This window comes from Streptomyces sp. (assembly GCF_035645055.1).
GTDB lineage: Bacteria > Actinomycetota > Actinomycetes > Streptomycetales > Streptomycetaceae > Streptomyces.
On the sequence record NZ_DASQNH010000041.1, the window covers coordinates 1 to 47,319 of the forward strand.

Sequence of the window (47,319 nt, forward strand, 5' to 3'; positions counted from 1 at the left end):
GCAGCGGGCGATCGATCCGCCCGACGTGCAGCACGTAGATCGTGTCGGCGCCGAGTGCGACCGCGCGGCCCACCGGGATGCTGTGCACCAGGCCTCCGTCCAGGTAGTGCTCGCCCCTGACCTCCACCGGCGGCAGCAACCCGGGGACGGCGCAGGAGGCGAGCACCGCGTCGACCAGCGCTCCGTCGGTGAACCAGTGCTCGGCGGCGCGCTCGATGCTGGCCGCGACGCACTGGAACGGCACGTGCAGCCCGGCGAAGGTGCGCACCGGCAGGGAGGCCTCGAGCAGCTCCCGCAGCGGCTCGCGCGGGTGCAGGTGGGTGCGGGTCCGCGCCAGGGTGCCCAGGCGGGCCAGCACGGACCCGGTGAAGACCTGCCGGGAGGCCAGCTCCTCCCACACCCCGCGCAATCGGTCGACCGCGCTCGGCCCGGGATCAGCGGCAACGAGCGCGCCGTTGATCGCGCCCACCGACGTGCCCACGATCAGGTCCGGGCGGACGTCGTGTTCGGCCAGGGCCTGCAGCATTCCCACCTCGGCCGCGCCGAGGACGCCTCCGCCGCCGAGGACGAACGCCGTGCCGCCCCGCTCGGCCGGCACCCCGCTCGATGCCATGGGACGCATCGTGCCATCCACGGCGAACCGACCGACGGCTACTTCAGGAGGCTCCGGGCGATGACCATCCGCTGGATCTGATTGGTGCCCTCGTAGATCTGGGTGATCTTGGCGTCGCGCATCATGCGCTCGACCGGGTAGTCACGGGTGTAGCCGTAGCCGCCGAGCAGCTGGACGGCGTCCGTGGTGACCTCCATCGCCACGTCCGAGGCGAAGCACTTGGCGGCGGCGCCCAGGTAGGTCAGGTCCGCGTCGCCGCGCTCGGAGGCGGCGGCGGCCTGGTAGGTCAGGGCGCGGGCGGCCGAGATCTTCATGGCCATGTCGGCGAGCATGAACTGGACGCCCTGGAAGTCGGCGATCGGCTTGCCGAACTGCTTGCGCTCCTGGACGTACCCCTTGGCGTAGTCCAGGGCGCCCTGGGCGATGCCGAGGGCCTGGGCCGCGATGGTGATGCGGGTGTGGTCCAGGGTCTTCATCGCCGTGGCGAAGCCGGTGCCCTCCTCGCCGATCATGCGGTCGGCGGGGATGCGGACGTTGTCGAGGTAGACCTCGCGGGTCGGGGAGCCCTTGATGCCGAGCTTCTTCTCCGGGGCGCCGAAGGAGACGCCCTCGTCGGACTTCTCGACGACGAAGGCGGAGATGCCCTTGGAGCGCTTGGCCGGGTCCGTCACGGCCATGACCGTGTAGAACTCCGACACGCCCGCGTTGGTGATCCAGCGCTTCACGCCGTTGAGCACCCAGTGGTCGCCGTCGCGGACCGCGCGGGTCTTCATGCCGGCCGCGTCGGAGCCCGCGTCGGGCTCGGAGAGGCAGTACGAGAACATCGCGTCGCCCTTGGCGAGCGGGGTCATGTACTTCTTCTTCAGCTCCTCGGAGCCGGAGAGGATCACGGGGAGCGAGCCCAGCTTGTTCACGGCGGGGATCAGCGAGGAGGAGGCGCAGACGCGGGCCACCTCCTCGATGACGATCACGGTCGCCAGGGCGTCGGCGCCCGCGCCGCCGTAGGTCTCCGGGACGTGCACGGCGTGCAGGTCGCCTGCGACCAGCGCGTCCAGCGCCTCCTGCGGGAAGCGGGCCTCCTCGTCCACCGCGGCGGCGTGCGGCGCGATCTTCGCCTCGGCCAGCGAGCGGACGGCGTCGCGGAGCATGTCGTGCTCCTCGGACGGGCGGTACAGGTCGAAATCAGCCGATCCGGCCAAGGTCTCTCACGCTCCAAGGACGCTAATTACCGTTAAGTAACACAAATTTTAGGGGTCTGGCCAGCTCAGGGGTAGGTGAGCTTGGCGACAGGCCGGCGGCCGGGTGGAGAGATGACGAAAGGGACGCGGGAAAGGTGCCCGGCGGGCGGCCCGACTATGCTCGGCCTCCGCACCACCGGCGTACCCCAGGAGCATCCATGGCCCTCAAGATCACCGTGATCGGCACCGGCTATCTCGGCGCCACCCACGCCGCGGCCATGGCCGAACTCGGGTTCGAGGTGCTGGGGCTCGATGTGGTCCCCGAGAAGATCGAGATGCTGCGGCGCGGCGAGACCCCGATGTACGAGCCGGGCCTCGACGACCTGCTGCGCAAGCACGTCGCCGGGATCGAGGGCTCCACCGGGCGGCTGCGCTTCACCACGGACTGGGCCGAGATCGGTGCCTTCGGCGACGTCCACTTCGTCTGTGTGAACACTCCGCAGCGGCACGGCGAGTACGCCTGCGACATGTCGTACGTCGACGCCGCCTTCGCCTCTCTCGCCCCGCACCTGAACGGCCCCGCCCTGGTCGTCGGCAAGTCGACGGTGCCCGTGGGCTCCGCCGACCGGCTCGCCGCCTACCTCGCCGGGCACGCCCCGGCCGGCGGCGACGCCGAGCTGGCCTGGAACCCGGAGTTCCTGCGGGAGGGCTTCGCCGTGCGGGACACCCTGCACCCCGACCGGATCGTGGTCGGCGTGCGCAGCGACCGGGCGGAGAAGCTGCTGCGCGAGGTGTACGCCACCCCGCTCGCCGAGGGCACCCCGTTCGTCGTCACCGACTTCCCGACCGCGGAGCTGGTGAAGACCTCCGCGAACTCCTTCCTCGCCACCAAGATCTCCTTCATCAACGCGATGGCCGAGGTCTGCGAGGCCGCGGGCGGCGATGTCGCCAAGCTGGCGGAGGCGATCGGCCACGACGACCGGATCGGCCGCAAGTTCCTGCGCGCGGGCATCGGATTCGGCGGCGGCTGTCTGCCGAAGGACATCCGGGCGTTCATGGCGCGCGCCGGTGAGCTGGGCGCCGACCAGGCGCTGACCTTCCTGCGCGAGATCGACTCCATCAACATGCGCCAGCGCGGCCAGATGGTCGAGCTGGCCCGGCAGGCGCTGGGCGGCGGGCCGTTCCTCGGCAAGCGGGTGGCGGTGCTCGGCGCGACCTTCAAGCCGGACTCGGACGACGTCCGCGACTCGCCCGCGCTGAACGTGGCCGGGCAGATCCACCTCCAGGGCGGTCAGGTCACCGTGTACGACCCCAAGGGCATGGACAACGCCCGCCGGATCTTCCCCACCCTGGGCTACGCCGACTCCGCCGTGGAGGCGGTGCGCGGCGCCGACGTCGTCCTCCACCTGACCGAGTGGCGGGAGTTCCGCGAGCTGGACCCGGAGGCGCTCGGCGAGGTGGCGGCGGCCCGGGTCGTCCTGGACGGCCGCAACGCCCTCGATCCGGAGCTGTGGCGCCGGGCGGGCTGGACGTACCGCGCGATGGGCCGCCCGACCGCCTGAGGCGGAGAACACACGGCGACGCCGGTTCGGCCGAGGCTCAGTCGGCCGAACCGGCGTCTTGTCGCATTCTGCACCAACTCCGCGCCGCTCACGCACCCTTCGCCCGGTACCGGCGCATCTTCGCGCGCGCCCCGCACACCGACATCGAGCACCAGCGCCCGCGTCCGGCCGGGCTGCGGTCGTAGTACGCCCAGTGGCACTCCGGCAGCTCACAGGCCTTCAGCCGCTCCCAGGTGCCCTCGGTGAGCGCCTGCGCCACGGCTGCGGCGACCCGGGAGAGCAGCGGCCCCTCGTCGGCGGGCGCGAGGCGCGCCGAGCCGTCCCGCGGGTCGACGGCGACGTACAGCGGCGCCCGCGCCAGCAGGTCGCCCAGCGGGGTGACCGGGCGGTGCGGCGGGTGCCCGGCGTGCGCCAGACAGGTGGCGCGCAGCGACTCGCGCAGTTCCCGTACGGCGTCCAGGTCGCCCTCCGCGACCCCGAACCGCTCGCGCGCATCGGGCGTGTCGAGGTCGTCCCGCCCGGATGCCAGGTCGACCGTGTTGACCAGGGCCTCGACCAGGCCGAGGCCGCCGGGCGCGGGAAGTCGCTCACTCATGCTTGCGACGTTACCCGTACTGCGGGAGTATGGGGTAACCGTTACCGGTTGCCGGGATCTACGGGTAACCCGCCGACCCCTCGACTAGGAGGAAGTCATGGCTCTCGCGAAACTGGGCGCCGTCGTCCTGGACTGTCCCGACCCGCACAAGCTGGCCGGTTTCTACGCCGAACTGCTGGGCGGCACCGTCAAGGCGGAGGAGGACGGGAGCTGGGTCTCCCTCCAGGTGCCCGACGGCCAGGACCTGGCCTTCCAGGCCGCCCCGGGCTTCGTACCGCCGAAGTGGCCGTCCCCGGACGCCTCCCAGCAGTTCCACCTGGACCTGGAGGTCGAGGACCTGGACGCGGCGGAGCAGGGCGTGCTGGCGCTCGGCGCGACCGTGCTGGACGCCGAGGACCGCTCGCGCACCTGGCGGGTTTACGCCGACCCGGCGGGACACCCGTTCTGCCTGTGTGCCTGCTGACCCACCGAGACCGGAGGTGCCCATGACCCCCGCCGCCGTCTTCCGTTCCGTGGTCCTCGACTGCCCCGACCCGCGCGCCCTGGCCCGCTTCTACGCCGGGATCGTCGGCGGGGAGCCCGAGGACGCCGACCCCGACTGGGTGGTGCTCCAGGTGCCCGGCGGCCCGCGGCTGGCCTTCCAGTCGGCGCCGGACCTGCGCCCGCCGGAGTGGCCCCGCGCCGACCGGAACTCCCAGCAGTTCCACATCGACCTCGACGCCGGGTCCACCTGGGAGGAGGTCGACGCGGCCGAGAAGCGGGTGCTGGCCCTCGGCGCCACGGTGCTGGACGCGGAGGACTCCGAGTCGAAGGACTTCCGGGTCTACGCCGACCCGGCCGGGCATCCGTTCTGCCTCTGCCGGATCGAGCACTCCTAGACCAATCCCTCCCCCTCTCCCCCGGCTCAGCCGTCCAGCTCCGCGATCTTCGCCGCCGACGCCGTTCTGCGCTCCTGCGCGGCCCGCGCCGTGAAGTCCGCGGCCCGCAGCACCCGCTGGACGTTCCCCCAGGTCAGCAGGGCCAGGTCGGGTTCGGTCCAGCCGCGGCGCAGCAGCTCGGCGATCAGATGGGGGTAGCAGGAGGCGTCGCCCAGCTCCTGGGGGTGGGCGCAGCCGGCGTCGTAGGTGCCGGAGAGGCCGACGGACTCGGGTCCGGCGAGAGCGCGGACGTGGTCGAGGTGGTCGGCGACGTCGCGGACCGACGGGCCGGTCTGCTCGGCGGTCAGTGGCACCATGCACAGTCCCTTGGCGGCGCCCAGCTCGGCCAGCAGCTCGTCGGGCAGGTTGGCGGGATGCGGGCGCAGGGCGCGGGCGGCCGAGCGGGTGGCCAGCGCCGGTGCCCGGGAGGCGGCGAGGATCCGGCGGATGGTCGCCTCGGAGGCGCCGGAGAGGTCGGCGAGCACGCCGAGCCGGTTCATCTCGCGCACCACTTCGTCGCCGAACCGGGTCAGTCCGGCCTTGCTGGCCCAGGAGGTGCCCGCGAGGGTGAGCACCCTCAGGCCGAGCGCGTGCAGCACCCGCAGCAGGCCGAGGGAGTCGTCGAGGGCGGCGGCGGTGGCCGGGCCGAGGATCACCGCGGCCCGCCCGCAGTTGCGGGCGTCGATGACCTGCCCGGCGGTGCGGGCCAGGCGCAGGCTCTCGGGGTGCCCGGCGATCACGGTGCGGACCAGATCCAGCTGTTCCAGCGTCGCGGCCACCGCCCGGTCGGCGGCCAGCCCCTCGGGCAGGTGCAGGGAGCAGAACAGCGCCCCGACCTGGCCCTGCCGCAGCCGGGGTACGTCGGTGTCGACGGCGCTCTCCCCGCTCTCCAGGTCGTACCAGGGCAGGTGGCGCAACGCCCAGGGCAGGCCGCTGTAGCCGTCGGCCACGGGGTGCGCGGCGAGCAGGGCGCGCGCGTGGTCCAGCGGGGCGGCGTCGGGGCCGTCACCGTCGCCGGGGGCGTAGCCGTCGGGCGGGAAGGGCCCGTCCAGCGGCAGGTCGCCCAGCTCGCCGGCCTCGGGCGGGGTGTGCAGACCGTCCTGGAGTTCGGCCATGGCGGGCTCCTGACGTGCGCGGCGTTCGCTTACCGTCACCGTCGCACGGCTGCCCCGGCCGTACTCGGTGGACGGGGCGTTCGGGGGTACTCGCCGGTTCACACCTCGGGGGGCCGCAGGTTCACCGCCCCTGCGCCGCCTCGATCACCTCGTCCAGGGTGTCGCGGGAGCGCAGCAGGTCGGCGATCATCCGGTCGATGCGCGCCCGCTCCTCGGTGAGGTCGGCGACCAGGCGGGGCGTGGCGACCGCGGACGGACCGCCGTCGCTGTCCCGCATGCAGGGCAGCAGCTGGGCGATCCGGCTGCTGTGCAGCCCGGCCGCGAACAGCTCCTGAATGCGGATCACCCGGTCCACGGCGGCCTCCGGGTAGTCCCGGTGTCCGCCGGGCGTCCGGTCGGCGCGCAGCAGTCCCTGGGTCTCGTAGTAGCGCAGCGACCGCTCGCTCACCCCGGTCCGCCGGGCCAGTTCACCGATCCGCATGTCCCCTTCCCTCCCGCGCCTGATTCTGACATCAGTGTCATGAGCTGACCACCGACGCCGTACGGCGGTCCGGGGAGCGGCTGCCGGCCGCCGGGGCGGACCTGGTCGCGCTCGGGCGGCCGTTCCTCGCCGACCCGGACCTGGTCGCCCGGCTGCGGCTCGGGGCGCGCGCTCGACGAGGTGCGGGACCGGTGTCTGAGGTACGCCGGCCGCCCGGCCGGCTACGCCGGCTACCGGGCGCTCGCCGAGTCCGCGTCCGAGTCGTGGTCCGCGTCCAGCGCCTCGATGGTGGCATGAGAGGCGGCGCGGGTGGCCTGGAGATGCCGGGCCACGTCCTCCGCCGCGCCCAGCACCCGGACCGCGTTCTGCCAGGTGAGCTTGGCCAGGTCGGCCCTCGACCAGCCGCGGTCGAGGAGTTCGGCGATCAGGTTCGGGTAACCGGAGACGTCGTCCAGGCCCTCGGGGGTGAAGGCGGTGCCGTCGTAGTCGCCGCCGATGCCGAGGTGGTCGATGCCCGCGACCTCGCGCATGTGGTCCAGGTGATCGGCGACCGTGGCGACGGTCGCGACCGGGCGCGGGTGGCGCTCCTCGAAGGCGCGGTGCACCTTCATCGCCTCGGCGGTGGTGTCCAGGTGATGGAAGCCGTGGGCGCGCATGTTCTCGTCCGCGGCGGCCGTCCAGTCGACGGCGGCCCGGAGCACGAACTTCGGTACGAAGGTCACCATCGCGACGCCACCGTTGGCGGGCAGCCGCTCCAGCACGTCGTCCGGGATGTTGCGGGGGTGGTCGCAGACCGCGCGGGCGGAGGAGTGGGAGAAGATCACCGGCGCCGAGCTGGTGTCCAGCGCGTCCCGCATGGTGGTGGCGGCCACGTGCGAGAGGTCGACCAGCATGCCGAGGCGGTTCATCTCCCGGACCACCTCGCGGCCGAACGCCGACAGGCCGCCGACGCCCGGCTCGTCGGTCGCGGAGTCCGCCCAGTCCACGTTGTCGTTGTGGGTGAGCGTCATGTAGCGGACGCCGAGCGCGTACAGGCCGCGCAGGGCGCCCAGCGAGTTCGCGATGGAGTGGCCGCCCTCCGCGCCCATCAGGGAGGCGATCCGGCCCTCGCCGCGCGCGGCCTCCAGGTCCGCCGCGGTCAGCGCGGCGCGCAGCGCGTCCGGGTGGCGGTCGATCAGCCGCCGTACGCAGTCGATCTGCTCCAGCGTCGCGGTGACCGGGTCGGGCAGGTCGGAGCGGACGTACACCGACCAGTACTGCGCGCCGACCCCGCCCGCGCGCAGCCGGGGCAGGTCGGTGTGCAGATGCCCGTCCTGGGGGACGGCGATGTTGCGGGCGTCCAGGTCGTAGCGGACCTGCTCGCGCAGCGCCCAGGGCAGATCGTTGTGCCCGTCGACCACCGGGAACGCGCGCAGCAGTTCCCGGGCCTCCTCCAGCGAGGTCATCGCCGTCCCCTCCGTCGGTCGTGCGTCGCTCGTGTCAGGTGTGCGTCACTTGCCGAAGCCGAAGCCGTTGCCGGGCCCGTCGACCTTGGCGCGCAGCCGCTTGCCCTTCTCGGTGGCCTGGTCGTTGAGGTCCTGCTGGAACTCGCGCATCTTCCCCAGCAGTTCCTCGTCGTGCGCGGCGAGGATACGGGCCGCGAGCAGACCGGCGTTGCGGGCACCGGCGACGGAGACGGTGGCGACCGGGACACCGGCCGGCATCTGCACGATCGACAGCAGGGAGTCCATGCCGTCGAGGTACTTCAGGGGCACCGGCACGCCGATCACCGGCAGCGGGGTCACCGAGGCGAGCATGCCGGGCAGATGGGCGGCGCCGCCCGCCCCCGCGATGATCACCTTGAGCCCGCGGTCCGCGGCCTGCTCGCCGTACGCGACCATCTCGCGCGGCATGCGGTGCGCGGAGACGACGTCGACCTCGTAGGCGATCTCGAACTCGTCGAGGGCCTTGGCGGCGGCCTCCATGACGGGCCAGTCGCTGTCCGACCCCATGACGATGCCAACAACGGGGCTCATTCGGTGATCGTGCCTCTCAGGTAGCCGGCTGCGTGACGGGCGCGCTCCAGCACGTCGTCCAGGTCGTCGCCGTAGGTGTTCACGTGGCCGACCTTGCGGCCGGGCTTCACGTCCTTGCCGTACATGTGGATCTTCAGCTGGGGGTCGCGGGCCATGCAGTGCAGATACGCCGAGTACATGTCCGGATAGTCGCCGCCGAGGACGTTGACCATCACGGTCCACTTCGCGCGCGGGCGCGGATCGCCCAGCGGCAGGTCCAGGACGGCCCGGACGTGGTTGGCGAACTGCGAGGTGATCGCGCCGTCCATCGACCAGTGGCCGGAGTTGTGCGGGCGCATCGCCAGCTCGTTGACGAGGATGCGGCCGTCGCGGGTCTGGAACAGCTCGACGGCGAGGTGACCGACGACGCCCAGCTCCTTGGCGATGGTGAGGGCCATCTGCTCGGCCTTCAGCGCCAGGGCCTCGTCCAGATCGGGGGCGGGGGCGATGACGGTGTCGCACACGCCCTTGACCTGGCGGGACTCGACCACCGGGTAGGCGACGGCCTGCCCGTGCGGGGAGCGGACCACGTTGGCGGCCAGCTCGCGGACGAAGTCGACCTTCTCCTCGGCGAGCACCGGCACCCCGGCGCGGAACGGGTCGGCGGCCTCCTCGACGGAGTCCACCACCCACACGCCCTTGCCGTCGTACCCGCCGCGGACGGTCTTGAGGACGACCGGGAACCCGTCCCCTTCCTCCGCGAAGGCCGCCACATCGTCCGGATCACTCACGATCCGGTGGCGTGGACACGGCACGCCGATCTCCACGAGCTTCGCCCGCATCACGCCCTTGTCCTGGGCGTGCACCAGCGCGTCGGGCCCCGGGCGCACGGGAATGCCGTCCGCCTCCAGAGCCCGCAGGTGCTCGGTGGGCACATGCTCGTGGTCGAAGGTGATCACATCGCACCCGCGCGCGAACTCGCGCAGCGTGTCGAGATCGCGGTAGTCGCCGATGACGACATCGCTCACGACCTGCGCCGCGGAATCCTGAGGGGTGTCACTGAGAAGCTTGAACTTGATGCCCAGCGGGATGCCCGCCTCGTGTGTCATACGAGCGAGCTGGCCCCCGCCGACCATGCCGACTACCGGGAACGTCACGCCCCCAGGGTATCCGGCGCGCCAGGGCGGCCGGATCCCGCCGTTCCTCCGGCGCATCGGCGGCCTTTCCGCGGCCCGCCCCGCTCGTCCACAGGCGATCACGGAAGGGGGGTGGTTAGCATGGCTGAGTTGACGAAACCGACAGACGGGGGCCTTCACGACCATGGGACGTGATTCCTCGGGGTTCCCCGCGGCGCCCCCCAGCACCTTGCGGCAGCGGCTGAGCCGCCTGACGCGTGAGATCGCCAAGTTCGGCGCGGTGGGCGGAGCGGGTCTGCTCGTCAATCTCGCCGTGTTCAACCTGGTACGGCACGTCACCGACCTCCAGGTGGTGCGGGCCAGTGTGATCGCGACGATCGTGGCGATCGCCTTCAACTACGTCGGCTTCCGCTACTTCACCTACCGGGACCGCGACAAGAGCGGCCGCACCCGCGAGATGTCACTGTTCCTGCTGTTCAGCGCGGTCGGCCTGGTCATCGAGAACGGTGTGCTGTACACCGCCACCTACGGCTTCGGCTGGGACAGCCCGCTGCAGAGCAACATCTTCAAGTTCCTCGGCATCGCCGTCGCCACCCTGTTCCGCTTCTGGTCCTACCGCAGCTGGGTGTTCCGGGCGCTGCCCGTGCGGCCGGCCTCCGCCGACCCCGAGTCGTTCCTGGAGACCGAGCGGCCCCGCGACCGCGAGCGCGCCCGGCAGCGGACCAGGGTCTAGCCCGGGGCGCCGGAGGATCCCCTCCAGCGGCCGACGGCCGGCGGACTAGCGGACCGTCCGCTCGCCCTCCTCCGGCTTCCGCACCGGCGTACGCGACAGGAACAGGCCGAAGACCGGCGGTGACGCCTGGAGCATCTCCAGCCTGCCCCCGTCGGCCTCCGCCAGGTCGCGGGCGACGGCCAGGCCGATGCCGGTGGAGTTGCGGCCGCTGATGGCCCGCTCGAAGATCCGGGCCCCCAGGTCGGCCGGGACGCCGGGCCCCTCGTCGGTGACCTCGATGACCGCCTGGTTGCCGGTGACCCGGGTGCGCAGCGCGACCGTGCCGCCGCCGTGCATCAGGGAGTTCTCGATCAGCGCCGCCAGCACCTGGGCCACCGCGCCCGGGGTGCCCACCGCCTTCAGATGCCGCTTGCCGGAGCTGACGATCGCGCGTCCGGCCTGGCGGTAGGCCGGCCGCCACTCGGCGAGCTGCTGCTGGATGACCTCGTCGAGGTCGAAGGTGACGGCGGAGCCGGTGCGCGGGTCGCGCGAGTTGGTCAGCAGCCGCTCCACCACGTCCGTCAGGCGTTCCACCTGGGTGAGCGCGATGGTCGCCTCCTCCTTCACCGTGTCCAGGTCCTCGGTGAGGGTGATTTCCTCCAGCCGCATCGACAGCGCGGTCAGCGGGGTGCGCAGCTGGTGGGAGGCGTCGGCGGCGAGCCGCCGCTCGGCGGTCAGCATCCGCGCGATGCGCTCGGCGGAGGCGTCCAGGACATCGGCGACCCGGTCCAGCTCCGGGACGCCGTACCGCTTGCGCTTGGGCCGCGGGTCGCCGGAGCCGAGGCGTTCGGCGGTCTCGGCGAGGTCGGTGAGCGGCGAGGCGAGCCGGTCGGCCTGGCGCAGCGCCAGCAGGACGGCGGCGATCACGGCGAGCAGCGCCACCGCGCCGATGATCAGCAAGGTCCGGCCGACCTCCCGGAACACCGCCGAGCGCGGCTCCTGGACGGTGACCGTCTCGCGCTCCTCACCCCGGCGGGTCGCCTCGATGACGTCGCCGTCGGGCTTCTCGCCGATTTCGATCGGCGCCCGGCCGGGGATGCGGATGACGGCGTACTGGTCGCCGCCGAGCTGGTCCCCGAGCAGAGCGGGGGTGATCTTCTCGGCGGCGAGGATCCGGCTGTCCACGATGCTGGCCAGCCGGATCGCCTCGGACTCCACCCGTTCCCGGGCGCTCTCGCTGATGGTGCGGGTCTCGACGATGACGAGGGAGACGCCGAACACGGCGATCACGACGAGCACCACGGCGAGCGTGGACTGGATCAGTCGGCGGCGCATGTCCTACTTCGCATGTTCTGATTCCCAGGGCCCGCGGCGGGCTCAGCTCTTCTCGAAGCGGAAGCCCACGCCGCGGACCGTCGCGATGTACCGGGGGTTGGCGGCGTCGTCGCCGAGCTTCTTGCGCAGCCAGGAGATGTGCATGTCGAGGGTCTTGGTGGACGACCACCACGTGGTGTCCCAGACCTCGCGCATCAGCTGGTCGCGGGTGACGACCCGGCCGGCGTCCCGCACCAGCACCCGCAGCAGGTCGAACTCCTTCGCGGTGAGCTGGAGCTCCTCGTCGCCCATCCAGGCGCGGTGCGACTCGACGTCGATGCGCACGCCGTGGGTGGCGGGCGGCTGCTGGGGCTCGGCGGAGCCGCGCCGCAGCAGGGCCCGGACCCGGGCGAGCAGCTCGGCGAGCCGGAACGGCTTGGTGACGTAGTCGTCGGCGCCCGCGTCCAGGCCGACGACGGTGTCCACCTCGTCCGCCCGTGCGGTGAGGATCAGGATGGGCACGGTGTGGCCTTCGGCGCGCAGCCGGCGGGCCACCTCCAGGCCGTCCATGCCGGGCAGGCCGAGGTCCAGCACGACCAGGTCGACGCCGCCCTTGATGCCCGCGTCCAGCGCGGCGGGTCCGTCCTCACGCACCTCGACCTCGTAACCCTCCCGGCGCAGCGCGCGCGCCAGCGGCTCCGAGATGGACGCGTCGTCCTCGGCGAGCAGTACACGGGTCATGAGCTGATGGTAGTCCCAGCGTGACAAGAGACGGGGTGTGATCGGCACCTCGGTTCTTACCGGCGTCTTGGCCGCTTCTTACCTTCGGAAACGCTTGGTACGGACCTGCATCCGAGAGGTGCGATCCTGGTAGGGACCTTCGAATGCGGGCGCGTGGTTCCCCCGACACCTGTGATCCGCGTCTCAAGTCCTTCCATATCCGGCAGTGTCCTGCCGTATGGTGATTGAACGCCTGTAGCACCGCGGGGACCTTTGGCGACTGACGCTGAAGGTCTCTTTTATGTCCAGGCTGGTCTAGACCAGTTTGGCCAGGAATGACCTGTGGCCGGGCCTCGCGCGCACTGACGCACACGAGGCGTGGATCCCGGTGGACGCCGTCCACCGCTCCGTGATCCGGGGCGGAAACCCTCGTGGGCGTGAGGGCGGACGTGTTCGCTCTGCCGGTGCCGGCCGTCCCCCACCGGGCGCGCAACGCTCCAACCGCGCGTCCCGACAGCAAGGAACGACCATGGCGTCCAGCCTGACGAAGGACTCGGCCCGACCGGGCACCCCCGGTTCCGACAGGACCTTCTTCGGCCACCCCCGCGGACTGGCCACTCTCTTCATGACCGAGATGTGGGAGCGGTTCTCCTACTACGGCATGAGGGCACTGCTTCCCCTCTACCTGGTCGCCCCCGCGGGGCTCGGCCTGGACGCCGGCACGGCGATCGCCATCTACTCCGTCTACGTCTCGACGGTGTACCTGCTGGCGATGCCGGGCGGCTGGTTCGGCGACCGTGTCTGGGGCCCCCGCAAGACGGTCGCGATCGCGGGCTCGGTCATCATGGCCGGCCACCTGGTCCTGGCGCTGCCCACCGCGGGCACCTTCTACTTCGGCCTGCTGCTGGTCGCCATCGGCTCCGGCCTGCTGAAGTCCAACATCTCGACCATGGTGGGCCACCTCTACGACGGCCCGACCGATCCGCGCCGCGACGGCGGCTTCACGGTCTTCTACATGGGCATCAACCTCGGTGCCTTCGCCGCGCCGCTGATCATCGGCACCGTCGGCCAGAAGGTCAACTGGCACCTCGGCTTCGCGCTGGCCGCCCTCGGCATGGCGCTGGGCCTGGTCCAGTTCCTGCTCGGCAGCCGCCACCTGTCCGACCGCTCCAGCGTCGTCCCGAAGCCGCTGAACACCGAGGAGCGCAACTCCACCCTGCGCAAGGCCATGATCTGGATGCTGATCGCGGCCGTCTTCTACACGATCGTCGTCGCCACCGGCCACTACACCCTGAACTGGGTGATGGTCCCGCTGATGGTCATCGGCCTGGTCGTCCCGGTCACCGTCCTGGCGCGCATCAAGCGCGACAAGGAGCTGTCCGGCGTCGAGCAGTCCAAGGTCTCCGGCTACATCTGGTTCTTCGTCGCCGCGGCCGTCTTCTGGATGATCTACGACCAGGGCGGCTCGACCCTGTCGATCTTCGCGAACGACCACGTCGACAACCACATCTTCGGCTGGGAGTTCCCGGTCTCCTGGTTCCAGTCGGTCAACCCCGTCCTGGTGATGGCGCTGGCCCCGGTCTTCGCCACGATCTGGCTGGCGCTCGCCCGCAGCGGCAAGGAGCCGAGCACGATCGTCAAGTTCGCGGGCGGTCTGGTCCTGGTCGGCATCTCCTTCTTCGTCTTCCTGCTGCCGCTGGTGGCGGCGGACGGCGGCAAGGTCTCGCCGTGGTGGATCGTGCTGATCTACTTCTGCCAGACGACCGGTGAGCTGATGCTCTCCCCGGTGGGTCTGTCGGTGACCACGAAGATGGCCCCGGCCAAGTACGCCTCGCAGATGATGGGTGTCTGGTTCCTCGCGGTCACCGCGGGCGACGCCGTCACCGGCCTGCTGTCCACCTACGGCGTCGACCTCAACAAGACCGGCGTCGTGGCCGCCGAGGCCGCCCTCGCGGTGCTCGCCGGTGTCGCGGTGTGGATGTACCGCAAGAACGTCAAGCAGCTCATGGGCGACGTCCGCTGACGTAGCTCCCGGGCTCGGGGAAAGGGCCGCCGCGTCGTCCGACGCGGCGGCCCTTCGCCGTCTACGCGCTCGGCGAGAGTCCGGCGGCCAGGGCGATGCCTTCAGGGGCCCCGCCGAGCCGGCCAGGGCCACCGGCGGCGCCGGCGGCGCCGGCGGAGGAAGACTGATGGTGCGCCGGGAAGACGGCGGCGCGAGACGCCCCGTCAGGGGCGCGGGGAACGGCGTGACCGGCTCAGGACGGCCCGTGGACGCCGGAACGCCGGACCACCCGCATGCCCACGGCGCACAGGCGGCGTTCGGCCGGGCGGGTTACGCCGGAGCGCCCAGCTCCGCCCAGACCTTCTTGCCGTCGACCCCCGGCGTGCGCACGACGCCCCAGTCCAGGCAGAGGCGCTGCACGATGAACATTCCGTGGCCGCCGGGCCGGCCCGCGCGGTGCGGGGTGCGCGGGGCGGGCTGGCCGGTGCCCCGGTCGGAGACCTCGATCCGGATCACCTTGTTGTCGCAGGTGATCCACATCTCGTCCGGGCCCTCGGCATGCAGGCAGGCGTTGGTGACCAGCTCGGAGACGACGAGCAGCACGTCCTCCGCCGCGGCCCGCTGGTCCGCGCTCTCGGCCGGCAGCCAGCCCCAGGCGTACAGCGCCTGGCGGGCGAAATCCCGGGCCATCGGCACGACCCCGGCCGCACCGGCCAGGCTGAGCCTGCGGACCTGCCGCCCCTGCGACGAGACGGGCACGCCGTCGCCCTTCGATGCCCCCTCTGGCGCCCCGGAAGCGCCGCTGGGCTCCGGGCCGCGGTCGCCCGGCGGATAGGGCCGGGTGGTGCTCATCAGCGCTTCACCTCACCGATTCACCGATTCACGATTCACGAATTCCTTACGAGCGCCGAACCAGGATGTCTCCTGCCCGACCGGACCGGAGGGACACCCCTTCTTTTCGGTACGCACCGTACGCACCCGTTTTCGGCACACTCCGGACACCGGCGGGTCACGATCGGACGCACTCAGCCGTCGTCGCCCGCACCCGCCAGGGCGGCTTCAAGGGTGTCGTGGACGGTGAAGACCGCCTCCGCACCGGTGATCTCGAAGACGCGCGCCACTACCGGCTGCATCGCGGCCAGGTGCACTCCGCCGCCGGCGGCCTCCGCCTTCAGGCGGGCGCCGAGCAGCACGTTCAACCCTGTGGAGTCGCAGAACTCCAGCCGTGAGCAGTCCACGACCAGCCGGCTGAAGCCCTTGGCGAGGCATTCTTCCAGTGGTTCGCGCAACAGGTCGGCGGTGTGGTGATCGAGCTCACCCGCCGGAGTCACAACGGCACTGGAGCCCGTTTCCCGCACCTCCACCAGAAGCCGGCCCGACTGTGCGCTGCCGACCGTCCCGTGGTCCATGCCGTCTCTCTCCCGAGGTCGTGGCTGCTGACTGTTCGCCCTCGAACACTACGCCTTCTCCACGCGCTTCGACAGCCGAACATTCGAGCAAAACGGGCATTATACCACGTATCGCACTTGCGGTCTGCTCGGGATAGCGGGTAGGGCTAGTAAGGACACGTACCCGACACGGCCGGCTTTGGAGGCGCCGCACACCGCAGTGCACGTACTGGCTTCGGCAGCCATATGCCGAGAACGATGGAGGACATCATGTCACCCCGGCTCGACGCCTCGCATACCCATCAGGCGACGTCGACACCCCCTCCGGCACATCTGGATCCCATCGCCACCGACGGCGTCCCCACCGGCGCCCTCACCGGACTCCCGGAGATCCCCCCGTACGACGAAGTGGCCCCCGAGGACGCCCGGGCCCTGTCGAAGACCCTCTTCCAGCGACTGGAGTCGCTGGAAGAAGGCACCCACGCGTACTCGTACGTCCGCAACACGCTCGTCGAACTCAACCTCGCCCTGGTCAAGTTCGCCGCCTCCCGGTTCCGCTCCCGCAGCGAGCCGATGGAGGACATCATCCAGGTCGGCACGATCGGTCTGATCAAGGCGATCGACCGCTTCGAACTCAGCCGGGGCGTCGAGTTCCCGACCTTCGCCATGCCAACCATCATCGGCGAGATCAAGCGGTTCTTCCGCGACACCTCGTGGTCCGTCCGCGTCCCGCGCAGGCTCCAGGAGCTCCGGCTCGACCTGGCCAAGGCCGGTGACGAGCTGGCCCAGCAGCTGGACCGCTCCCCGACCGTCGCGGAACTGGCCGAACGGCTCGGCATCTCGCACGACGAGGTCGTCGAGGGCATGGCCGCGTCCAACGCGTACACCGCCTCCTCGCTGGACGCCCAGCCCGAGGAGGACGACACCGAGGGCGCGCTCGCGGACCGCATCGGCTACGAGGACCACGGGCTCGAAGGCATCGAGTACGTCGAGTCGCTGAAGCCGCTGATCGCCGAACTCGCGCCCCGCGACCGGAAGATCCTCTCGTTGCGGTTCGTCGCCGGGATGACCCAGTCCGAGATCGGCGAGGAGCTGGGGATCTCGCAGATGCACGTGTCGCGGCTGCTGTCGCGGACGCTGGGGCGGCTGCGCAAGGGGCTGACGGTCGAGGAGTGACCGCCGGTTACCCGCGGAAACTCTTTCCCCGCGGGTCCCCTTCCTCCCCTCTGAGCCGTCATACCCGCCGGTAGGTCAGGACACCGGCGGGTCGGACGGCTGCGAGGAGGCGGCGGATGGAGCCGGGCCACGGCCACGCGAGGGCGTCCGACACGCGGCTCACGGACCTGCTGCGCGGCGACACCGCGCGCGTGTACCGGCCCTCCGGGAACTGCGCGCCCGCCACCGGCAGCCCGCCCTCGCCTACCCCCGGCTCTGCGCGGCGGGCGAGTCGACCGCCCGTCAGCTCGCCGCGCAGGCCTTCACCCTGGCCGCGCGCGAGGCGGCCCGCGGCACCGGCCCGGCCCTGCCCTGGCGACACCGGCTGCTGCTGACCGCCCGGCTGGCCGCGGAGTGGGCCACCGGTGAAACGCCCCGCCGGACTCGGCCCCGGGCTGCTGCCGGTCCAGCGCATGGCGGGCCCCGGCAGCCCGGTCCCGCCCCTGCTGGGCGCGTTCCGCTCGCTGCCGCCCCGCGCACCCGGGGCATCCTCTGGCACGCCGTCGTCGAACAGGAGGACGACGGGACGACCGCGACCCTGTTACTGACCGGAACCGGCGACCGGATCCGGCGGCCGCGGGTCCGCCGGGCGCTCAGACCACGCGGACGCCGCGCCGCCACACCCCGGCGACCAGGGGCACGCCCGGGCGGTAGGCCAGGTGGACGTGGCTCGGGGCGTCGAGGAGGGTCAGGTCGGCGTAGGCACCGGGGGTGAGGCGGCCGATGTCGGTGCGGCGCAGGGCCTGGGCCCCGCCCGCCGTGGCCGACCAGACCGCCTCGTCGGGCGTCATCCCCATGTCCCGTACGGCCAGGGCGATGCAGAACGGCACCGAGGACGTGAAGGACGAGCCCGGGTTGCAGTCCGTGGACAGGGCCACGGTGACTCCGGCGTCGAGCAGGCGGCGGGCGTCCGGCCACTCGGCCCGGGTGGAGAACTCGGCGCCGGGCAGCAGGGTGGCGACCGTGCGGCCGCTCGCGAGCGCGTCGACGTCCGCGTCCGTCAGATGGGTGCAGTGGTCGGCGCTGGCCGCGTCCAGCTCGACGGCGAGCTGCACACCGGGGCCGTACGACAGCTGGTTGGCGTGGATCCGGGGGTGCAGGCCCTTCGCCCTGCCCGCGGTGAGGATCGCCCGCGCCTGGTCGCCGTCGAAGGCTCCCTTCTCGCAGAACACGTCGATCCAGCGGGCGTGCGGCGCGCAGGCGTCCAGCATCTCGCCGGTGACCAGGGCGACGTAGCCGGCCGGGTCGTCGGCGTAGTCCGGGGAGACGATGTGCGCGCCGAGGTAGGTGACCTCGTCGGTGTGCGCGGCGGCGATCCGCAGGGCGCGGGCCTCGTCCTTCACCGTCAGGCCGTAGCCCGACTTGGTCTCGAAGGTGGTGGTGCCCTGGCGCAGCGCCTCGCTGAGGTAACGGGTGAGGTTCGCCTCGAGTTCCGCGTCGGTGGCGGCGCGGGTGGCGGCGACCGTGGTGCGGATGCCGCCCGCGCTGTACGGCCGCCCCGACATCCGGGCGTTGAACTCCTGCGTGCGGTCACCGGCGAAGACCAGGTGGGAGTGGGAGTCGACGAAGCCCGGGAGGACCGCCCGGCCGCCGGCGTCGACCCGATTGTCAGTGGCGGGTGCTTTGCTGTGATCACCGGTCCACACGACGCGGTCGCCTTCGATGACGACGGCCCCGTCCTGGATCAGTCCGAGGGGGGAATTGTCACCGAGGGAGGGGTCGTTGGTGACCAGAGCGGCGATGTTGGTGATGAGCGTGCTGGCGGTGCTCGCGGAGTGGGCGGGGCTGACGGTCGTCGCGTTGCTCATGGCGTCCTTGGTGGCCTGGTCGGCGGTGGGGTCGGGTTCGGGGGCGGAGGGGGGCCGCGCGGACGGGCGGCCCCGGCTCATCCGCGCAGGGCGGCGACGGCGTCCGCGAGGGCTCCCGGCACATCCGGTACGAGGGAGTGGACCCCGTCCCGTACGACGTGCCGACCTCCCACCACCGTATGCGACACGTCTGCTGCCGACGCGGCGAATACGGCCGTCTCGGCCCCCAGCCGCGGAAGCGGCCCTGCCGTCCTGACCGAGTCGAGCGCGATCGTCGTGAAGTCGGCGAGCGCTCCGGGTTCCAGGGTGCCCGCGTCGTCCCAGCCGAGCGCCGCGTGGCCGTCGGCCGACGCCGCCCGCAGCAGGGCCGCGGCCGTCCAGTGGCCCCGGGTGCGGGTGCGCAGGCGTTCGTTCAGCTCCATCGCCCGCGCCTCCTCCAGCAGGTCGATCACGGCGTGGCTGTCGGAGCCGAGGGAGAGCGGGGAGCCCTCGTTCTGCAGGGCGACGGCGGGGCCGATGCCGTCGGCGAGGTCCCGTTCGGTCGTCGGGCACATGCAGGTGCCGGTGCCGCTGCCGCCGATGAGCGAGATGTCCTCGGCGGTGAGGTGGGTGTTGTGGACGCCGGTGGTGCGCGGCCCGAGGACGCCGTGCAGGGCGAGGAGCTGCGCCGGGGTGCACCCGTGGACTTCCCGGCAGGCGTCGTTCTCGGCGGTCTGCTCGGACAGGTGCACATGGAGCGGGGCCCGCCGCTCCTCGGCCCAGCGTGCCACGGTCGCCAACTGGCCGGCGGGCACGGCCCGTACGGAGTGGATCGCCGCCCCGATCCGCGCGTGACCGCGTTCCTTGAGACCTGAACAGCGTTCGGCCCAGGCCTCGGCGTCCCCGTCGGAGAAGCGGAGCTGGTGGCGGTCGGGGGGCTGTCCGAAGCCGGAGGAGAGGTAGGCGGTGTCGAGGAGGGTAATCCGGATGCCGGCTTCTGCGGCGGCCGCGATCAGGGCCTCGCCCATGGCGTTGGGGTCGGCGTACGGGGTGCCGCCGGGGGCGTGGTGCACGTAGTGGAACTCACCGACCGCGGTGATCCCCGCCAGCGCCATCTCGGCGTACACGGCGCGGGCGAGGGCGTGGTAGGTCTCCGGTGTCAGCAGGTCGGCGACGGAGTACATGACCTCGCGCCAGGTCCAGAAGGTTCCGGAGCCGACCTGGACGGTGCCGCGCAGGGCGCGGTGAAAGGCGTGCGAGTGGGCGTTGGCGAGCCCCGGGAGGGTCAGCCCGCGCAGCACCTCCGCGCCGGGCGGCGGGGTGTCCGCACCCGTGCGGACGGCGGTGATCCGGCCGCCCCGGGTCTCCAGGGTCACGCCCGGCTCGACGTTCGCGCCGAGCCAGGCGTGCTCCAGCCAGTAGGTCGCCTCGGTCGTCGCCTCGGTCACGTGCGGGCCAGTCCTTCCAGTACGTCGGCGAGGGCGAGCACCCCGGCCACGCAGTCGTCCTCGGCCGCGAACTCGGCCGGGGAGTGCGAGACACCGGTGGGGTTGCGCACGAACAGCATGGCGGTCGGGACGGTCCCGGAGAGGATCCCGGCGTCGTGTCCGGCACCGGTACCCAGGACGGGCACCTTCAGGTCCGTCTCGCTGCCCAGGATGCGGGCGAGTTCGTCGCGCAGGGCGTGGTCGAACTCGACGACGGGCGTGAAGGACTCACGGACCACGTCGAGGTCGACGCCATGCGCGGCGGCGTACTCGCGGGCGGCCCGTTCGACCCCGTTCACCACGGTGTCGAGGGTGTCCTGGTCGGCGGCGCGGGAGTCGAGCCAGCCGCGCACCAGGGAGGGGATCGCGTTGACGCCGTTCGGCTCGACGGCGATCTTCCCGAAGGTGGCGACGGCCCCGGCGAGCCGCGCCTCCCGGCGGGCGGCGAGCACGGTCTCGGCGTACGGCAGCATGGGGTCGCGCCGGTCGGCGAGCCCGGTCGTGCCCGCGTGGTTGGCCTCGCCCCGGAAGTCGAACCGCCAGCGGCCGTGCGGCCAGATGGCGCTGGCGACGCCGACCCGGTCACCGCTGAGGTCCAGCGCCCGGCCCTGCTCGACGTGCAGCTCGACGAAGGCGCCGATCCGGGCCAGCCGCTCGGGGTCCGGCCCGATGGCCTCGGGGTCGTACCCGGCGGCCTCCATGGCCCGCGGGAGGGTGACCCCGTCGCCGTCGGTCAGGCGGTGCGCCTGCTCGACGGTGAGCTGCCCGGCGGCCAGCCGGGACCCGACGCAGGCCAGCCCGAACCGGGCGCCTTCCTCGTCACCGAAGTTGACGATGCCGAGGGGTTTGGCCGGCCGCGTGTTCCTGTCGCGCAGTTCGTCGAGCGCGGCGAAGGCGGAGACGACTCCGAGCGGCCCGTCGAAGGCCCCGCCGTCGGGCACGGAGTCCAGATGCGACCCGGTGACGACGGCGTCACCGGCGGCGGGGTCGCCCAGCCAGGCCCACTGGTTGCCGTTCCGGTCGACCTCGTAGTCCAGCCCCCGGGCCCGGGCCTGCTCCTCGAACCAGGCCCGGCACTCCCCGTCGGCCCCGGTCCACGCGAACCGGCGGTAGCCACCGGACCCGGGGTGCCGCCCGAGGGGCAGCAGTTCCCGCCACATCTCGTGGAACGAGACCGGCTGTGGGCGGTCGTTCCGCAGGGCGGAACCGACGCCGTTGGGATCGCTCACGCCGTGTCACCCTCACGCATCGGCACCCGCACACCCCGCTCGCCCGCCACCGACTCCGCGATGTCGTACCCGGCGTCCACATGCCGGATGACGCCCATGCCGGGGTCGTTGGTCAGCACCCGGCGGATCTTCTCCCCGGCCAGCGCCGTACCGTCGGCGACGGTCACCTGACCGGCGTGGATGGACCGCCCCATGCCCACCCCTCCCCCGTGGTGCAGGGAGACCCAGGACGCGCCCGACGCCACGTTGACCATCGCGTTCAGCAGCGGCCAGTCGGCGATGGCGTCGGAGCCGTCCAGCATCGCCTCGGTCTCGCGGTACGGCGAGGCGACGGAGCCGCAGTCGAGGTGGTCGCGGCCGATGACGACCGGCGCGGACAGCTCCCCGCTCGCCACCATGTCGTTGAACCGCTCACCGGCCTTGTCCCGCTCGCCGTAGCCGAGCCAGCAGATGCGCGCGGGCAGGCCCTGGAAGTGCACCCGCTCCCCGGCCATCTTGATCCAGCGGGCCAGGGACTCGTTCTCCGGGAACAGCTCCAGGATCGCCTTGTCGGTCCTGGCGATGTCGGCGGGGTCGCCGGACAGCGCGGCCCACCGGAACGGGCCCTTGCCCTCGCAGAACAGCGGGCGGATGTAGGCGGGCACGAAGCCGGGGAAGGCGAAGGCCCGGCCGTACCCGGCCAGTTGCGCCTCGCCGCGGATGGAGTTGCCGTAGTCGAACACCTCGGCGCCGGCGTCCATGAAGCCGACCATGGCCTCGACGTGCCGGGCCATGGACTCGCGGGCGCGGGTGGTGAATCCGGCCGGGTCCTTCGCGGCGTAGGAGGCCATCTCGTCGAAGGGGACGCCGACCGGCAGGTAGGACAGCGGGTCATGGGCGGAGGTCTGGTCGGTGACGATGTCGATGGGCGCACCCATGGCGAGCAGTTGCGGCACCAGCTCGGCGGCGTTGCCGAGGACACCGATGGAGAGCGGGCGGCGGGCGTCGCGCGCCTCCACCGCCAGCTGCAGGGCGTGGTCGAGGCTGTCGGCCCGCACGTCCAGGTACCGGTGCTCGATGCGGCGCTCGATGGCGCGCGGGTCGCAGTCGACGCAGAGCGCGACGCCGTCGTTCATGGTCACGGCGAGCGGCTGGGCGCCGCCCATGCCGCCGAGTCCGGCGGTGAGGGTGATGGTGCCGGCGAGGGTGCCGCCGAACTTCTTGGCGGCGACGGCGGCGAAGGTCTCGTACGTGCCCTGGAGGATGCCCTGGGTGCCGATGTAGATCCAGGACCCGGCGGTCATCTGGCCGTACATGGTCAGGCCGAGCTGCTCCAGGCGGCGGAACTCCTCCCAGTTGGCCCAGTCGCCGACGAGGTTGGAGTTGGCGATGAGGACGCGCGGCGCCCATTCGTGGGTCTGCATGACGCCGACCGGGCGGCCGGACTGGACGAGCATCGTCTCGTCCTGCTTGAGCCCCTTGAGGGTGCGGACCATGGCGTCGAAGGAGCGCCAGTCGCGGGCGGCCTTGCCGGTGCCGCCGTAGACGACGAGCTTGTCGGGGTGCTCGGCGACCTCGGGGTCGAGGTTGTTCTGCAGCATCCGCAGGGCGGCTTCCTGCTGCCATCCCAGGGCGCTCAGTTCCGTGCCGCGCGGTGCTCGGACGGGGCGGGGTCCTGACATGGCATGCCTCCTGGCGAACGACGATCTGTGTCTCGGCGATCGGTGTCTCGGCGATCGGTGTTTCTACGGCTATTCACATCCTGGACCTCTGAATAGAGCTAGTCAATACACCGGTGCGCCAGCACGGGCGCGCCACGGGTGTTTCGCTGGAGGCAGGCCCGGACACCGGGACCGGGCGACGACGGGACGGGGTTGGTGTGGTCGACACGAGGGACGACAGTGCCGGACGGGGAGGCACCGAGCGGGCGGCCCGCCGGGACGGGGCGGTCCGCGCGGCCGTGGAGCGCGGCCTGCTCGGCCCCGCCACGCCCATCGTCGGGCTGCTCGACGTCACGGGCATCCGGGAGTCGGCGGCCGAGCTGCGGGTGGCGTTCGACGCCGTGGTGGCACCGGGCACACCGGTGCTGCACGCCTTCGCGGTGAAGGCGACCCCGCTAGTGCCGGTGCTGCGGCTGCTGCGCGAGGAGGGGATCGGAGCGGAGGTGGCGAGCCCCGGTGAGCTGGCGCTGGCGCGGGCGGCGGGCCTGCCGCCGGAGCGGACGGTGCTGGACTCCCCCGCCAAGACCCCGGCGGAGCTGCGGGAGGCACTGGCGCTGGGTATCGCGGTGAACGCCGACAACCCGCAGGAGCTGGCCCGCCTCGACGCCCTGATGGCCTCCGCGCCCAGCCGCTCACCGCTGGGCCTCCGGGTGAACCCGCAGGTCGGCGGCGGCTCCATCGAGGCCCTGTCCACGGCCACGGCCACCTCCAAGTTCGGTGTGGCGCTGCGCGACGAGGGGGCGCGCGAGTGGGTGGTCCGGGCGTACGCCGAGCGGCCCTGGCTCACCCGGCTGCACGCGCACACCGGGTCGCAGGGCATTCCGCTGTCGCTGATGGCCCGGGGGGCCGCCGAGATCCATGCGCTCGCCGAGGAGATCAACCGGCGGATCGGCCGGCCGCAGATCGACACGATCGACATCGGCGGCGGCCTGCCGGTGAACTTCTCCTCGGACGAGACGAGCCCGACGTACGCGCAGTACGCCCGGCTGCTGCGCGAGGCGGTCCCGGGGCTCTTCGCCGGGCGGTACGGCCTGGTCACCGAGTTCGGGCGGTCCCTGCTGGCCAAGCACGGCACGGTGGTGGCGCGGGTGGAGTACACCAAGTCGGCGGGCGGACGCCCGGTGGCGGTGACCCACGCGGGTGTCCAGGTGGCCACCCGCACGGTCTACGCGCCCACCGCCTGGCCGCTGCGCATAGCGGCCTACGACGCGAAGGGCCGCCCCAAGGAGGGTCCGGAGGCGGTGCAGGACATCGCGGGCCCGGCCTGCTTCGCCGGCGACCTGCTCGCCGAGGCCCGCGCCCTGCCCCTGCTCGAACCGGGCGACTACGCGGCGGCCCTGGACACCGGCGCGTACTACTTCGCGCACCACTACGCCTACAACTCGCTGGCCCGCCCCGGCATCCACGGTTTCGCGCCCGACGGCGCCGGGGGCGTGGCCTTCGCGACGGTCCGCGAGCCGCAGACGCTCCAGGAGATCGTCGCCGAGTCCGGAGGGGCGCGGGCGGACGCGCTCACCACCTTCCGCGAGCCCGGGAACCGGTGACGTACGCGACCGGTTCGCTGTTCAACTGACCTGAACACACGGCCAGTTGACCCACACTAGTACGTCCGACGCATGTTCCCATGGAAAATGCCAGAACCCTCACCCGCTCCCCGCACAGAGCGTAGTTTCGGCGTCACTCGACCGAAGGACAGGCGGGGAGGGGAGTGACGGTGCCCGGGATCGACGAGTGCCTGCTCGACGCGATGCGGTTGCCCGGTGCCCGGGGCGCCGCGCTGGTGGACTGGACGAGCGGGCTGGCGCTCGGCGTCGTCGGGGAGTTCCCGGGCGGCGACGCCGAGGCGGCCTGCGCGGAGTCCGCGGAGCTGGCCCGGCTGGCGGCCGAGCACAAGACGTTCGCCCCGGACGGCGGCCCGGGTGAGGCGGATCCGCCCGTCGAGGACCTGCTGATCAGCAACCGGGACTCGTACCACGTCCTGCGGTTCGTGCCCACGTCGTTCGACAGCACGGTGTTCCTGCACGTGTGGCTCGGCCGCGCGGACGGCAACCTCGCCCTGGCCCGCATCCGGCTGGGCGAACTGGCCGGACGGCTGGTCCTGGGATGAGCGCCGTCGGCACCACTCCCCCGCTGCCGCAGCGGGATCGCGCGGGCGCCCCGGAGCGCGTGGCGGCCGGGCTGTCGCCGATGCTGTCCCGGCTCGCCACCGAGCGCGCCACCGGAGTGCTGGTCCGCGAACGCGGCACCCTCCACCTCGTCGACGGCGGCGTGGTGCACGCCGAGAGCCCGGCCGCGCCCGGACTCGACGTGCTCCTGACGGCCCACGGCACGCTGGACTCGGCCGCCTGGCGGGAGGCGGTGGACCGGGCCGGGGCCGGGGCGGACGCCGGACGGCTGCTGGTGGCGGGCGGACGTCTCCCCGCGGGCGCGCTGGAGCTGTGCCGGCTGGGTGCGCTGTTCGACGCGGCGTACTTCGTGCTCGCCCCGAGCAGCAGGCCCGGGCGGTTCCGTTACGGCGAGCCCCGGCCGCCCGCCGGGTTCCGCCCGGTCCCGGTGGCCGACGTCGAGCGGGAGACCCTGCGCCGCCGGGAACTGCTGCACCGCGTGTGGCCCGATCCGCGCGCCGACACCGCCGTGCTGACCCGGCCGGACCCCGCCGGCGGCCCGGCGCCGCCGCCCCGGCAGCGGGCCGTGCTGGACCTGGTGGACGGGGTCCGCACGGCGGCGGACATCGCCCGGGAGCTGGGCCGGCCCGGTTTCCACACCCTGGTGGACATCCGCCGGCTGGCCGCCGCCGGCCTGGTGGCCCCGCTCGGCCCGCCACCGCTCCCCCCACCCCCGTTCGACCCGCCGCCGCTCCCCTCGCCACCGCCCCCCTCGGCCCCGGGCTCCCCCGCACCGACCGCCCCGCCACCGATCCCTCCACCCCAGCACCCTCCACGCCAGCACCCTCCACCCCAGCACCTTCGACCCCAGCACCCTCCACCCCAACCCCCTCCACCGCAGCACCCGCCGCGGTACCCAGAGCCCGGCGAAAGCGCCCTGCCCGAGTTCACCGATCCCGACATCACCCTGCTGAAGAGGCTCAGGGATGCGCTGGAGGCCCTTTGAACGGCACCGATCGCACGCCGAATCGCACGCCGAGAGGAGCGCACCGATGGCGGCCGAGCCCGACATCCTCGACGAACTGCACCGGCTGAGAGCCCGGATACCCCAGCTGACCGGCGCCCTCGCGGCCAGCGTGGACGGCCTCGTCCTCGCGCACGACACGCCCGGCGTCGAGCCGGACGGCCTGGCCGCGCTCACCGCCGCGTCGCTCGGCGTCGCGGTGCGGCTGGCCGACGCCACCGGCCGGGGCGGGCTGCGCGAGCTGCTCGTCCGGGGCGAGCACGGCTATGTGGCGACGTACGCGGCGGGCCGTACCGCCGTGCTCACGCTGCTCGCGCAGGACCGCGTCAACGTCGGCCGCCTCCATCTGGAGGGCCGGCGGGCCGGGATCCGCATCGGCGGCCTGATCGAGTCCGCCGGACCCACCCGCCCCGATTTCCGCCCTGTCATCGAGAACCGATGACCGAGAACCGAGAACCGAGAGGACACACCACCATGGCCAACACCGAGACCGCCCTGAAGGAAGCACTCGCCTCCATCGAGGGCGCCACCGGCGTCGCGCTCGTCGACTACACCAGCGGCATGGCGCTGGGCACGCTGGGCGGCGGCAAGGGCTTCGACCTGAATGTCGCCGCCGCGGGGAACACGGACGTGGTGCGCGCCAAGATGCGCACCATGGAGCACCTCGGTCTGAAGAGCGAGATCGAGGACATCCTGATCACCCTGACCGACCAGTACCACCTGATCCGGCTGCTCCGGGGCCGCGGCGGCAACGGGCTCTTCCTCTACCTCGCCCTCGACGGCAAGCGGGCCAACCTGGCGATGGCCCGCCACCAGCTGAAGAAGATCGAGGAGGAGCTGGAGGTCTGACGCGCCCTCCCGCACCGGGCCGGTCAGACCAGTGCCGCGGTACGGCGGCGCGCCCCACCCGGGGCCGCGTCGCCCGCCGCGATGCCGGTGCCGCGGTACGCCTTGACCGCCCGGCCGGCCGGGCGCCCGCCGCGCGCGGTGAGCCAGTCCACCCGCACCCACAGCAGTTCCTGCTGCGCCCGCTCCAGGCGGCCGAGCCACGCCGCCTTCAGCCGCAGGCCGGCCCCGCACCCGGCGAGCAGCAGCCCGCCCGCCACCGGCACCGCCGCGTTGGCGACCAGCGCGGCGAGAAACCCGAGCAGCAGCCACCAGCGGTGCCCGCGCCGCCAGGTCCGGGCCGTCACGGCGCGGTCCTGGAGGACGTCGTACTTCCCGGCCCGGGCCGCCCCGCGGGCCAGCGCCGTGTAGCGCCTGCGGCGGGCCGCGGCGACCACCGCCGCGCCCACGAGAAACAGCGCGGCACCGGCGTACACCCCGATCCGCCGGCCCGTCAGTCCCGGGATGAACAGGCCGATTCCGGCCGCGCAGACGCCGACCCACCACAGCGGTGCGGCGCCCGCCCGTACGACGACAGCCACCCGAGCCAGTCCCTGACCTCCGCGTGCCACGTTCCGCCTCCTCGTCGTCCGGCACAGTGCTGACGGCCCGGCAGGTTAGCGCCGGAACCTGAGACGAGTCTGAGAAACGCGCGCCCCGGGCCGTCTACTCCACGAACAGCCCCCGGGCCGCCGCCCGCGCGTCGAACTCCTCCAGTCGTGACTGGGCGTCCGGCAGGTCGTCGCACATCGCCTCCAGCAGCACCCGCCCCAGCAGCATCGGCGCGCAGGCGGTGTCGAAGGCCAGACCGGTGCCGACGGCGGCGGGCAGCAGCAGGTCGGAGACCTTGGCGACCGGGGCGAAGGCGGAGTCGGCGACCGTCACCACGGTCAGGCCAGCCTCCCTGGCGTAGCCGAGGGTGTCCACGACCTCGCGCGGGTGGCGGGGCAGCGCGAAGCAGAGCAGGGCGCTCGCGCCCGCGCGGACGGCGCCGTCGATCCGGTCGTGGATCATCGTGCCGCCCTCGTTGAGCAGCCGTACGTCGGGATGGACCTTGGCGGCGAAGTACGCGAAGCCGTGCGCCTGGGCGGCGGCGGCCCGCAGGCCGAGGACGGGCAGCGGGCGGCTGGCGGCGAGGACGCGGCCCGCGCGCTGCACCGGCCGGGGATCGGCCAGCGCGTCGGCGAGGTGCCGGAGGTTCTCGATCTCGGCCTCGACGGCCTGCTGGTACTCGTTGAACGCCCCGGCACCCGGAGGCTGTTCGGCGGGGGCGACCTCGCGCAGATGGCGGCGCAGCGCCGGATAGCCGTCGAAACCGAGGGCGACGGCGAAGCGGGTCACGGACGGCTGGCTGACCCCGGCCAGCTCGGCGAGTTCCACGCTCGACAGGAACGGCACGTCGGCGGCGCGGCGCACCATGCTGTGCGCGATCCGCCGCTGGGTCGGCGTGAGCCGGTGCCCCTCGAAAAGCGCCTGCAGGCGTGCGGCAGGGCTGTCGGTCGGGCTCATGCCGTGCTCCCCCTTGTCACCAGGTCCGTCTGTACGGGTCCGTCTGTACGGGTCCGTCTATTCAGGTAACGGAAACTCTGCATGCTCCTATGCAGCCGGGCAACAGGGGGGCTATCCCCAGTGCCGTCGGGCCCCTCGCTTCCTACCGTGGAGCGCATGAGCGGACTGGACGGGCAGGGCCCCGACCTGAAGAGAGAACTCGACGCCACACTGCACGCGCGCCGGGAGCTGGGCGAGGATTACGAGTCCGCGCTGGTCGACTCCTTCCTGGAGAAGGTCGACCAGCGCATCGACGACGCGGTGGAGCGCCGGGTGCGGCGGCAGCTGGCCGAACAGCAGCTGACGGCGGCCCGGGGGCCGCGGTCGCCGGACGCCACGGACTCCTGGGGCGAGCGCTTCGGCTTCGGCATCGTGTCGCTGGTGCTGGCGATCCCGCTGTCCGGCATCGGGGCCGGCACCGCGGGGCTGCGCGGCCTGCTCGTCGCCTGGGCGGGCATCGTCGGCGTCAACCTGGTCCAGGCCGCCCGCACCACCCCGGACCTCTTCCGCGGACGCGGACGCGGGCGGCGGAAGGAAGCCTCCGACTGGGAGGACTGACCCGGGGCGGGAAGAGCGGTGCGGGCGGAGCGAGATGCGCCGGGGGAGGAGATGTGCGCGGGGACCGCCGCACCCCCGTTGCCGGGGGGCGGGACGACGGCGGTCCCCGCGGGGGACGCGGGCCGGGTCAGGCCGGGCTTGCGCGTCCGTGGCGTCCATGGAGGTCCGGGAGCCGCTCCGGAGGGTCCTTGGCGCCGCTGGTCGCCGGTCGGGACGGGGAGCCTCCCCCAGCGCTCAACGCCTGGGAGGTGCCGCCCTCATCCCTGCCGACACCTCTTACTCTGCCGGTCCCGTGTTAAGCGGGTGCTGCGCGAACGTGACACCCTCGTACCACTTCCGCGCAGCCGACTCCCCGTCACGTCACCGCGAATTCGCCGTCGTCACCCCCGGTTCACCGCGGGTTCACCGTGGCTTCCCGTCGGCTACTTGGCGTTCTTCGCGAGGAACGCCAGCAGGTCCTGACGGCTCACCACACCGGTCGGCTTGCCCTCGACGAGGACGATCGCCGCGTCGGCCTTGCCGAGCACGTTCATCAGGTCGCCCACCGGCTCGCCGGAGCCGACCTGCGGCAGCGGGGCCGACATGTGCTTCTCCAGCGGGTCGTCCAGGGAGGCCCGCTTGGCGAACAGCGCGTCCAGCAGCTCGCGCTCGACGATGGAGCCCACGACCTCGGCGGCCATCACGTCCGGGTGACCGGCGCCCGGCTTCACCACCGGCATCTGCGAGACGCCGTACTCGCGCAGCACCTCGATGGCCTGGCCGACCGTCTCGTCGGGGTGCATGTGGACCAGGGACGGGATGGCGCCGTGCTCCTTGTCCTCCAGCACGTCGCTGACCCGGGCGCTGGGGCCGGTGTCCTCCAGGAAGCCGTAGTCGGCCATCCACTCGTCGTTGAAGATCTTGCTGAGGTAGCCGCGGCCGCTGTCCGGGAGCAGGACGACCACCACGTCGTCCTCGGTGAGCCGCTCGGCGACGCGCAGCGCGGCGACGACCGCCATGCCGCAGGAGCCGCCGACCAGCAGGCCTTCCTCCTTGGCGAGGCGGCGGGTCATCTGGAAGGAGTCCTTGTCGGAGACGGCGACGATCTCGTCGGCGATCTCCTGGTCGTAGGCGGTGGGCCAGAAGTCCTCGCCGACGCCCTCGACGAGGTACGGCCGTCCGGAGCCGCCGGAGTACACGGACCCCTCCGGGTCGGCACCGATGACCTTGACCTTGCCGTCCGAGGCTTCCTTCAGGTAGCGGCCGGTGCCGGAGATGGTGCCGCCGGTGCCGACGCCCGTCACGAAGTGGGTGATCTTCCCCTCCGTCTGCTCCCACAGCTCGGGACCGGTGGAGTGGTAGTGGGAGAGCGGGTTGTTCGGGTTGGAGTACTGGTCCGGCTTCCAGGCGCCCGGCGTCTCACGGACCAGCCGGTCGGAGACGTTGTAGTAGGAGTCCGGGTGCTCGGGGGCCACCGCGGTCGGGCACACGACCACCTCGGCGCCGTACGCACGCAGCACGTTGATCTTGTCGGTGGAGACCTTGTCCGGGCAGACGAAGATGCACTTGTAGCCCTTCTGCTGGGCCACGATCGCCAGGCCGACCCCCGTGTTGCCGCTGGTCGGCTCCACGATCGTGCCGCCCGGCTTGAGCTCGCCGCTCCGCTCGGCCGCCTCGATCATGCGCAGGGCGATGCGGTCCTTCACGGACCCGCCCGGGTTGAAGTACTCCACCTTGGCCAGGACGGTCGCCTTGATGCCCTTGGTCACGCTGTTGAGTCTCACCAGCGGGGTGTTGCCGACGAGGCTGATCATCGAGTCGTGGAACTGCACCGTTGTCTCCGGTCGCTGCATAAGGAAAGTGGTCTTGGTGCCGCCAGCCTACGACTCCCAGGGCGTCGTTCACTCACTGTTGCGATTGGCGGGCGGCCGGTACGGGGCAAGGAGTGGGTGTACGGCTACGAGGAGGTGGCGGCGGCGGATGACCAGCATGTCGAGGGCGAGGGTGGCGCGGCGCATCGCGGCCGGCGCGGCGTACGGCGGCGGTGGTGTCGGCCTGGCCGGCGCGGCGGTCGTCGGGCTGCTGCTGGCGGAGGCGACGATGGCCAGACGCCAGGTGCTCGCCAACGGCTCCTCGCCGTATGTGCCGCGGGCGGACGGCCTGTACGGCGGCGGCTATGCCACTCCGGCCGGGGAGCCGCTGCGGCTGACCCTGCTCGGCGACTCCACCGCCGCCGGGCAGGGCGTGCGCCGGGCCGGGCAGACGCCGGGCGCGCTGCTGGCCTCCGGCCTCGCGGCGGTGGCGGAGCGGCCGGTGATACTGCGCAACGTGGCGGTGCCGGGCGCGATGTCGGACGACCTGGACCGGCAGGTGGCGCTGGTGCTCTCCGGGCCGGGCCCGGCCCCCGACGTGTGTGTGATCATGGTCGGCGCGAACGACGTCACCAACCGGATGCCGCCCACCCGCTCGGTGCGCCATCTGGCGAGGGCGGTGCGGCGGCTGCGCACGGCCGGCGCGGAGGTGGTCGTCGGCACCTGCCCGGACCTCGGCACCATCGAGCCGGTGCAGCAGCCGCTGCGCTGGCTGGCCCGCCGGGTCTCGCGCCAGCTGGCCGCCGCACAGACCATCGGCGTGGTCGAGCAGGGCGGCCGGACGGTGTCGCTGGGCGATCTGCTGGGGCCCGAGTTCGCGGCGAACCCGCGCGAGTTGTTCGGCCCGGACAGTTACCACCCCTCGGCGGAGGGGTACGCGACCGCCTCGATGGCCGTACTGCCGACGGTGTGCGCCGCGCTGGGCCTGTGGCCGGCCGAGGAGGAGCGCCCCGACATCTCCCGCCGCGAGGGCTTCCTGCCGGTGGCCCGGGCCGCCGCGGAGGCGGCGGCCGAGGCGGGCACCGAGGTCGCGGCCGCGATGCCGACGGGTCCGCGCGGGCCCTGGGCGCTGCTGAAGCGGCGGCGGCGCCGGCGGATGCCGGAGGTGGAGCCGGACCCGCACTCGCCGGAGGCGCCGACGCGGGCGTGAGCCACGGGGGCGAGATGCCAAGCAAGCGCTTAGAAAGTTGCGGCCCATGTCACACCGCGTACGTCGTGACCGCGCGCATACGTACGGGTAACTTCCCAACCAGCCCTGCCCGCCCGTCTGCATGCCACTCACTGGAGCCGTGATGCCCGAAGCCGTGATCGTCTCAGCCGCCCGCTCCCCCATCGGCCGAGCCTTCAAGGGCTCCCTCAAGGACCTGCGCCCCGACGACCTCACCGCCACGATCATCCAGGCCGCCCTCGCCAAAGTCCCCGAGCTGGACCCGAAGGACATCGACGACCTGATGCTCGGCTGCGGCCTGCCCGGCGGCGAGCAGGGCCACAACCTCGGCCGGATCGTCGCCGTGCAGATGGGCATGGACCACCTGCCGGGCTGCACCGTCACCCGCTACTGCTCCTCCTCCCTCCAGACCTCCCGGATGGCCCTGCACGCCATCAAGGCGGGCGAGGGCGACGTCTTCGTCTCCGCGGGCGTGGAGATGGTCAGCCGCAGCGTCAAGGGCACCTCCGACGGCATGCCCGACACCCAGAACCCGCTCTTCGCCGACGCGGTGGCCCGCACCGCAGCCGTCGCCGAGTCCGAGGGCGCCTCCTGGCACGACCCGCGCGAGGACGGCCTGCTGCCCGACCCGTACATCGCCATGGGCCAGACCGCCGAGAACCTGGCCCGCTTCTGGGGCGTCAGCCGCCAGGAGATGGACGAGTTCGGCGTCCGCTCGCAGAACCTCGCCGAGGAAGCCATCAAGAACGGCTTCTGGGAGCGCGAGATCACCCCGGTGACGCTGCCCGACGGCACGGTCGTGTCGAAGGACGACGGCCCGCGCGCGGGCGTCACCCTGGAGGGCGTCTCCGGCCTGAAGCCGGTCTTCCGCCCCGACGGCCTGGTCACCGCCGGCAACTGCTGCCCGCTGAACGACGGTGCCGCCGCCCTGGTCATCATGTCCGACACCAAGGCCCGCGAGCTGGGCCTGACCCCGCTGGCCCGGATCGTCTCCACCGGCGTCTCCGGCCTCTCCCCCGAGATCATGGGCTACGGCCCGGTCGAGGCGAGCAAGCAGGCGCTGCGGCGTGCGGGCCTGACCATCGACGACATCGACCTGGTCGAGATCAACGAGGCGTTCGCCGCCCAGGTGATCCCCTCCTACCGCGACCTGAACATCCCGCTGGAGAAGCTGAACGTCAACGGCGGCGCCATCGCCGTGGGCCACCCCTTCGGCATGACCGGCGCCCGCATCACCGGCACGCTGATCAACTCCCTCCAGTGGCACGACAAGCAGTTCGGCCTGGAGACCATGTGCGTCGGCGGCGGCCAGGGCATGGCGATGGTCATCGAGCGCCTGAGCTGACCACCCCTGGGTGACCCCGAGAGCACCCACCGTCACCTGACGGCCCGGAACCCGAGAACCACCAGGGTTCTGGGCCGTTTTGTGATCCAATCTCCCTCAGGATGTGACCTATCTCCCCCGACGCAGGGACTTCGCAGGTCAGGGCAGCACCACCAGGACCATGGAACGCAAAGTCCTGTCCGTTTCGTGACGTTACGCACTGACAGCTGGTTAGTTCACCCATCAAGCTGATGTAGGAAGTCGGGGGTCGACCTTGAACCGGGAGTACGTCAGTGAGCGCCATGCCGATCGCCCTGCTGGTCACCACGGCCGCCACCGGCGCCGTGGGCGTCGCCGTCCTGCGCACCCTGATGCAGCTGCGCCGCCAGGTCGCGGCCCTGCACACCGAGCTGGCCGAGGCCCGCGCGGCCCGCGTCCGCGTCCCCGCCGCGCGCACCACCGCGGACACGGACGAGATACGCGCCGCCGTCGCCGAGGCGCTGGCCGAGGAGCGGGAGCGGGAGCTGGCCGAGGCCCGCGCCTTCTGGGCCGCCCAGGAGGCCCGTGACGTCTCCGACGCGCCCTCGCTGCTGTCCCTCTCCGACAGCGACCTGTTCCTGCCGCGCCAGGCCGACTTCGTGGGCCTGGATCCGGCCACCGAGGCCGAGGAGTTCCCCGGGGACTCCCCCGAACTGGCCGCCGCCCGCCGCCGCCACCCCTCCCACCCGGACTTCGTCCCCGTCGCGTCACCCCTCGTGAACGACCACGAACGCACCGTCGCGACCCTGGAGGAACTGGCCGCCGCCCGCACCGCGCTCACCGATGTGCGCCCCGGCCCGCTCGGCACCCTCGACGTCTACGTCTTCGCCGACGGCACCACCCTCTGCATGACCCCCGGGCACCGCGAGACCGCGGAGCGACTGGCCGCCGCCCTCAACGCGGGCGAGACCCCCGTCCTCCTCGGCGGCTCCGGCATCTCCGGCGCGTACACCCTCACCTTCGAGTGCGGTGAGGAGAACGTCTACATCCTGGCGGACAGGGTCATAGCGAGCCTGTGAGGCCCGCTCCGCCCTTCGGGGGTTCCCCTGAAGGAAGGGCGCCGGAGACTCCTCGAGGGGCGCGGGGAACTGCGCGACCGGCCCCATCCGACGGCCGGCCGTCCACGAACCTCATACCCCCGCCTTCTTCTGCGCCTCCTCCACCAGCCGCACCGCCTCGGCGACCTCACCCTCACTGCGCAACACGACCGCGAGGTCATGTGCGGCGACACTGACCTGATCAGCCGCCGCGAACATGCCCGCGTCCGGCATCACCCGAGGCTCAGCCCCCGGCGTCTCCAGCTCCTGCGCCCACCGCGCCAGCTCCCTGGCCAGCTCCAGAGCGGCGGCGGCAGCGCCCCGCTGCAACCGACTCTGCGGCGCGGCCCGCAACCGGTCCGCGAAGTGATCCACCGCACGGTTCAAAGGCGTCGTATCAACCACGCGGTGACCTTACGCCCCGCACCGGGACCGTTTCCAACAGGCACCGGCACTGTTGCCAACGGGCGAACGCTCAGGCACGGTGACCTGAAGGACCGGCTTACATCCCCTTGCGTACGGAGGCGCCGATGTCCCAAGTCTTCTCCGAGGAGACCCACCGCAATCTGCTCGCCCGCATCCCCCACTGCACCGGTCGTGAAGTCGCCGACTGGCTGCGTACCGTCGAAGAAGGCCCCGCCCTCCGCTTCGAGGAGAAGGTCAGCTGGCTGCGCCATGAGTACGACCTCGCGTACGGCCACGCCAAAGCGATCATCCACGAGTACGACCTGAGGAGGGCCGCGCGCAGGTTCTGAGCGCCCTTTCCTCCCCGCAGACGCCGAAGGGCCCCGGGAGGAACCCGGGGCCCTTCGGCATGGTGGCGGCTGCGGATCAGTCGTCGCCCGAGAAGATGGCGACCAGGCGCAGCATCTCGATGTAGATCCAGACGAGGGTCATGGTCAGACCGAACGCGGCCAGCCAGGACTCCTCACGCGGCGCGCCGTAGGCGATGCCGTCCTCGATCTGCTTGAAGTCGAGGGTCAGGAAGAACGCGCCGAGCACGATCGCGATGATGCCGACGATCGCACCGAGCGGGCCCATGCTGCGCAGACCGCCGTCCTCGGCGACACCGAAGACGACCAGCAGCAGGTTGACCGCCATGACCATGATGAACGCCAGGGCGATCGCCATGCCGATGCGGGCGTAGCGGGCGGTGACGCGGACCCAGCCGGCCTTGTAGATCAGCAGCGTGGCACCGGAGACCGCCATGGTGCCGAGGACCGCCTGGAAGGGCGCGCCCGACCACCGCGTGTTGAACATCTCGCTGATCACGCCGAGGAAGACACCCTCGAAGGCGGCGTACGACAGGATCAGCGCGGGGGACGCCGTGCGCTTGAAGGACTGCACCATCGCCAGGACGAAGGCGATGAGCGCGGCGCCGATGGCCAGGCCGTAGCTGGTCGACGAGACCGGCAGCAGGGCCCAGGCCAGGACGGCGCCGACGACGACGGTGCCGAGCGTCATGGCCGAGCGCATGACGACGTCGTCCATCGTCATCCGGTTGCCGGTGGCGACCGGGGCCTGCGGTGCGCCCTGCTGGGCGTAAGGGTTCTGCGCGTACGGGTCGGCACCGGCGCCGGGCTGGGCGTAGGGGTTGCCCGTGGCGTACGGGTTGCCCTGCGTACCTACAGCTGCGCCCCCGGCCTGCGGCGCGGTGTTGAAGCCCGCGTAGCCGTTGTCGCGGCTGAACCCCCGTCGCGAGAAGACCGGGTTGCTGCTCCTCATTTCACTCCTCCATGGCCACCCTGCGTAGCCTTGGCTCAAGAGTAATAGACAGGCAAAGGAATGACCCTAGTGCTTGGGGAGGATCTTTCCCCCCACGTGCTGAGCAACACGCTACGCGGCCGGGTGATTCCCGGCACGGGAGGATCCGAACCGTGGCCCCTCGGTGACGATCTCGTCACCGAGGGGCCGGTGCGGTGAAGGTGCGGCGGCGGAGCGGCGAAGATTTCAGTGCACAATACACACATTCCGAAGGCGTCGGAGTGCCCGGAACCGGACTCGAACCGGTACGCCCGCGAGGGGCAGCGAGGTTTAAGCTCGCCGTGTCTGCATTCCACCATCCGGGCAGGCCATGGGCTCCGCGTCGCGGTATCCGACCCTATCGGGGCGCATCCCCCGAACAGCGGAACGGCGGACCGATGTTGTCTTATTTTATTGACGTCTGAGGGTGCATCAGCACTCGGAACTCGCCATCCGCACTTGCCAATAGCCTTGCGCGCGGCCGCCGCCCGCGCATGCGGAATGACGGAATTTCACCGCCCGAACAAGGGCACTCCACCTGTTCTTGCGATCCTCACCCGTCAAGGTCGCTCGTCCAAGTCGCCCGTCAGGGTCGCCCGTCATCCCCAGGTATGACACCAGGGCGGCCGGTCCGACCGGAGACTGTCCCGGGAACGGGAACAGCGGCTGACTACACGGCGCGATACGGCCGGAACGATGGATCAGTACCCCGATCCCGTCCCGACAGGAGCGCCTCCCCGTGACCACGACTCCCCTTGCCGACCGGGCCACCGCCGTGGCCGCCCGCGCCACGGAGCTGTCGAAGATCTACGGACAGGGCGAGACCCAGGTGGTCGCCCTCGACCGGGTCTCCGTCGCGTTCCGGCAGGCAGAGTTCACCGCGATCATGGGCCCGTCCGGGTCCGGCAAGTCCACCCTGATGCACTGTGTCGCCGGCCTGGACACCTTCTCCTCCGGCTCGGTGCGCATCGGCGACACCGAGCTGGGCTCCCTGAAGGACAAGCAGCTCACCAAGTTGCGCCGGGACAAGATCGGCTTCATATTCCAGGCGTTCAACCTGCTGCCGACGCTGACCGCGCTGGAGAACATCACCCTTCCGATGGACATCGCGGGCCGCAAGCCGGACAAGGAGTGGCTGGACACGGTGATCCAGATGGTCGGCCTGTCCGGGCGGCTCGGCCACCGTCCCGCCCAGCTCTCCGGTGGCCAGCAGCAGCGCGTCGCGGTCGCCCGGGCGCTCGCCTCCAAGCCGGACATCATCTTCGGTGACGAGCCGACCGGGAACCTCGACTCCCGGTCCGGCGCCGAGGTGCTGGGCTTCCTGCGCAACTCGGTGCGCGAGCTGGAGCAGACGGTGGTGATGGTGACCCACGACCCGGTGGCGGCGGCGTACGCGGACCGCGTGGTGTTCCTCGCGGACGGCCGGATCGTGGACGAGGTGTACGGGCCGACGGCGGAGTCGGTGCTGGACCGCATGAAGCGGTTCGACGGCAAGGGCCGCACCAGCTGACGCACCGCCTCCCGTTTCCCGCCCCCACCCTGGACTGAGAAGAAGCGATGTTCCGAACCGCCCTGCGCAATGTGCTCGCGCACAAGGCCCGGCTCCTGATGACCGTGCTCGCCGTGATGCTCGGCGTGGCGTTCGTGTCGGGGACCCTGGTCTTCACCAACACCATCTCCGAGGCCTACCAGAACAGCTCCGCCAAGGGCTTCGATCAGGTCGACGTCGCCGTGGACCCCGAATACCAGGAGAGCGAGGGCGACACCCTCGGCAAGACCCCGGAGCTGACCCGGGCGATCCTCGACGAGAGCGCGCGCGTGCCCGGCGCCGCGTCCGCCACCGGCGTCGTCACCGGGTTCACCGCCCTCGCCGACAAGGACGGCAAGCTGGTCGGCAACGGCTTCCAGTCCCAGGGCGGCAACTACTGGGGCACCGACGACCCCCGCTACCCCCTCGTCGAGGGCCACGCCCCCAAGGGCCGTGGTGAGGTCCTCATCGACTCCGAAACCGCCGGGCGCACCGGCTACCGGGTCGGTGACACGCTGCGCCTGTCCGTCGACGGCCCGGTCCTGAAGCCGAGGATCGCCGGCATCTTCACCACCGACGACGGCAACGTCGCCGCCGGCGGCAGCCTCGCCCTGTTCGACACGGCCACCGCGCAGCAACTGTTCGGCAAGCAGGGCACGTACGACCAGATCGCCGTCCGGGCGAAGCCGGGCGTCACGCAGAGCGCGCTCAAGGCCGAGCTGGACAAGGCGCTGCCCGCCGACCGCGTCGAGACCACGACCGGGCAGCAGCTCGCCGACGACCAGGCCGAGATGATCGCCTCGCAGATGAGCGGGATGAAGCAGGGCCTGCTGGTGTTCGCCGGCATCGCGCTGTTCGTCGGCACCTTCATCATCGCCAACACCTTCACCATGCTGGTCGCCCAGCGCACCAAGGAGCTGGCGCTGCTGCGCGCGGTCGGCGCCTCCCGCCGCCAGGTCACCCGGTCGGTGCTGATCGAGGCATTCGTGGTCGGCGTGGCCGCCGCGGTGACCGGCCTGGCCGCGGGCATCGGCATCGGCGCGGGCCTGCGCTCCCTGATGGGTTCCCTCGGCGAGACCGTGCCGGACGGACCGCTGGTGATCACCCCCGGCACGGTCGGTGCCGCGCTCGCCGTCGGTGTCCTCGTCACGATGCTGGCCGCCTGGCTGCCGGGCCGCCGCGCGGCGAAGATCCCGCCGGTGGCCGCGATGAGCAGCGTGCACGCCAAGGCCTCGGTGAAGTCGCTGGTGCTGCGCAACACGATCGGTGCCCTGTTCTCGGCGGCGGGCGTCGCGGTCGTCCTCGCGGCGACCACCATGAGCGGCTCGGACGGTCAGGCGCCGATGGGGCTGGGCGCCTGTCTGCTGATCATCGGCGTGTTCGTGCTGACCCCGCTGCTGTCCCGGCCGCTGATCGCCGCCGCCGCGCCGGTACTGCGGCTCTTCGGGGTGTCGGGCAAGCTGGCCCGCCAGAACTCGGTGCGCAACCCGCGCCGTACCGCCGCCACCGCCTCCGCCCTGATGATCGGCCTCACCCTGATCACCGGCATGACGGTGATGGCGGGCAGCCTGCAGAAGTCGATCGACAAGATGGCCTCGGAGGCGATCCGCGCGGACTACGTCGTCTTCATGGCGAACGGCAACGCCCTCTCGCCGGATGTCGAGAAGCAGCTGAGGGAGACCGAGGGCGTCACCGCCACCAGCCCGATGCGCAACGCGCCCGTCCGGATCGGCGGCGAGACCGAGTACCTGACCGGTGTGAACGGCGCCAGCTTCGGTGACCTGACCGAACTTCCCGTCCGCGACGGCGCCTTCAGGGTGGGCGGCGACCGGGTGGTCGTGGACCAGGACACGGCGAAGTCCCGCGGCTGGACGGCCGGCTCGTCCTTCACCGCGTCGTTCGAGGACGGCGCGAAGGAGAAGCTGACCGTCGCGGGCGTCTACCAGCCCAACGAGATGATGAGCGGGATCATGCTCGACCTCGCCACCCTGGCCCCGCACCAGACCGATCCGGCCGACATGCAGGTCATGGTGAAGACCGCCGACGGCGCGTCCGACGCGGCAAAGAACCGGCTGGAGAAGGCCCTCGGCTCCAACCCGGCGATCAAGGTCCAGGACAAGAAGGACATCTCCCACGAGATCGCACAGATGTTCACGATGATGCTGAACATGCTCTACGGCCTGCTGGCCATGGCGGTGATCGTGGCCGTCCTCGGTGTCATCAACACCCTGGCGATGTCGGTCTTCGAACGATCCCAGGAGATCGGCATGCTCCGCGCGATCGGCCTGGACCGCACCGGCATCAAGCGGATGGTCCGCCTGGAGTCCCTGGTCATCTCGCTCTTCGGCGGGGTGCTCGGCATCGGCCTCGGCGTGTTCTTCGGCTGGGCGGCCGGGGAACTGATGGCGAGCCGGATGGCGACGTACGAACTGGTCCTGCCCTGGACCCGGATGGCGGTGTTCCTGCTGCTGGCTGCCGCGGTCGGCGTCCTGGCCGCGCTGTGGCCGGCCCGCCGGGCGGCCCGGCTGAACATGCTGGCGGCGATCAAGTCCGCATAGCCACTGCGACGCTACGCGCGGCGAGGGCCCCGCACCCACCCGGTGCGGGGCCCTCGCCGTGTTCCGGTGGCGTCAGCCGTTCCAGGTACGGGACCGCAGCGGCATCCCGGAGGCCCCGGACTCGGGCGTCCGCACGGCGAGCACCTGGTTCACCCCGATGCGGTTGCGCTCGAAGGACAGCGCCGAGGCGGCCATGTACAGCCGCCAGACCCGGGCGCGGCCCGGACTGGTCAGCCGCACCGCCTCCGCCCAGCCGGACTCCAGGTTGGCGACCCAGCGGCGCAGGGTGAGCGCGTAGTGCTCGCGGATCGACTCCACGTCCCGCACCTCGAACCCGGCGCGCTCCAGCTGGGCCACGGTGGTGCCGATCGGGGCCAGCTCCCCGTCGGGGAAGACGTAGGCGTCGATGAACTGGTCGACGTGGTACGCGGACTCGTCGCGCTGCGGACGCCGCGCGATCTGATGGTTCAGCAGCCGCCCGCCCGGCTTGAGCAGCGCGTACAGGCTCCGGGCGTACTTCAGATACTGCTCGGTCCCCACATGCTCGGCCATGCCGATGGAGGAGATCGCGTCGTACGGCCCGTCGACGACGTCCCGGTAGTCCTGCACCCGGATCTCGACCCGGTCGGTCAGCCCCTGGTCGGCGACCCGCTTGCGGGCGTACGCCGCCTGCTCCTGCGAGAGCGTGATGCCGACGACGCTCACCCCGTGCTCGCGGGCGGCGTGGATGGCCATGGACCCCCAGCCGCAGCCGACGTCGAGCAGCCGCAGGCCGGGTCTCAGGCCGAGCTTGCGGGAGACCAGTTCCAGCTTGTCCCGCTGGGCGTCCTCCAGCGTGCCCCCCTCGGCGCCGGGGGCCTCCCAGTAGGCGCACGAGTAGACCATCGACGGGCCGAGAACCAGCTCGTAGAAGTCGTTCCCGACGTCGTAGTGGTGGCTGATGGCGCGCTTGTCGGTGCGCCGGGTGTGCAGACGGGCCCGCCCCCGGCGGACCTCCTCCCGCGGCGGCGCGGGCGGCAGCGCCGGTCCTCCCATCCGCACCAGTCCCCGCGCGGCGGCCCGCACCTCGGGATCCCGCAGGGCCTGCGCGAGGGTCCGGGCGTCCTCGTCCCGCTCCCAGAGCAGCCCCGCAATCAGGGACAGGGCCGTGTACAGATCTCCCTCGACATCCAGTTCCCCCGCCACCCAGGCGCGCGCCAGCCCCAGCTCGCCCGGCTTCCACAACAGCCTGCGCAGCGCCCGGCGGTGCCGCACCACCAGCGTCGGCGCGCCCGGCGGCCCCGCCTGCGAACCGTCCCAGGCACGAATACGGACCGGGAGCGGCGCCCCCAGCACCTGCTCCAAGAGCCCCTTCAGCCTCGGTGCGGCGTCCGACATGGTGCACACCTCCGTGACAGCGATCCCGGAAAGTCCGACACCACGTAAACACTTGCGGAGCGTCGCCGCAGTCCCCCACGCGCGTTACGTCTGTGCAAAACCCTTGCGGGGGTGTGGATTCGGCCGCCGTCGCCGCCGTCGCCGTCCGGCCGACTCAGAGCAGGGCGGCGCTGCGCAGCACCAGGTCGGCCGTCCGCTTCTCGGCCTCCGTGGCCGGCTGGACGACGCTGAGGAGGAAGGCCGTCCGGTCGTCGCTCACGGCGATGAGGGTCATGCGGAGGCGGCCCGTGCCGTTCTCGCCGTCCGTGACCTTCAGGGTGACGGTGTGGGCGGGGCGGCCGTCGACGGTGGTCGCCTCGGACTCCGTGACGGCCGACCGGCCCTCGGGGTGGAAGAAGACGGCGTTGGAGCGGGCCCAGCGCTCGGCGGAGGGGCCGAGTTCGGAGCGCGGGACTGCGTCGCCCCGGCCGGCGAGGACGACGCTGCCGCCCTCCGCGCCGGGGTGTTCGTGGGTGAGGGACGACGTGAAGCTGCTGATCAGGTCGCCGTCGCCGCGCTGCCAGCCCTCGGGAACGGCGTACGACAGCCCGGCCGTGGTGTCGTCGACGCGGGGCCGTCCCGCCAAAGGCTCGTCCTCGCCGTGGAGGGTCCGCCAGGCCGCGTATCCGCCGCCGGCCAGGGCCAGGACGAGCGTCACGATGAGGGTGCTCGCGAGCGCTGGGCCGCGGCGGGCGCGGGGCGGGTGCGGGGGCCGCTGGGGTACCGACGTCATGGTCATGAGGGACAGCCTCGCCGGGCCCGGCCCGCCGTGCCCTGAGCGCTCGTACTCACCTCGGTACTCAACGCCGAAGGGGCCGCCCGGCTCAACGCCGAAGGGGCCGCCCGCACCACGGATGGCAGGCGGCCCCTTCGGGGGTGTTTCAGAGGTGACCGGAGGTCAGGAGGCCTTGGCCTTCTCCTCGGTCTTCGCGGCGGCGGCCGGGGCCGGCGCCGGCTTGGCGGCCTCGTAGAACTCCTCGCGCGGAGACTCCAGGGCGCCGAGGGCGACGACCTCGCGCTTGAGGAACATGCCGAGCGTCCAGTCCGCGAAGACGCGGATCTTGCGGTTCCAGGTCGGCATGGCCAGACCGTGGTAGCCGCGGTGCATGTACCAGGCGAGACGGCCCTTGAGCTTGATCTTCATCTTGCCCATGACGATCATCGCGACGCCCTTGTGCAGGCCGAGGCCCGCGACCGCGCCCTTGTTGGCGTGGCTGTACTCCTTCTGCGGGAAGCCCCGCATGCCGGAGACCACGTTGTCGCCGAGGACCTTGGCCTGGCGCAGCGCGTGCTGGGCGTTCGGCGGGCACCAGGCGTTCTCCACGCCGGCCTTGCGGGCGGCGATGTCGGGCACCTGGGCGTTGTCGCCCGCGGCCCAGATGTAGTCCGTGCCCTTGACCTGAAGCGTCGGCTCGCAGTCGATGTGGCCGCGGGGGCCGAGCGGGATGCCGAAGCGGGACAGGGCCGGGTTCGGCTTGACGCCCGCCGTCCAGACGATCGTGTTGGAGTCGACCTCGAGGCCGTTCTTCAGCACCACGTGGCCGTCGACGCAGGAGTCCATCGAGGTGGAGAGGTAGATCTCCACGCCGCGGCTCTCCAGGTGCTCCTTGCCGTAGGCGCCCAGCTTCGGGCCGACCTCGGGCAGGATCTTGTCCGCCGCGTCGACGAGGATGAAGCGCATGTCCTCGCGGGACACGTTCCGGTAGTACTTGGCCGCGTCGCGGGCCATGTCCTCGACCTCGCCGATGGTCTCGGCGCCGGCGAAGCCACCGCCGATGAAGACGAAGGTGAGCGCCTTGCGGCGGATCTCCTCGTCGGTGGTGGAGTCGGCCTTGTCGAGCTGCTCCAGCACGTGGTTGCGCAGGCCGATGGCCTCCTCGATGCCCTTCATGCCGATGCCCTGCTCGGCGAGGCCGGGGATCGGGAAGGTGCGGGAGACGGCGCCCATCGCGATGACCAGGTAGTCGAAGGGCAGCTCGTACGCCTCGCCGGTGAGCGGGGCGATCGTGGCGACCTTGCGGTCCTGGTCGATGGTGGTGACCCGGCCGGTGAGGACCTCCGCCTTGGGCAGCACGCGTCGCAGCGGGACGACGACGTGTCGCGGGGAGATGTTGCCGGCGGCGGTTTCGGGGAGGAAGGGCTGGTAGGTCATGTACGACCGGGGGTCGACGACCGTGACGGTCGCCTCGCCGTAGCGCATCTTCTTCAGAATGCGCCGAGCTGCGTACAGGCCTACGTACCCACCGCCTACTACGAGGATCCTGGGACGCTCCGTGGTGCTCATGCCATCGAGTATCCACCCGCTCGGAGGGGGTGGCTCGTGCGCCCCTTCACAAGGTCTGCCAAGGCCTGTGCTACACTCCCCGGCCCGCGTGACTTAGATCATGTCTAAGTGCGGGAACCGTGACACCCCCCACACCGTTGTCAATGCCGCGTGAGCTGCCTCTCTGGGCGACCGAGGGCGTCGTGAGCCGACGGAAACAGGGAGCGGGGCGCGCGATTCGAAGGCACTCCACCCCCTGTTCTGAACATGTTCAAAGGCAAGTTGACCCCCCGAACGGGGCAACCGAAGGCGTTTGGCGGCCCCCAGGGGCCGAATTCCTTGTGAAGAACTTCACGAACTTTCCCGACGAGGTGTCACCGTGCGGCCCGGAGGACCGCTCAAACGTGGTCCGGGACCGCTCAGGAGAGGCCTCTGACCAGGGAGTCGGGCCTGAGAGGGGACCGATCCGCACGGCCGGGACGGCGCCGCCGACAGCGGCCGGCGGCACCCCTCGAACCGGGACGAACCGCCGCACCGACCGGAGCGAATGCCCCGCGGACGCCCGCGCCGACGCCGGCGTCACACCACCGGCCACGCGATGAACAGCGGCAACCCCCGGCCATCAGCCGGCGGCTCCGGGCCGGAAGCCACCGGGTCGCCTACCAGGTCAACGACGGTGAACTCGTCGTCCTCGTCGTCAAGGTGGGCGACCGGCGGGACGTCTACCGAAACCCGTGACGCCCCGCCCGGCACCACCACAGCCGGGCACCGCCCCTCAGCGCGCCTCGCTCGCCGCGTAGTGAGCTATCCCGTCGAGGATGTCGTGCTCGCTCACCACGACCTCCTCGGCGCCGATCCGCTCCATGATCGCCAGCAGGACCAGCGCCCCGGCGGCGATCACGTCCACCCGGCCGGGGTGCATGGACGGCACGGCGGCGCGCTCGGCGTGGGTGGAGCGCAGCAGCCAGCCGGTGATCTCGCGGACCCTGTCCAGGGAGATCCGGGAGTGGTGGATGGCCGTCGAGTCGTACTCCGGCAGCGCCTGCGCGATCGCCGACACCGTGGTCACCGAACCGGCCAGGCCCACCAGGGTGCGCGCCTGGCGCAGCGGCACCGTCTCCTCGGCGAGGTCGAGCGCGGCCTCGATGTCGGCGCGCATCGCCGCGATCTGCCCCTCGGTGGGCGGGTCGGTCACCGCGCCGTCCACCACCAGGTGCCGCTCGGTCATCCGCACGCAGCCGACGTCGACGGAGCGGGCGGCGCGCACATGCTCCTCGCCGACGACGAACTCGGTGGAGCCGCCGCCGATGTCCACCACGAGGAAGGGCCGCTCCAGGTGGTCGTGCCCGGTCAGCTCCTTCGTCGCGCCGGTGAAGGAGAACTCGGCCTCCTGGTCACCGCTGATCACCTCGGGCTCGACACCCAGGATGTCCATGACCCCGCGCACGAAGTCGTCCCGGTTCTCGGCGTCCCGGGAGGCGGAGGTGGCCACGAAGCGCAGCCGCTCGGCGCCGTACTCCTTGATGACGGCGGCGTACTCGCGGCAGGCGGCGAAGGTCCGCTCCAGCGCCTCGGGGGCCAGCCGCCCGGTGCGGTCGACGCCCTGGCCGAGCCGCACGATCGTCATACGGCGGTCCAGCTCCGACAGTCCGCCCGTCACCGGGTCGCAGTCGGCGACCAGCAGGCGGATGGAGTTCGTACCGCAGTCGATGGCGGCGACCCGGGTCACTGTGCGCACTCCTCACCGGCGAGGGTCACGCAGGAGCCCTTGCGCCACCACTCCGGCAGCATGGCGAGGGCCTCGTCGCCGAGCGGGTTCACCCCGGGACCGGCGGCCAGCGAGTGGGCGACCAGGACGTGCAGGCACTTGACCCGGTCCGGCATCCCGCCGGCGCTGGGGAAGCCCGTCAGCTCCTCGATCTCGTCGCGGCGCCGGATGTAGTCCTCGTGCGCGGCACGGTAGGCGGCGGCCAGCTCCGGGTCGCTCTCCAGGCGGGCCGTCATCTCCTTCATGACGCCGTTCGCCTCCAGCGTGCCGATGGCCGAGTTGGCCTTGGGGCACGTCAGGTAGTACAGCGTCGGGAAGGGCGTGCCGTCGGGCAGGCGCGGGGCCGTCTCCACGACGTCCGGCTGCCCGCAGGGGCAGCGGTGCGCGATCGCGCGCAGCCCGCGCGGCGGTCGGCCGAGCTGCTGCTTGAAGGCCTCGACGTCCGCGTCGGTGGGCTCGGTGCGCGGGGTGGGCGGCGGGGGCGTTTCCATGCCTGTCTTTCTGTGTCCGTTCAACTCGTTCAGCTGTCCGAGGCGTCGGCCTTGTCGACGCCGTCCCAGACGTTCGAGTACCAGGGGCGGTCGGCCCCGCCCGTGTCGGCGCGGGACTGCTTGGCCGCGTCGGGGTCGATCACCACGTATCCGGTCTCGCCGGGCATCACATAGTGCAGCCGCTTGCGGATCTGCTGCTCGGCGTACGCGTCGTCCTGCCACCGCGCCTTGGCGTCGCGCAGCTGTTCGACGCGTTCCCGGGCCTGGCGCTGCTCCCGCTGGAGATCCGCGATCTCGGCGCGCTGGGCGACGTACTGCCTTATCGGGTAGGCGAGCGCCACGACCAGCGAGCACAGGACGAGCGCGAGGAGCGCGGCCCGGCCGGTGAGACGGGAGCGCCGGGCCTGCCGCTTGGTCTGCGAGCGGTAGACCCGGGCGGCGGTCTGTTCGCCGAGCAGCCTGATCCTGGTCGCGGTGGAGAACCGGTCCCGGTCCTTCACGGCCATGTTGCCCGCCTCCCGTTCACGCGCGTACGTCCCCGCACACGGTACGGGACCGAGTACGGGGACGTACGTACGACGCTTCCTACGCGGGCGTCAGCCCTTGATGCGGGTTCAGCCCTTGAAGCGCGGGAAGGCGCTGCGGCCGGCGTAGACCGCGGCGTCGTCGAGGATCTCCTCGATGCGCAGCAGCTGATTGTACTTGGCGACGCGCTCGGAGCGGGCCGGGGCGCCGGTCTTGATCTGGCCGCAGTTGGTGGCGACGGCCAGGTCGGCGATGGTGACGTCCTCGGTCTCGCCGGAGCGGTGGGACATCATGCACTTGAAGCCGTTGCGCTGGGCCAGCTCGACGGCGTCCAGGGTCTCGGT

46 protein-coding genes, 1 tRNA gene and 1 pseudogene are annotated in these 47,319 nt (G+C 72.0%); 19 read left to right on the forward strand and 29 right to left on the reverse strand.

Annotated elements, in window-relative coordinates; all coding sequences use genetic code 11:
• Positions 1-613, reverse strand: a 613-nt coding sequence (locus tag VE614_RS13615; RefSeq protein ID WP_324936217.1) for a patatin-like phospholipase family protein, incomplete at its 3' end; no start/stop codon positions are given.
• Positions 614-651: 38 nt separating this feature from the next.
• A complete protein-coding gene (locus VE614_RS13620) occupies positions 652-1,812 on the reverse strand; it encodes an acyl-CoA dehydrogenase (RefSeq protein WP_324936219.1) in 1,161 nt (386 codons plus the stop codon).
• A 197-nt stretch (positions 1,813-2,009) separates the two neighbouring features.
• On the opposite strand from VE614_RS13620, the gene VE614_RS13625 reads away from it, so the two are divergent.
• The gene (locus VE614_RS13625; RefSeq protein ID WP_324936221.1) at positions 2,010-3,353 is read left to right on the forward strand and encodes a UDP-glucose/GDP-mannose dehydrogenase family protein; all 1,344 of its coding nucleotides are present in this window, start codon (positions 2,010-2,012) and stop codon (positions 3,351-3,353) included.
• An 88-nt stretch (positions 3,354-3,441) separates the two neighbouring features.
• Here the strand turns inward: VE614_RS13625 and VE614_RS13630 are convergent, their stop codons facing one another.
• Positions 3,442-3,948 (reverse strand): CGNR zinc finger domain-containing protein, encoded by a 507-nt coding sequence (locus tag VE614_RS13630; protein WP_324936223.1) that lies wholly within the window; start codon positions 3,946-3,948, stop codon positions 3,442-3,444.
• A gap of 97 nt (positions 3,949-4,045) precedes the next feature.
• On the opposite strand from VE614_RS13630, the gene VE614_RS13635 reads away from it, so the two are divergent.
• Both VE614_RS13635 and VE614_RS13640 read left to right on the forward strand, forming a co-directional pair.
• The gene (locus VE614_RS13635) at positions 4,046-4,411 is read left to right on the forward strand and encodes a VOC family protein (RefSeq protein WP_324936225.1); all 366 of its coding nucleotides are present in this window, start codon (positions 4,046-4,048) and stop codon (positions 4,409-4,411) included.
• Positions 4,412-4,433: 22 nt separating this feature from the next.
• Positions 4,434-4,826, forward strand: coding sequence for a VOC family protein (locus VE614_RS13640; protein ID WP_324936227.1), 393 nt, complete (start codon positions 4,434-4,436; stop codon positions 4,824-4,826).
• A gap of 26 nt (positions 4,827-4,852) precedes the next feature.
• Here VE614_RS13640 and VE614_RS13645 read toward each other — a convergent pair whose 3' ends face one another.
• The 5 genes from VE614_RS13645 to VE614_RS13665 form a co-directional block, all read right to left on the reverse strand.
• Entirely contained in the window at positions 4,853-5,980 is a 1,128-nt protein-coding gene (locus tag VE614_RS13645; protein WP_324936229.1) for a dipeptidase, read from the reverse strand.
• Positions 5,981-6,101: 121 nt separating this feature from the next.
• The gene (locus VE614_RS13650) at positions 6,102-6,461 is read right to left on the reverse strand and encodes a MerR family transcriptional regulator (RefSeq protein WP_324936231.1); all 360 of its coding nucleotides are present in this window, start codon (positions 6,459-6,461) and stop codon (positions 6,102-6,104) included.
• Between the two features lie 230 nt (positions 6,462-6,691).
• On the reverse strand, positions 6,692-7,906 hold the full coding sequence (locus VE614_RS13655) for a dipeptidase (protein WP_324936233.1): 1,215 nt from the start codon (positions 7,904-7,906) through the stop codon (positions 6,692-6,694).
• A gap of 45 nt (positions 7,907-7,951) precedes the next feature.
• A complete protein-coding gene (gene purE, locus VE614_RS13660; RefSeq protein ID WP_324936235.1) occupies positions 7,952-8,476 on the reverse strand; it encodes a 5-(carboxyamino)imidazole ribonucleotide mutase in 525 nt (174 codons plus the stop codon).
• Positions 8,473-9,612, reverse strand: a complete 1,140-nt coding sequence (locus VE614_RS13665) for a 5-(carboxyamino)imidazole ribonucleotide synthase (protein ID WP_324936237.1) — start codon at positions 9,610-9,612, stop codon at positions 8,473-8,475. Before VE614_RS13665 ends, purE begins: the two co-directional genes overlap by 4 nt.
• Before the next feature lie 163 nt (positions 9,613-9,775).
• Between VE614_RS13665 and VE614_RS13670 the strand changes: the two genes are divergently transcribed.
• Positions 9,776-10,324: a GtrA family protein gene (locus VE614_RS13670; RefSeq protein WP_324936239.1), complete on the forward strand. Its 549-nt coding sequence runs from the start codon at positions 9,776-9,778 to the stop codon at positions 10,322-10,324.
• A 45-nt stretch (positions 10,325-10,369) separates the two neighbouring features.
• Here VE614_RS13670 and VE614_RS13675 read toward each other — a convergent pair whose 3' ends face one another.
• Positions 10,370-11,638 (reverse strand): ATP-binding protein, encoded by a 1,269-nt coding sequence (locus VE614_RS13675; RefSeq protein ID WP_324936241.1) that lies wholly within the window; start codon positions 11,636-11,638, stop codon positions 10,370-10,372.
• A 42-nt stretch (positions 11,639-11,680) separates the two neighbouring features.
• Complete coding sequence (locus VE614_RS13680; RefSeq protein WP_324936243.1) at positions 11,681-12,358, reverse strand: response regulator transcription factor; 678 nt, start codon at positions 12,356-12,358, stop codon at positions 11,681-11,683.
• A gap of 508 nt (positions 12,359-12,866) precedes the next feature.
• On the opposite strand from VE614_RS13680, the gene VE614_RS13685 reads away from it, so the two are divergent.
• Complete coding sequence (locus tag VE614_RS13685; RefSeq protein ID WP_324936245.1) at positions 12,867-14,360, forward strand: oligopeptide:H+ symporter; 1,494 nt, start codon at positions 12,867-12,869, stop codon at positions 14,358-14,360.
• Between the two features lie 309 nt (positions 14,361-14,669).
• Here the strand turns inward: VE614_RS13685 and VE614_RS13690 are convergent, their stop codons facing one another.
• The gene (locus VE614_RS13690) at positions 14,670-15,191 is read right to left on the reverse strand and encodes an ATP-binding protein (protein WP_324936247.1); all 522 of its coding nucleotides are present in this window, start codon (positions 15,189-15,191) and stop codon (positions 14,670-14,672) included.
• A gap of 173 nt (positions 15,192-15,364) precedes the next feature.
• Positions 15,365-15,748, reverse strand: coding sequence for an STAS domain-containing protein (locus VE614_RS13695; RefSeq protein ID WP_324936249.1), 384 nt, complete (start codon positions 15,746-15,748; stop codon positions 15,365-15,367).
• Positions 15,749-15,997: 249 nt separating this feature from the next.
• Here VE614_RS13695 and VE614_RS13700 point away from each other — a divergent pair, with 249 nt between their 5' ends.
• A complete protein-coding gene (locus VE614_RS13700) occupies positions 15,998-16,903 on the forward strand; it encodes an RNA polymerase sigma factor SigF (protein WP_414719569.1) in 906 nt (301 codons plus the stop codon).
• Between the two features lie 632 nt (positions 16,904-17,535).
• Here the strand turns inward: VE614_RS13700 and hutI are convergent.
• The 4 genes from hutI to hutU form a co-directional block, all read right to left on the reverse strand.
• Positions 17,536-18,831, reverse strand: a complete 1,296-nt coding sequence (hutI, locus tag VE614_RS13710; RefSeq protein ID WP_324936253.1) for an imidazolonepropionase — start codon at positions 18,829-18,831, stop codon at positions 17,536-17,538.
• On the reverse strand, positions 18,828-20,177 hold the full coding sequence (locus tag VE614_RS13715; RefSeq protein WP_324936255.1) for a formimidoylglutamate deiminase: 1,350 nt from the start codon (positions 20,175-20,177) through the stop codon (positions 18,828-18,830). The genes hutI and VE614_RS13715 overlap by 4 nt, the downstream gene beginning before the upstream one ends.
• Positions 20,174-21,376 (reverse strand): allantoate amidohydrolase, encoded by a 1,203-nt coding sequence (locus tag VE614_RS13720; RefSeq protein ID WP_324936299.1) that lies wholly within the window; start codon positions 21,374-21,376, stop codon positions 20,174-20,176. Before VE614_RS13720 ends, VE614_RS13715 begins: the two co-directional genes overlap by 4 nt.
• Positions 21,377-21,441: 65 nt before the next feature.
• Positions 21,442-23,106, reverse strand: coding sequence for a urocanate hydratase (gene hutU, locus VE614_RS13725; protein ID WP_324936257.1), 1,665 nt, complete (start codon positions 23,104-23,106; stop codon positions 21,442-21,444).
• A gap of 197 nt (positions 23,107-23,303) precedes the next feature.
• Here hutU and VE614_RS13730 point away from each other — a divergent pair, with 197 nt between their 5' ends.
• From VE614_RS13730 to VE614_RS13750, 5 genes are all read left to right on the forward strand, one after another.
• Positions 23,304-24,689 (forward strand): diaminopimelate decarboxylase, encoded by a 1,386-nt coding sequence (locus tag VE614_RS13730; RefSeq protein ID WP_324936259.1) that lies wholly within the window; start codon positions 23,304-23,306, stop codon positions 24,687-24,689.
• A 170-nt stretch (positions 24,690-24,859) separates the two neighbouring features.
• Entirely contained in the window at positions 24,860-25,252 is a 393-nt protein-coding gene (locus tag VE614_RS13735) for a hypothetical protein (RefSeq protein WP_324936261.1), read from the forward strand.
• Complete coding sequence (locus tag VE614_RS13740) at positions 25,249-26,256, forward strand: hypothetical protein (RefSeq protein ID WP_324936263.1); 1,008 nt, start codon at positions 25,249-25,251, stop codon at positions 26,254-26,256. The genes VE614_RS13735 and VE614_RS13740 overlap by 4 nt, the downstream gene beginning before the upstream one ends.
• 46 nt (positions 26,257-26,302) lie before the next feature.
• Entirely contained in the window at positions 26,303-26,716 is a 414-nt protein-coding gene (locus VE614_RS13745; RefSeq protein ID WP_324936265.1) for a roadblock/LC7 domain-containing protein, read from the forward strand.
• 32 nt (positions 26,717-26,748) lie between these two features.
• On the forward strand, positions 26,749-27,123 hold the full coding sequence (locus VE614_RS13750) for a hypothetical protein (protein ID WP_324936301.1): 375 nt from the start codon (positions 26,749-26,751) through the stop codon (positions 27,121-27,123).
• 23 nt (positions 27,124-27,146) lie between these two features.
• Here the strand turns inward: VE614_RS13750 and VE614_RS13755 are convergent, their stop codons facing one another.
• Positions 27,147-27,731 carry a hypothetical protein gene (locus tag VE614_RS13755; RefSeq protein WP_324936267.1) on the reverse strand — a complete coding sequence of 195 codons (585 nt, stop codon included), beginning with the start codon at positions 27,729-27,731 and terminating at the stop codon, positions 27,147-27,149.
• 94 nt (positions 27,732-27,825) lie between these two features.
• The gene (locus tag VE614_RS13760; RefSeq protein ID WP_324936269.1) at positions 27,826-28,668 is read right to left on the reverse strand and encodes a MurR/RpiR family transcriptional regulator; all 843 of its coding nucleotides are present in this window, start codon (positions 28,666-28,668) and stop codon (positions 27,826-27,828) included.
• A 156-nt stretch (positions 28,669-28,824) separates the two neighbouring features.
• Between VE614_RS13760 and VE614_RS13765 the strand changes: the two genes are divergently transcribed.
• Positions 28,825-29,265, forward strand: a complete 441-nt coding sequence (locus VE614_RS13765) for a hypothetical protein (protein ID WP_324936271.1) — start codon at positions 28,825-28,827, stop codon at positions 29,263-29,265.
• A gap of 422 nt (positions 29,266-29,687) precedes the next feature.
• Here the strand turns inward: VE614_RS13765 and VE614_RS13770 are convergent, their stop codons facing one another.
• Positions 29,688-31,076: a cystathionine beta-synthase gene (locus tag VE614_RS13770; protein WP_324936303.1), complete on the reverse strand. Its 1,389-nt coding sequence runs from the start codon at positions 31,074-31,076 to the stop codon at positions 29,688-29,690.
• Positions 31,077-31,224: 148 nt separating this feature from the next.
• On the opposite strand from VE614_RS13770, the gene VE614_RS13775 reads away from it, so the two are divergent.
• The 3 genes from VE614_RS13775 (at position 31,225) to VE614_RS13785 (ending at position 34,665) form a co-directional block, all read left to right on the forward strand.
• Positions 31,225-32,265, forward strand: a complete 1,041-nt coding sequence (locus VE614_RS13775) for an SGNH/GDSL hydrolase family protein (protein ID WP_324936273.1) — start codon at positions 31,225-31,227, stop codon at positions 32,263-32,265.
• Between the two features lie 142 nt (positions 32,266-32,407).
• On the forward strand, positions 32,408-33,628 hold the full coding sequence (locus VE614_RS13780) for an acetyl-CoA C-acetyltransferase (RefSeq protein ID WP_324936275.1): 1,221 nt from the start codon (positions 32,408-32,410) through the stop codon (positions 33,626-33,628).
• A gap of 272 nt (positions 33,629-33,900) precedes the next feature.
• Positions 33,901-34,665: a hypothetical protein gene (locus VE614_RS13785; protein WP_324936277.1), complete on the forward strand. Its 765-nt coding sequence runs from the start codon at positions 33,901-33,903 to the stop codon at positions 34,663-34,665.
• A gap of 111 nt (positions 34,666-34,776) precedes the next feature.
• On the opposite strand, the gene VE614_RS13790 is transcribed toward VE614_RS13785, so the two are convergent.
• Positions 34,777-35,088: a hypothetical protein gene (locus tag VE614_RS13790; RefSeq protein WP_324936279.1), complete on the reverse strand. Its 312-nt coding sequence runs from the start codon at positions 35,086-35,088 to the stop codon at positions 34,777-34,779.
• 125 nt (positions 35,089-35,213) lie between these two features.
• On the opposite strand from VE614_RS13790, the gene VE614_RS13795 reads away from it, so the two are divergent.
• Positions 35,214-35,438, forward strand: a complete 225-nt coding sequence (locus VE614_RS13795) for a DUF4287 domain-containing protein (RefSeq protein ID WP_043501480.1) — start codon at positions 35,214-35,216, stop codon at positions 35,436-35,438.
• Between the two features lie 76 nt (positions 35,439-35,514).
• Here VE614_RS13795 and VE614_RS13800 read toward each other — a convergent pair whose 3' ends face one another.
• On the reverse strand, positions 35,515-36,408 hold the full coding sequence (locus VE614_RS13800; protein WP_324936281.1) for a Bax inhibitor-1/YccA family protein: 894 nt from the start codon (positions 36,406-36,408) through the stop codon (positions 35,515-35,517).
• Between the two features lie 261 nt (positions 36,409-36,669).
• Positions 36,670-36,752 (reverse strand) — tRNA-Leu (locus VE614_RS13805).
• 413 nt (positions 36,753-37,165) lie between these two features.
• Here VE614_RS13805 and VE614_RS13810 point away from each other — a divergent pair.
• The gene (locus tag VE614_RS13810; protein WP_324936283.1) at positions 37,166-37,936 is read left to right on the forward strand and encodes an ABC transporter ATP-binding protein; all 771 of its coding nucleotides are present in this window, start codon (positions 37,166-37,168) and stop codon (positions 37,934-37,936) included.
• A 47-nt stretch (positions 37,937-37,983) separates the two neighbouring features.
• Positions 37,984-40,512 (forward strand): ABC transporter permease, encoded by a 2,529-nt coding sequence (locus VE614_RS13815; RefSeq protein WP_324936285.1) that lies wholly within the window; start codon positions 37,984-37,986, stop codon positions 40,510-40,512.
• 72 nt (positions 40,513-40,584) lie between these two features.
• Here the strand turns inward: VE614_RS13815 and VE614_RS13820 are convergent, their stop codons facing one another.
• The 3 genes from VE614_RS13820 to VE614_RS13830 all read right to left on the reverse strand — a co-directional run bounded on the left by VE614_RS13820 (position 40,585) and on the right by VE614_RS13830 (position 44,212).
• Positions 40,585-41,889, reverse strand: coding sequence for a cyclopropane-fatty-acyl-phospholipid synthase family protein (locus tag VE614_RS13820; RefSeq protein WP_324936287.1), 1,305 nt, complete (start codon positions 41,887-41,889; stop codon positions 40,585-40,587).
• Between the two features lie 154 nt (positions 41,890-42,043).
• Positions 42,044-42,667 carry a hypothetical protein gene (locus VE614_RS13825; RefSeq protein WP_324936289.1) on the reverse strand — a complete coding sequence of 208 codons (624 nt, stop codon included), beginning with the start codon at positions 42,665-42,667 and terminating at the stop codon, positions 42,044-42,046.
• Positions 42,668-42,826: 159 nt separating this feature from the next.
• Positions 42,827-44,212 (reverse strand): NAD(P)/FAD-dependent oxidoreductase, encoded by a 1,386-nt coding sequence (locus VE614_RS13830; protein WP_324936291.1) that lies wholly within the window; start codon positions 44,210-44,212, stop codon positions 42,827-42,829.
• 429 nt (positions 44,213-44,641) lie between these two features.
• Here VE614_RS13830 and VE614_RS13835 point away from each other — a divergent pair, with 429 nt between their 5' ends.
• Positions 44,642-44,929: a type II toxin-antitoxin system RelE family toxin gene (locus tag VE614_RS13835; protein WP_324936305.1), complete on the forward strand. Its 288-nt coding sequence runs from the start codon at positions 44,642-44,644 to the stop codon at positions 44,927-44,929.
• Positions 44,930-44,966: 37 nt separating this feature from the next.
• Here VE614_RS13835 and VE614_RS13840 read toward each other — a convergent pair whose 3' ends face one another.
• The 4 genes and pseudogenes from VE614_RS13840 to eno all read right to left on the reverse strand — a co-directional run.
• Complete coding sequence (locus VE614_RS13840) at positions 44,967-45,920, reverse strand: Ppx/GppA phosphatase family protein (protein ID WP_324936293.1); 954 nt, start codon at positions 45,918-45,920, stop codon at positions 44,967-44,969.
• Positions 45,917-46,450, reverse strand: a complete 534-nt coding sequence (locus tag VE614_RS13845; protein WP_324936295.1) for a DUF501 domain-containing protein — start codon at positions 46,448-46,450, stop codon at positions 45,917-45,919. Before VE614_RS13845 ends, VE614_RS13840 begins: the two co-directional genes overlap by 4 nt.
• A gap of 29 nt (positions 46,451-46,479) precedes the next feature.
• Positions 46,480-46,956 (reverse strand): septum formation initiator family protein, encoded by a 477-nt coding sequence (locus VE614_RS13850; RefSeq protein ID WP_324936297.1) that lies wholly within the window; start codon positions 46,954-46,956, stop codon positions 46,480-46,482.
• 108 nt (positions 46,957-47,064) lie between these two features.
• Positions 47,065-47,319: pseudogene (eno, locus tag VE614_RS13855) on the reverse strand (phosphopyruvate hydratase); the annotation flags it as partial.

What these genes read in the sequence shown, in the direction of transcription:
- VE614_RS13800 (WP_324936281.1), bottom strand. Translation starts at nt 36,408, where the DNA reads ATGAGGAGCAGCAACCCGGTCTTCTCGCGACGGGGGTTCAGCCGCGAC.
- VE614_RS13635 (WP_324936225.1), top strand. Translation starts at nt 4,046, where the DNA reads ATGGCTCTCGCGAAACTGGGCGCCGTCGTCCTGGACTGTCCCGACCCG.
- VE614_RS13765 (WP_324936271.1), top strand. Translation starts at nt 28,825, where the DNA reads ATGAGCGGACTGGACGGGCAGGGCCCCGACCTGAAGAGAGAACTCGAC.
- VE614_RS13750 (WP_324936301.1), top strand. Translation starts at nt 26,749, where the DNA reads ATGGCCAACACCGAGACCGCCCTGAAGGAAGCACTCGCCTCCATCGAG.
- VE614_RS13830 (WP_324936291.1), bottom strand. Translation starts at nt 44,212, where the DNA reads ATGAGCACCACGGAGCGTCCCAGGATCCTCGTAGTAGGCGGTGGGTAC.
- VE614_RS13820 (WP_324936287.1), bottom strand. Translation starts at nt 41,889, where the DNA reads ATGTCGGACGCCGCACCGAGGCTGAAGGGGCTCTTGGAGCAGGTGCTG.
- VE614_RS13630 (WP_324936223.1), bottom strand. Translation starts at nt 3,948, where the DNA reads ATGAGTGAGCGACTTCCCGCGCCCGGCGGCCTCGGCCTGGTCGAGGCC.
- VE614_RS13745 (WP_324936265.1), top strand. Translation starts at nt 26,303, where the DNA reads ATGGCGGCCGAGCCCGACATCCTCGACGAACTGCACCGGCTGAGAGCC.
- VE614_RS13815 (WP_324936285.1), top strand. Translation starts at nt 37,984, where the DNA reads ATGTTCCGAACCGCCCTGCGCAATGTGCTCGCGCACAAGGCCCGGCTC.
- VE614_RS13690 (WP_324936247.1), bottom strand. Translation starts at nt 15,191, where the DNA reads ATGAGCACCACCCGGCCCTATCCGCCGGGCGACCGCGGCCCGGAGCCC.
- VE614_RS13740 (WP_324936263.1), top strand. Translation starts at nt 25,249, where the DNA reads ATGAGCGCCGTCGGCACCACTCCCCCGCTGCCGCAGCGGGATCGCGCG.
- VE614_RS13845 (WP_324936295.1), bottom strand. Translation starts at nt 46,450, where the DNA reads ATGGAAACGCCCCCGCCGCCCACCCCGCGCACCGAGCCCACCGACGCG.
- VE614_RS13645 (WP_324936229.1), bottom strand. Translation starts at nt 5,980, where the DNA reads ATGGCCGAACTCCAGGACGGTCTGCACACCCCGCCCGAGGCCGGCGAG.
- VE614_RS13650 (WP_324936231.1), bottom strand. Translation starts at nt 6,461, where the DNA reads ATGCGGATCGGTGAACTGGCCCGGCGGACCGGGGTGAGCGAGCGGTCG.
- VE614_RS13680 (WP_324936243.1), bottom strand. Translation starts at nt 12,358, where the DNA reads ATGACCCGTGTACTGCTCGCCGAGGACGACGCGTCCATCTCGGAGCCG.
- VE614_RS13700 (WP_414719569.1), top strand. Translation starts at nt 15,998, where the DNA reads ATGTCACCCCGGCTCGACGCCTCGCATACCCATCAGGCGACGTCGACA.
- VE614_RS13640 (WP_324936227.1), top strand. Translation starts at nt 4,434, where the DNA reads ATGACCCCCGCCGCCGTCTTCCGTTCCGTGGTCCTCGACTGCCCCGAC.
- VE614_RS13760 (WP_324936269.1), bottom strand. Translation starts at nt 28,668, where the DNA reads ATGAGCCCGACCGACAGCCCTGCCGCACGCCTGCAGGCGCTTTTCGAG.
- VE614_RS13720 (WP_324936299.1), bottom strand. Translation starts at nt 21,376, where the DNA reads ATGTGGCGGGAACTGCTGCCCCTCGGGCGGCACCCCGGGTCCGGTGGC.
- VE614_RS13695 (WP_324936249.1), bottom strand. Translation starts at nt 15,748, where the DNA reads ATGGACCACGGGACGGTCGGCAGCGCACAGTCGGGCCGGCTTCTGGTG.
- VE614_RS13775 (WP_324936273.1), top strand. Translation starts at nt 31,225, where the DNA reads ATGACCAGCATGTCGAGGGCGAGGGTGGCGCGGCGCATCGCGGCCGGC.
- VE614_RS13675 (WP_324936241.1), bottom strand. Translation starts at nt 11,638, where the DNA reads ATGCGCCGCCGACTGATCCAGTCCACGCTCGCCGTGGTGCTCGTCGTG.
- VE614_RS13670 (WP_324936239.1), top strand. Translation starts at nt 9,776, where the DNA reads ATGGGACGTGATTCCTCGGGGTTCCCCGCGGCGCCCCCCAGCACCTTG.
- VE614_RS13780 (WP_324936275.1), top strand. Translation starts at nt 32,408, where the DNA reads ATGCCCGAAGCCGTGATCGTCTCAGCCGCCCGCTCCCCCATCGGCCGA.
- VE614_RS13625 (WP_324936221.1), top strand. Translation starts at nt 2,010, where the DNA reads ATGGCCCTCAAGATCACCGTGATCGGCACCGGCTATCTCGGCGCCACC.
- VE614_RS13655 (WP_324936233.1), bottom strand. Translation starts at nt 7,906, where the DNA reads ATGACCTCGCTGGAGGAGGCCCGGGAACTGCTGCGCGCGTTCCCGGTG.
- hutI (WP_324936253.1), bottom strand. Translation starts at nt 18,831, where the DNA reads ATGAGCCGGGGCCGCCCGTCCGCGCGGCCCCCCTCCGCCCCCGAACCC.
- VE614_RS13685 (WP_324936245.1), top strand. Translation starts at nt 12,867, where the DNA reads ATGGCGTCCAGCCTGACGAAGGACTCGGCCCGACCGGGCACCCCCGGT.
- VE614_RS13850 (WP_324936297.1), bottom strand. Translation starts at nt 46,956, where the DNA reads ATGGCCGTGAAGGACCGGGACCGGTTCTCCACCGCGACCAGGATCAGG.
- VE614_RS13795 (WP_043501480.1), top strand. Translation starts at nt 35,214, where the DNA reads ATGTCCCAAGTCTTCTCCGAGGAGACCCACCGCAATCTGCTCGCCCGC.
- hutU (WP_324936257.1), bottom strand. Translation starts at nt 23,106, where the DNA reads ATGTCAGGACCCCGCCCCGTCCGAGCACCGCGCGGCACGGAACTGAGC.
- purE (WP_324936235.1), bottom strand. Translation starts at nt 8,476, where the DNA reads ATGAGCCCCGTTGTTGGCATCGTCATGGGGTCGGACAGCGACTGGCCC.
- VE614_RS13825 (WP_324936289.1), bottom strand. Translation starts at nt 42,667, where the DNA reads ATGACCATGACGTCGGTACCCCAGCGGCCCCCGCACCCGCCCCGCGCC.